This window comes from Clostridium drakei (assembly GCF_000633595.2).
GTDB classification, from domain to species: Bacteria; Bacillota; Clostridia; order Clostridiales; family Clostridiaceae; genus Clostridium_AM; species Clostridium_AM drakei.
Map to the genome: position 1 here is coordinate 1 of NZ_JIBU02000004.1, position 57,671 is coordinate 57,671.

The following is a 57,671-nucleotide window of genomic DNA, read 5'->3' on the forward strand; positions in this document are numbered from 1 at the left end:
AATTTTTGCCAGGAAGGCAAAAGCTCCGAAAGCGACAGGACGTCGCATTTGAGGAGGTAGATATTCTTCAATATCTCAAGCATTAGAACTTCTTAATGAAGTGAGTTTTCCTTCACAGCATATATCAGACGGAATACAGTTGAAAGTTACTTCGCTTACATACGCTTGCTTCGTATTATGCTTATTATATTACTTTAATTCTTTCATAAGGTTAGCCATTTCTATAGCCGACATAGCTCCATCCCAACCTTTGTTGCCTGCTTTAGTTCCAGCTCTTTCTATAGCCTGTTCTATGTTATCTGTAGTAAGTACGCTGAATATTACAGGTATTTCTGATTCTAAGGATACATGAGCTACTCCCTTTGATACTTCACTTGATACATAATCAAAATGTGGTGTAGAACCTTTAATTACAGCACCAAGGCATATAACGGCATCATATTTTTTCATAGCTACCATTTTTTTTGCTACTAATGGAATTTCAAAAGCTCCTGGAACCCAACCTACTTCTATATTATCTTCTGTTGCTCCATGTCTTTTTAAACAATCTAATGCTCCAGATAAAAGCTTAGACCCTATAAATTCATTAAACCTTCCAACTACTAAACCAAATTTTAATGTTTCTGCACTTAATTTTCCTTCATAAATTTTCATATTTATACCTCCAAATTTTAAATAAAATTAATCACTTTCTATCTTATAAATTAAGTAAGTGTCCTAACTTTTCTTTTTTTGTTTTCATATAATCTATACTCTCTTTTGAGTATTCCATTTCTATTGGTACTCTTTCTACAATATTTATTCCATATTCAGAAAGTCCTGATACTTTTTTAGGATTATTAGTAAGTAATCTTACACTATTTACTCCTAAATCTTTAAGAATTTGAGCTGCTATACCATAATCTCTTAAATCAGCTGGAAATCCTAATGCAAGATTTGCTTCTACTGTGTCCATGCCCTGTTCTTGAAGTGCATAAGCTTTCAATTTATTTAAAAGTCCTATGCCTCTTCCTTCTTGTCTCATATATACAAGTACTCCTCTGCCTTCTTTTTCTATTTGAGTTAAAGCTGCTGCTAATTGATCTCCACAGTCACATCTTAAAGAATGAAATGCATCCCCTGTAAGACATTCTGAATGAACTCTTACTAATACTGGTTCATCTTCGAAATTTTCTCCTTTTACAAATACTACATGATGTTCTCCATTTAAAATATTTTTATATCCTACAGCCTTAAAATCTCCAAATTTTGTTGGTATATGGGCTTCAGCTGCATTTTCTATGAACTTTTCTGTTTTCTTTCTGTATATTATTAAATCCTTTATAGTTATAATTTTTAAATTGTGTTTTTTTACAAACTCCATAAGCTGTGGAGTTCTTGCCATAGTACCATCTTCATTCATTATTTCACAAATTACCCCTGCTGGAGAAAAGCCTGCTAACCTTGATATATCTACAGCAGCTTCAGTATGTCCATTTCTTACAAGTACTCCTCCATCTTTAGCTTCAAGAGGGAAAACATGACCTGGTCTTTCAAATTCTTCCCCTGTGCACTCTTGATTTATAAGCTTCTGTATTGTTAAAGCTCTATCATAGGCTGATATACCTGTAGAAGTTTCTACTGCATCAACAGAAACTGTAAATGCTGTTGAAAACTTTTCACTATTATTGCTTACCATATGATTTATGTTAAGCTCTTTAAGTCTTTCCTTTGTCATAGGTGTACATATAAGGCCTCTTCCAAACATAGCCATGAAATTTATAGCTTCTGGAGTTACTTTCTCCGCAGCCATAAGAAGATCTCCTTCATTTTCACGACTTTCATCATCTATTACTACTATCATTTTTCCTTCTTTTACATCCATTAAAGCTTCTTCTATACTATTAAATTTAAATTCCATTTCTATCTCTCCTTCAACACTTTAGTTATTAACTGCTCTATAGTTAAATTTTTATTACAAATCATTAATTAATCATCTACATAAATCCAGCTTCTCTTAACATAGCTTCTGTTATTTTAGATTCTTTTTTTTCCTCCTTTTGCTTCATAAAAACCAATCTCTCTACATATTTTCCTATTAAATCACACTCAATATTTACCTCTTCACCAAGGTTCTTTTCATAAAGAGTGGTTTCTCCTTTAGTATGTGGTATAAGAGAAACACTGAAAGATTTTTCATTTACTTCTGCTACTGTAAGACTTACACCATCTATTGTTACTGAACCTTTAAGCACAATATATTTTAATGCAGCATCAGGAACCTCTACAGTAACCCAGGTAGCTATGTCTTCATTTCTTATATTAGCTATTTTCCCAGTGCAGTCTATATGTCCACTAACTATATGTCCACCTAATCTTTCACCTAAAGCCAATGCTCTTTCTAAATTTACCAAGCTGCCTTTTTTTAAATTATTTAAACTACTTCTTCTTATAGTTTCAGGCATAACATCTACAGTAAAACTATTATGCTTAAAACTTGTTACTGTAAGACAAACTCCATTCACAGCAATGCTGTCTCCAAGCTTAACATCTTCTAATACCTTTTTAGCTTCTATATTAATTTGTGCAGAATTTATGCCTTTAGATATACTCAAAATTCTTCCAACCTCTTCTATAATCCCAGTAAACAAAAAGCCACCTCCTTTTAAGTTTAATTACTAATCTATATATTCTAATTGTCAAAGTACCCTTCAACAAGTAAATCTTCTCCAACATTTTTATAACTCATTTTATTGATTAATACAGCATTCTTTAAAATTTCAATACCACTGCCTTCAACTGGAGTTTTAGCTGCAGCGCCTCCTAAAATTTTAGGTGCTATAAAGCATAATATTTTATCTACTATTTTAGAATCTAGTGCAGAAAAATTAAGTTCTCCTCCACCTTCTAAAAGAATGCTATCTATACCTTTTTTCCCTAATTCCTTCATCATATATTTTAAATCCACTCTATTATCATTTTTAGGAGTTATTATTATTCTTACACCCTTCTCTTCTAACTCTTCTTTCTTTTTCACATCAAATTCTTCAGTACATGCTATTATAATTTTTCTTTCATCTAAAGTTGTAAATATTTTTGATTTCATAGGTATTGAAAGCTTAGAATCTACAATTATAGCCGTAGGACTTTTGCCATCTTCTATAAATCTAGTAGTAAGCAATGGATCATCTTTTTTAATAGTTCCTATTCCAGCCATTATTCCCATTACCCTATTTCTAATAGTGTGTACATATTTTCTGGATTCTTCTCCTGTTATCCACTGTGATTCTCCTGTTATAGTAGCTATTTTTCCATCCAAAGTCATAGCCGTTTTCAATATTACAAAAGGAGTTTTTTGTGTAATATATTTTATAAATATTTCATTTACTTTTTTTGCTTCTTCCTCTAAAACCCCAACAATTACTTCTACTCCATTTTTCTCTAGAAGTTCTATTCCCCTTCCAGCTACTAAGGAATTAGGATCTTTCATAGCTATTACTACTTTTTTAATCCCAGCTTTTAAAACAGCTTCTGCACAAGGAGGTGTTTTACCATAATGTGAACATGGTTCTAGTGATACATAAAGTTCTCCCCCTTTTGCCATTTCTCCAGCTTCTTTTAAAGCATATACTTCTGCATGAGGTCCTCCATAAAATTTATGGTACCCTTGTCCAACTATGCTTCCATTGTTGACAATTACTGCTCCTACTAAAGGATTGGGATTTACATTTCCTTGTCCTTTTAACGCCAAATCTAAAGCCATTTTCATGTAATATTCATCTGAATTTTTTCTGTTATCGTTCAAAATTTTCCCCTTCCTCCTAATATGTATTTTGAATTTAATTACTTATTTTTAAAATTTTTGAAGTAGATGATTATAACTATTGCCAATTTTTTTTAAATAGCTTATAAAAAAACTAAATCCCTGAAGAAACCTTCAGGGATTATTATATGCAAAACATTTAAAAGCATACTAATTGCTTATTATTAAAATTGCATCTTTCTTTCTTCTATCCAGACTTTACTGTCGGTACTGGAGTCTCACCAGTTCATGCTGACTTATCAGCTCGCGGACTTTACCGCCGATCGGGAATTTCACCCTGCCCTGAAAGGTTTTATATTAAATTTTATTACAAATTCAATATACACCGTTCTGATAATTTTGTCAATTATTAATTAAATTCTAAATTTTCAACTTAAATAGTGTATAATATACTTGTATGTATTTGATAATTAATGGGGGTATATGAAAATGGAAGTAGTACTAGACTTTGATTTTAAATTGGATAAGCAGCAAGTTATAGATACTTTAAAATCCTATTGTGAAACTATAACTGATGAAGAAATAAGTTCTCTGTATGAAAAGCTTTTACCTAATTTGTATGAATGTGTACAACCTTCTGCTATATTCACTATATCAGAAAAAAGTAAAGACTTTGTTTTTGAAGCAATAGAAGATTATAAATATATTTTTTATTGTTTAGTCACTATTGGTGATAAAATTTCCGAAAAAGTAAATGAATTTTTTTCTTATGCTAAAATGCAAGAGGGAATGGTATTAGATGCCATGGCTACTTCCTATTTGTTTGAAATAAGCTCCCAATTATTTAATCATATACACAGTAAGGCTAAAAAATTAGGATTGGGTCTTAGTTATAGAATAGCACCTGGAGATGGTGAAATTCCTCTATGGTACCAAAAAAACATTTTAGATGAACTGGATTCTAAAAATTTTTTAGATATATATGTAAATGAAGATTTCATGCTTACGTCACTGCGATCTATGGCTTATATCTATGGTGCAGATAAAAATAAACCTTTAAGTAATGTAGACCATGACTGCAGTAGATGCCTGAACAAGGAACAATGCAGTATGAGAAAAAAATAGCACGTAATTCAACTTTTTAGAGGACAATCGACAGAGGACAGAGGACAATGAATGAAGGTGAGTTTTCCTCCTTATGTCAGAAAACTAATTGATTTTTAAGCTTGTTTTGCCAACGCAAAACAAGCTTCGAATTTATATAAGTCAGCAATATTTCGCTTTAGCGAAATGAGTCATTAAAAATTTGATTAAAGATTTTTCGTAATGCAGTGGAGAAAAATCATCCTTCACTGTCCTCTGACAATTGTCATCTGTCCTCTAAAAAAGTTGTGTCGCATTATGCTTATTTCAAGTTAAATATGCACACTAAAATATATTAAGGGGTTGATTAATATTATGAAAACTTTAAATAACGGATGTATTTTATTAGACGATTTAAAATTTAATATAGAATATTTAAAGCTATACAATGAATTAAATATGACCAGCAAAGACCAATCTGTTTTATTAAAAGAACTTATATCTGAAGCTGAAAAAATTGCTAAGCCTAAGGCATTATTTAAAAAATGTGCTATAGATAAAAAATCTCATAACTCCACTGTAATTGGGGGTAAAGAGTTTTTTAGTAAGGTTATAGCCGTAAATTTACATAATGAGCTTATAGCTTTTCCTTATATAATTACAGCTGGAACAGAAATGCAAAAATGGTGTGAATCAAAGGAAGATAATCTTACTAACAAAACAGCTGAATATATAAGTCAATCTATTTTAGTACAAGTACATTTAGAACTACAAAAACATATAGAAAGTAATTTTAGCACTGGCAGCTTAGCTAGAGTAAATCCTGGTTCTACTATAGATTGGAATATGGATGAATTAAGAAAAATATTCAAAATTCTAGAAGATCCTATGAAATATATAGAAGTATCACTTAATGATAAATTTTATATGACCCCTAGCAAAACCTACTCAGGCATTTATTTCCACAATGAGAATAATTATAAAAATTGTCTCATGTGTCCTGGAACAGAATGTCCTTTAAGAGAAGTTCCTTATGATGAAAATTATTACACAAAAAACTATGAAAATTTCATGGGAATATAAATAACAAATTTGTATATTCAAAAGTTATTAAAAATGCTGTTGATACAATAAATTATCAACAGCATTAATTTAAATCTAATTCTTTTTCAACATTTTTCTTCTTCTTATTTTTCTATAGACCATATCTACTGTTATAGAAAGTAATAAAAATGCCGAGAGTAATATATTCAATTTTTCTGATAATTCAGGTTTAAAATAAGATGTAACTTGAACCATTAATAAAACTGTTCCTACAACTATTAAATAATTTATTTTCATATTAATATACTTTTTATCTACACCTTTTGCATCTAGCATAAGTTTCTTTCTAACAGCCTTGCTATATTTCATACTTAAACCCTGAATAATACCTGTAAAAGCAAGAAGTGTCATTAAGCTAGTCATTGTTGAAGAATCCATTCTTACACCTCCATATAAGTAAATATAATATACTATTATAAATTATAGCATGCATATGCTTAAAATTCAAAATTTTTAGTGTTTTTATCATGTGTAATTTTTACCGTAATAATTTAAATTTATTTTCACATATGATATCATTATAAATAAATAAAAATTAATAAGGAAGTGACTTTTATGTCTTTAGATAAAATTAAAGGAAGTACATATTATATAAATTCTGTTACTAATTCTGGAATTTTTATATTTAAGAATAAAAATTGTCTAATTATAGATACAGGCTCAAATAATTCTGATGCTAAAAAAATAGATGATATCTTAGTAAAAAACAATCTTCATCCTAAATATATAATAAATACCCATAACCACTTAGATCACTGTGGTGGAAATATTTATTTTCAAAAAAATTATCCTGGATGCCTAGTATACACCTCTTTAAAAGAAAAATTATTTATGGAGAACCAAGAAATTCAAGGAGCAATATTATCATCCTCAACCCCTATAAGGGGAATCGACATTAGTAATAAACCTTTGTCAGTAGACTTTATATTAGACTATGGTACAAATAAAATTAATGATGAAAAGTTTGAAATAATATCTCTTAAAGGTCATTCTATAGATCAAATAGGAATTATAACCCCAGAAAAAGTATGTTTCTTAGGTGATTCCATATTTAGTACAGAAATAATGGAGAAATACTCTTTCCCTTATTTATATGATATAGAAGAAAGCTTAAATACTCTAAGCAATATAAAAACAATAGATGCTGATTATTTTGTTATAAGTCATGCAAATAAAGTTTTATGCAAAGATGAAATTGTAGAACTTTGTGATAAAAATTTAAATAATATAGAAAACTATAAAAACCAAATTCTCGAGCTTTTAGATCAACCTTTAACTCGAGAAGACATTTTAGAAAATATAACTGTTTTAAATGATTTATCTTTTAATTTTTATCAATATCATCTTAATTTAGGAGGAGTTTCTGCTTTTCTTGCATATCTTTATTCTAAATCATTAATAGAATACTCCATAGAATCAGGTAAATTATATTACTTCAAGAAATCTTAATGCAATTTTTAGTCTTAAAAAGGAATCTTTACAAATAATATTGCAAAGATTCCTTTCTAATTACTTATTTATCATTATTTTTGTTCTTCAAAATTCATTATACTATGGCTCTTACCATATATAAAGTATATTACAAATCCAATTGATACCCAAACTACAAATACTCCTTGTGTGAAATGTGGCAATTTATATATTAAGTATAAGCAGAATACAATTGCAATTGCGGGAGTAATAGGAACTCCTGGACAACTAAATGGTCTCTTAACATCTGGTCTCTTCTTTCTAAGAACTATAACTGAAGCTGAAACTACACAGAATGCTGCAAGTGTTCCTATGTTCGTCATTTCTGCAAGTCTTCCTATTTGTAGGAATCCTGAAAGTGCCATTGTTATTACACCAACTAATACTGTACTCTTTACAGGTGTTCCAAATTTTGGATGAACTTCTGAAAATACTGTTGGTAACAATCCATCTCTTGATAAAGAGAATAGTATACGAGTTGAACCAAATGTCATAACAAGTAAAACTGAAGATATACCACAAACTGCACCTACTGATACTAAAGCTGAACCCCAATTAATTCCTACCTGTTGAAGAGCATAAGCAACTGGAGCCGCATTATTGTGATATTGTTGATAAGGAACCATTCCTGTTAATATAGCTGAAACTATAATATATAATACCGTACATACTAACAATGAAGCTATTATACCTATTGGTAAGTCTCTTTGAGGGTTTTTAACTTCTTCTGCTGCTGTTGCAACTGCATCAAATCCTACATAAGCAAAGAATATTATTGATGCTCCTGTAAATACACCATTTACTCCATATGGGAAGAATGGATGCCAGTTAGCAGGATTAACATGACCTACTCCAACAACTATAAATAATATAACAACTGCCAATTTAATTAAAACAAGTATATTATTTAACTTAGTACTTTCACTAACACCTTTAATTAAGAATAACATAATAATACCTAAAATTATGATTGATGGAAGATTTACTATACCTCCATTTTGTCCTGGTGGATTACAAAGTGCTGCTGGTACAGTTATGCCACCTGCTTTAAGCAATGTAACTATATATCCGGACCATCCAACTGCAACTGCTGCAACTGCAACCATGTATTCCAAGATAAGATCCCAACCTATGATCCATGCCCAAATTTCACCTAACCCAACATACCCAAAAGTATACGCACTACCGGCTACGGGTATCATAGCTGCAAGTTCTGCATAACATAAAGCTGCAAATGAACAAGCTATTCCAGAAAATACAAATGATAGCACAAGTGCTGGTCCAGCATAATCAGCTGCTGCAACACCTGTTAAAACAAATATACCTGTACCTATAATTGCACCGATGCCAAGCATTGTAAGTTCGAATGCTCCTAGCACCTTTTTCAGACCTTTTCCTGACTCAGATAACATTGCCTCAATAGACTTGGTTCTAAAGATTGATTTGTTGCCACTAGCCATTTTCCAAAACACTCCCTTCAAAATAACTAAAATAAGATAAAATAATGAATTTTTTAATTAGTGTAATTATAGCACATTTTTATGTAACCCTTTTATTATTCGCAATATTCTGAATTTTACCAATAACAGCATAAAAAAATTCATGTACCCCTTTAAATTCAATTGTTTCAACTTGTCCAGGTAAACATTTTCATCATGAATATTGAAAAAAAAATATTTTCCAGTTAAATTTTTTTAATTTTTTTGCATAATTATTGATTTTATATATGCTTATTTATGCCAAGTTTTAAATTATGTTTATTTTCTAATTATTTAAATTATTCTCCTTTACATATTATATTAACAAAATTCTTTCAAAAAAATTGCACAACTAATACTATAGCTGTGCAAAAATTTCTTTTTTTAAAATAGGGTATTAACTATTTTTCCATCATTTTTTGACAATATTCCAAAATTATATATTTCTACCAAAGTACCCTTGTATTCTATTGTTTTACCAGTAGATACTTCCGTTACCAAATTTTTTGATTGATCATTTACATATATTTTTCCACTTCGAGTAATATGTATATTGCTTTTTTGTGTAGCTTCAGATAACGGGTATTTTTGATTTTCTGATGTCTTTTTCAAATTTATAACAAATATTTTCTTGATTTTTTCATTTTCACCATTTCCAATATATATTCTATCCTCACCATCTATACCTAGTAAATAATGAATTCCATTTTCACCTGTTGCTACAGGATTTTTTAATCCAATACCTCTTATCCTATTATTTGTATTGTCTTCATATATTAATCTGTCCTGCTTATTTTCAACAAATATCTTTCCAAGTTTACAGTTAGGATACTTAGTTTCTTCTGTATTTGTCATTACATTTATACAATATAATCTACTTCTTGCACCTTCTTTTGAAATCTTAACATAAGTTACATTACTAGCAGTTGACATAGCTATATCAGAAACATCATATTTACTATCTAACAATGATATTTTCAATTCTTTATTTTTTTCATTGCTTAATGCACTTTTTTCATCTTTCTTAGCATTATAAGATTCAAATTTTAGATAACTAGAATCACCATCATTATACTTTTCTGCTATAAGTATAATATTTTCATTAGGCCACCATTTAAATGCAGACAATTTAGCATCATCATCAAGTTTTATTTCCTTTTTCTTATTATTTGACGTATCCACTACATTAATTACTCCATCAGTGCAGTAAGCAACATAGTTTCCATTATAAGAAGCACATATGTCTTTAGCATCATCTGGTATTTTAAAACTAATTTTACTAGACGTTTTTTTAGTTGAATCTATTTTTTTTGCGTTAAAAGTAGTTTTATCATTTAAATAAAAATTATCTACAAAGAAAAATGCAAAAATTTCTAGCACTATAGGTATCATTGTCCAAGCTAGTATTCTTTTTAATCCCTTCATCAATTAAACTCCTCTCTACTGCTTTACGTATACTGCCGTGGCTACAGTTCTTTCGCCATTCCAATCGCAAGGATCATTAATAACTTCTCCACTAAAATACATAGTAGAAGAGGATCCTCCATCAAGACTACTTGCATTTAAGGCACCTCTTTGAAGAAGTATATTTTGAACTTCTTTTAATGATGCACCTGCCTTTAATCCTTTTCTTCCATCAACAACCAACATTATAATAGTACCATCTGATTTTTGTCCTATAGCAGTTCTAGGATTTAGTCCTTCTTCAGCTAAAGAAACAGGTTTTCCATTTATAATTAAACTATTCCTAAAAGATATAGCTTCAGTAACATTCTCTTTCAATAATTCACTTACAGTATGATCTCCTACTATCAATTTTCCATCCTTGGTGAAGGCTGTAACATTTACTGCCTCATTGTTTTTAACATCACTATAAACAATTTTCCCATTGGATATAACTATTCCTTGGGGATAAGCTCCAGTTCCAGTCCAAAGCTTTCCATTTGAAGATTTATCAGTAAATCCTCCTCCATTAACAGCAGCTACTGCTCCATTTTGTTCTGCTATTTCACTTGTTTTTTGTCCTACTTCCTTTAATTTATTTGTGTATCCAATCTTCATTCTTGTAGGATTTTTTACTTCAAGTATATATGCATGAAATTTAGTATCATCTATTTCATATCTATCTATTCCACTATCATTAGAGTAGTTTACACTAACACCACCTAAATTCTCAGACTCACTTGCTGAAATTCCACCACTTTTGTTATCATTTAATATTTCATTTATCTTATCCTTTGACAAAAATGTTGTGGCAAAATATTGATGAGTAAAAGTAGCCATAGCTGTACCTACAAATTTAGTTCTAACATTCTTAAAAGGGCCATAGAATATTAACAGTGGTGTAGCTATAATTACTACTATTAACTCATAAATTATAAAGCATATAAGTCTTTTTAAAGATAATTTTTTTCTTTTTACTTTTTTCCTTACCGTTCTATTTTTTTGCATACTTACCTCCAAACAATTTAAACATTTCAGTTCTAATACAAAAATAAATACATATCACATTTTACTATTAAATTAAAATTATTTCTACCACCTTTTAACATTACATAAGTCTATACTATTTTTCTTTAATTATAACCATACACCATTTTATTATAAGATATAATTGTGTCTAAATTATAAATAAAAAAAATTTAAGGCACAATTTCATATAGAAACTTAACCTTAAATTTTTAAATTGTCTTCTGAAAAAATTGTATCACATTATGCTTAAATTACTATGTAAAATCTTCTTCCTACTTTGCTCTTCCTATATCATTTCTGTAATATATACCTTCAAATTCTATTTTATTCAAATCCTCATATGCAGCGTTTATAGCCTCATCTAATGTACTTCCTAATGATTGTGTACATAAAACTCTTCCACCGCTTGTTTTAAGCTTGTTATCTTCATACTTAGCTCCAGCTACAAAAACTCTTTTAGCTTTATCTGTACCTTTAATTTCAAATCCAACTTCATATTTAGCTGGATATCCCTTAGAAACAGCAGCCACGCAGCAAGAAGCTCCACTATACCATTTAATATCGAAATCTGAAAGTTTTTTATCTAAAGCTGCCTCTATAAGTTCTAATAAGTCACTTTCCATTATAGGAAGTACAGCTTGAGTTTCAGGATCACCTAGTCTTACATTATACTCTAAAAGATAAGGTCCTTTTTTAGTTATCATTATTCCAAAAAAGATTATACCTGTATAATCAAACTTTTCTTCTTTAATACCTTTTAGTGTAGGTTCTACTACTTCTTTTTCAAAAGCTTTAAGAACTTCTTCATTACAGTAAGGATTAGGCGCTATAGCTCCCATTCCACCTGTATTTGGACCTTTTCCACCATCATATATTTGTTTATGATCTTTAGCCGATATAAAAGGGATTATAGTTTCTCCATCAGTTATAGAAAGTATGGATGCTTCAGGTCCCTCTAAAAATTCTTCTATTACTACTTTTTTTCCTGAGCCCTTAAAAATATCATTAACCATGAAGTCTTTTATAGTCTCTTCTGCCATCTTATATTCTTCACAAATTACTACGCCTTTTCCTGCAGCTAAGCCATCTGCTTTTATAACTATTGGATATGCACATGTTTTTAAGTATTTCATAGCCTCATGTTCATCTTCAAAGACTTCATATTCCGCAGTTTTAACACCATACTTTTTCATAAATTCTTTTGAAAAAGCCTTACTACCTTCAAGCTTTGCAGCTTCTTTAGAAGGTCCAAAAACCTTTAATCCCTGACTTTTAAATAAATCCACAATACCTTCTGTAAGAGGAACTTCTGGTCCAACTACAGTAAGATATATTCCGTTATCTTTCGCAAATTTAGCCAACTCTTCATTACTCTTCAAATTTACATTTTCACATTTATCTTCTACTGCCGTACCACCATTTCCAGGTGCACAATAAACTTTTTCCACTTTAGAATTTTGAGCTATCTTCCAAGCAATAGCATGCTCACGACCACCCGAACCAATTACTAATATCTTCATGATTTATTCCTCCAAAACTATTCACTATAATTAATGCTTAAAGTGTCTTACCCCTGTAAATACCATAGCTATTTCATTTTTATTACAGCCTTCTATAGACAAGTCATCCTTTAAAGAACCACCTGGTTGAATTATAGCTTTTATTCCGTATTTTGCAGCTTCTTCAACTATATCTCCAAATGGGAAAAATGCATCTGAAGCAAGAACAACTCCGTCTCCAGCTCTCTTTAAAGCGTCACAAGCTGGCCAAATTCTATTAACCTGTCCGCCGCCTATTCCTTTTGCAGCACCATCTTTAACTACAACAATAGCATTGGATTTAACATATTTACATACTTTCATTCCAAACATTAAGTCCTTCATTTCCGAATCTGTTGGAGCTTTTTCTGTTACTACCTTTACTTCATCTACTAATTTATCATCAGATGATTGAACTAAGATTCCTCCGTCTACCTTTGCAAATTCAACTTTGCTTTGAGGTTTCATATCGCTCTTTATAATTCTTAAATTCTTTTTAGTTTTTAGAACTTCTAAAGCATCCTCATCAAATTCAGGAGCAATAACTATTTCAAGGAATATTTTTACTAATTCTTCTGCTGTTTTCTTATCTAAAGTTCTATTAACTGCCACAATTCCTCCAAATATTGAAGTATCATCACATTCAAAAGTCTTCATATAAGCATCATATACATTATCTGCTATAGCTGCACCACAAGGTGTATTATGTTTTACAGCACAACATGCTATTTCTTCAAATTCATTTACTACTTTCCATGCTATATCCATATCTTTTATATTATTGTAAGATAATTCTTTTCCATTTAATTGTACAAAATCCTTCATAGAGCCTTTTTCTGCAGTAGAAGTGTAATATGCTGCACTTTGATGTGGATTTTCTCCATATCTTAAATTCATAGATTTTTTATATGAAACTGACAAATATTCAGGATATTCTTCTTCTGCTAGCAAAAAGTTACTTATAGCTCCATCATAAGCAGACATAAGATTAAATACTTTTCCAGCAAGCTTCTTCTTTGTATTAAAATCTACATCGCCATTTTCTTCTATTTGTTTCATAACATTTGCATAATCATTAACATCTGTTAATACTATAACATCTTGAAAATTTTTAGCAGCAGCTCTTATCATAGTAGGTCCGCCGATATCTATAAATTCAACTTTTTCTTGGAATTCTAGATCTTCCTTTACTTTATCGAAGAAAGGATATAAGTTTACAACCACCATATCAATTGGTTTTATTCCCTTTTTCTCTATAGTTGCCATATGTTCTTTATTATCTCTTATAGCTAAAATTCCACCATGAATAAATGGATGTAGAGTTTTTACTCTTCCATCTAATATTTCTTCAAATCCAGTTACATCTGAAACTTCTGTTACAGGTATATTGTTTTCCTTTAAATGTTTGTATGTACCACCAGTAGAAAGTATTTCAACCTCTCTACTAACTAAAAATTTAGCTAAATCTAATACACCTTCCTTGTTAAAAACACTTATCAAAGCACGCTTTAACATTATATATACCTCCAATTTAAATTATTATTTTATTGTAACTATTCTTCCATTTACTTTAACTTTACCTTCAGAAATAAGTTTTACTGCCTCTGGAAGAGCTTTATGTTCCTCGGCTAAAATTCTTTTTTGTAATTCTTCTGCACTATCTTCTGCATATACAGGCACAGTTTTTTGCAACATTATTGGACCGCTGTCTGTTCCATTATCCACAAAATGTACTGTACAACCTGATACTTTTACACCATATTCTAAGGCACACTCATGAACTTTCATTCCATACATACCATTTCCACAAAATGCTGGTATTAATGAAGGATGTATGTTTATTATTCTGTTTTCAAATTTTTCTATAAGCTCACCTTTAAGTATAGATAACCATCCTGCACAAACTATTAAATCTACTTTTCCATAAAGTAATTTAAGTATTTCATCAGAAACATTACCTTTGTATATTTTTCTTTCAATTACATAAGCATTTATATTATTGTTTTTTGCTCTTTCCAGAGCATATACACCATCTCTATCACTTACAACTGCTTCAATACTACAATTTGTTAAGTATCCAGTGTTTACTGCATCTATAATTGATTGGAGATCTGTACCACCACCAGATACAAGTACTCCTATTTTAAACATACTTTTTTATCTCCCTTTTCAACATATCCAATTTTATATGCTTTTTCGCCCATAGTATCTAGTTCTTTGATAATTCCTTCTACATCTTCGTTCTTTACACATAAAACAAAACCAATACCCATGTTATAAGTATTAAACATATGGTCTTCATCTACGCCTAGCTCTATTATGTGTTTAAATATTTCAGGTACTTCAAAGCTGTTTTTATCTATAACAGATGTAAAGTCTTCTTTAAACATTCTTGGTATGTTTTCATAAAAACCGCCGCCTGTAATATGAGCCATTCCTCTTATGTCGAATTTATCCATAAGCTTTAATATAGGTTTAACATATATTTTAGTAGGTGTTAATAATACATCACCTATTTTCTTGCCATTAAAATCTTCATCATAGTTTTCAATAAGTTTTCTGATTAATGAATATCCATTACTGTGAGGACCACTTGAAGCTATACCTATTAAGGCATCTCCATCCTGTATTTTACTTCCATCTATTACATCATCTTTTTCAACTATACCTACAGCAAATCCAGCCATATCATATTCTCCATCTGGATAAAAGCCTGGCATTTCTGCAGTTTCGCCGCCTATTAAAGCACAGCCACCTTGAATACATCCATCTGATACACCCTTAACCAAATCTGCAGCAACATTTGCTTCTAATTTTCCACAAGCTATATAATCAAGGAAAAATATAGGCTTTGCACCATGACACAATATATCATTTACGCACATAGCCACACAGTCAATTCCTACAGTATCATATTTTTTACTTTTGAATGCTAATTCAAGCTTTGTTCCAACACCATCTGTTCCTGAAACAAGAATAGGATTTTTATACTTTCCAATTTCAAACATACCTGCAAAACTTCCAAGATTATTTAATACACCTGGTATAAAAGTTTTTGCTGCATGATCCTTAATAAGCTTTACTGATTCATATCCTTCTTCTATATTAACACCTGAATCTTTATATGTTATCATAACTGCACCCCTCAAAATTTTATTTAATTCAAGAATGGAGATACCATAAGTATCTCCTATTTATTCTAAATGATCCTTAGCCTGTTCCATAGGAGCTGATACTGGATAAACTCCGCTAAAGCATCCAAGACAAAAACCTTTATTTATGTCTAAAGCCTCTAAAAGCCCTGGAATACTTACATATCCTAAACTATCTGAACCTATTTCCTGTCTTATTTCTTCTAATTCAGCATGAGCTCCTATTAGCTCACTTCTATAAGGAGTATCTATTCCAAAATAACAAGGATATTTTACTACAGGTGATGAAACTCTAAAATGAACTTCCTTAGCTCCAGCCTTTCTCAAAGCTTCTACTAATTTTCTACTTGTAGTACCCCTTACTATGGAATCATCGACAATTATAACTCTTTTTCCTTCTACATTTACCTTTAAAGGATTAAGTTTAACTGAAACTGCTCTTTCTCTTAATTCTTGTGAAGGAGTTATAAATGTTCTTCCTACATACTTATTTTTTATAAATCCTGTTCCATAAGGTATTCCTGAAGCTTCTGCATATCCTACAGCTGCTGGTATGCCAGAATCAGGTACTCCTATAACTATATCCGCTTCTGCTGGACATTCTTCATATAGTTTTTTGCCTGTTTTCACTCTTGAACTATAAACATTTATACCATCTATAGTACTATCTGGCCTTGCAAAATATATATACTCAAAACAACAAGTTTCACACTTTGTTTTTTCTGCAAAATTTATAGATCTGATTCCTTCTTTATCTATAATTACAATTTCTCCAGGTTCTACATCTCTTATAAATTCTGCTCCTACAGAATCAAGTGCACAGCTTTCAGAGCACAATATATAACTATCATTTATCTTACCTATGCAAAGTGGTCTTATACCATTTGGATCACGTACTCCTATAAGTTTATCTTGAGTTAAAAGCACAATTGCATAAGATCCTTTTACTGCCTGAATAGCATTAACTACTGCTGTTTCTATACCTTTTTTTGCACCCTTAGCTATTAAATTTAGGATTACTTCTGTATCAATAGAAGTTTGGAAAACAGATCCTCCCTCTTCTAAAAGTTCTCTTATAACATCTGTATTAACTAAATTTCCATTGTGAGCAATTGCAAGGGAACCTAGTTTATATCTTACAACTAGAGGCTGCGCATTGTTTGCATTGCTTGAACCAGTAGTAGAATATCTAACATGACCTATTGCGCTTATTCCTTTTAAATCCTTTATTATATCTTGATCAAATACATCTGAAACAAGGCCCATATCTTTATAACATTTTAATTCTTTACCGTCTGATGTAGCTATTCCAGCACTCTCTTGTCCTCTATGTTGAAGTGCATAAAGTCCATAGTAAGTTATAGATGCTACATCTAAATTATCTGGTGAAAAAATACCAAAAACACCACATTCATCTTTGAATTTATCTTCTTCTAAATCAAATACTAAAGACTTATTCATACATTCTTTTAAATTGCACATTATAAGATTCCCCTCTTTTTAATTTTTAAATAGTACTATATAAATGTACTAATTATTTGCACCTATTCTATTTAATATTTCAATATAAGCTTCCTTAACATTACCTAGATCTCTTCTAAATCTATCTTTATCTAATTTTTCATTAGTTTTTGCATCCCAGAATCTGCATGTATCTGGTGATATTTCATCTGCTAAAAGTATTTCTCCATTAAATCTTCCAAACTCTAATTTAAAATCTATTAATTTTATATTTTGTTTTAAGAAGAATTCCTTTAAAACATCATTAACCTTTGATGCCATACCATATATAGTTTTTAATTCATCAAAAGTTGTAATTCCCATAGCTACTGCATGATAGTCATTAATAAGAGGGTCTCCTAAGTCATCATTTTTATAGCTTAATTCTAATACTGTAGTTTTAAGTTCAAATCCTTCTTGTAAACCATATCTTTTAGCCATACTTCCAGCTGCAACATTTCTAACTATAACTTCAAGAGGAACTATTTCTACTTTTTTACAAAGCTGTTCTCTTTCGTTTAATTTCTTTTCAAAGTGAGTTTTTACTCCGTTTTTCTCTAATAATTCAAATAACGCTGAAGTAATTGAATTATTCATAACACCTTTGTCTTCTATTTGTCCTTTTTTCTCTCCGTTAAAAGCTGTAGCATCATCTTTATAATAAACAACTACCTTATCCTTGTCATCTGTAGCATATACCTTCTTAGCTTTTCCTTCGTATATCATTTCTCTCTTTTCCATTTTATAACTCCACTCCCTCTTCATTATCTTTTATAAATTTTTCTTTCATATCTTTTCTATATTTTTTAAGTTTTTCTTTAATTTCTGGATATTTTAAAGATAACATTTGAACTGCAAGCATTCCAGCATTATAACTGTTGTTAATACCTACTGTTGCCACTGGAATTGATTTTGGCATTTGAACTATAGCTAAAAGTGAATCCATTCCACCTATTGCTGCGTTAATAGGAACTCCTATTACAGGAAGAATTGTATGTGAGGCTATAACCCCTGGTAAATGGGCTGCAAGACCTGCTCCTGCTATTATACATTCACAACCTTCATTTTCTATATTTTTAATTGTTTCCATAAGCTTTTCTGGAACCCTATGTGCTGAGAGTATGTAAGCTTTATAATCTATTCCAAACTCTTTTAATGCATTAGCAGCTCCCTTCATTTTTTCTGTATCTGACTTACTTCCAAAAATAATAGCAACTTTCATTAAAGTTCCCCCTCATTTTTCAATATTTACAATAAAAAATTCCACCACCAATTCACAGGGAATCTGGCAGCAGAATTTTAAAGATACCTTCAGAAAAAACTAAAAGTATCATATTCTTCAGATTAACCCATAGAAAGGAAATTAACGGTTCCCTAGTAGAAACTCCCGAACCTTATTATCAGGATTATATGGATGTTTTATTCATCTTACGTATTTATGGTAGCATATTATTTTTTAAAAATCAATATGTTTTCACCACTATATATAAAAATATTCGTATTTTTGTAGTTTTTTATATTACTTTTAAGTTTTATAGTTCGTACCATTACGAACTATAGATTATAACACAGAATTTAACATTAAAAATAAAAGCTTAACATCAATGTTCTAACTTTGCTATAATATACTTAATAAATTTAAGGAAGGTATTTTAATGGGTATTTTAATTTTTTTTATATTTATAGTTGCAGCATCACTTTTTGTATGTAAAAATAACTTTAAGAAAAGGACAGAAGAATTAAAAAGTAATTTAAAAGCTTTCAATGAAGAAATAAAGGAAGTCTTTTATTCTATACCTGAAGTTCATCAGGAAAATCTTTTAAATTCATTAACCAGCGAAAGCCAGACAAACTTAAAAAGTATTTTAAATAACAACTTTATTTATGGTGCCAATGCTTGGTCCATTCAACAACAAATTTTAAAACAGCAGGAACTTCTTATAGAACTTAAGGCATCTTCAAAAAAATAATTTAAAAAGAAAGGATTTGTCTATATGAAATTAGTATGTATAGGTGATAGTATTACTTTTGGCTATGGAGTTTTTAAAAAAGATTGTTGGGTATGTTTATTAGATAACAAATTCGATATAGAAATTATAAACAAAGGAGTAAATGGAGACACTACTGCCGGAATGTTATCTAGATCTTATGAAGATGTAATTACTCTTAATCCATCTCATGTAATTATCATGGGTGGTTGTAATGATTTTATGTGTGGACGACAATTAGATATGGTTAGAAATAATTTAGGAGAATTATTAAAAGAAGCCTTAAACTATAATATCGTACCAATAGTAGGCATAGAACCTCCTATAGATGCTGTCTTAGCAGAAAAAAAATGGAGTAGAGATGTAAATTATAACTTAGTAAATAATATAGTTGAAGATTATAGACATTGGATAATGGACTTTTGCAATAAATCCAAAATAAACTATATAGACTTTCATAAATGTTTTAAAGAAGCTTTAAAAAATAAAGATCCAAGAGAGTTATATGTAGACGGTCTTCATCCAACTGCTCTTGGACATAAATTAATGTATCAATGTGTTATTGATGTCTTTCAAGCCATGAAACTATGCCTTGAATGAGTGAAATTCTTTTATCCGAAAATGCATGATCTGAATCCAATATAATTTCTTCTAAATCTTTAGGATTTCTTTCCTTTAAGGCATTTACAAGTGGAGCATGGTGAATACTTAAAGGAGCATCATTATCTCGGGTTCCTGCAATTAATAACAATGGCAGCTTAGATAGATTATCTGCATAACTTATAACATTATAATTATGCAGATTATTTAAAGCTTCATTAACTAACCTTTTCGCACATGTTGCATTAAGTGGATATATGTTTTCTATCCATTCCTCTATTGATTTTCTTATTTTTTCTTTACTTTCTTTAATATTCTCAGCAAAAGCTCCTAAATTGAATCCTGATATTGACACTGCAGCTTTTATCTGAGGACTTTTAGCAGCAATCATTAAAGTAGCAAAACCTCCCATACTATGTCCTATAAGAGTTATCTTGTTTTTATCTACTCTATATTCATTTAACGCTTCTTCTGAATTTAAAAATTTCATAGATACTTGTACATCTTCCAGTATATTACTAAAAGAATAACTACCACTACTTCCCCAAGAACCTCTGTAGTGAAATATAAGTACGTTATATCCTATACGTCTTAAGACCTGTGCCAAATCAATATTTTGTTCATATCCTGGAAATCCATGCAGCAAGTTTATAGTAGGGTGTGGACCTTTCCCTTGTGCTATGTACATTGAGCCTAAACATCTTTTTTCTTCACTTCTCAAAACTACTGTTTTTATACAAGCTGGATATTCTGTATCAACTTCAACATCATCTTTAAAAATCAAATCGTATCTCAAGCAAAAATCCCCCTTTTTTATCATATTTGTATTATCTTTATTCATATTTTATCATAGTTTAACTATTGTAAAAATGAAAACTTAAATTCATGCATATTAAAAGAGACTATAAAAACAGTCTCTTTCCTATTCAAAATTACAATAACTTTTTCAATTGTGTAGGTTCGTATTCTTTTAAAAGTTTCTCATTAGCTTCGTTTCTTATTAAAACATCTACTTTCCCATCCTTAAGTTTAAAAACCTTACCTTTTATTTTAGTTCCAATAACATTTACAGGAGCTTTAATTGTAAGTTGTTTCAAATTTTCACTTTTACAATAATCACATACCTTGTCACTTTCTATTACTCTCTTGCATTCCATGCAGTAATAAATTTTGCTCATCAGTATTACCTCCTAATTTATCGTTCTTAATATTAATTTTTAATTAAGCACAAATATTCCGCTATATTTTATATATTCTATGTTTTCTGAATATTTCCTTTTTTATTTAAAATATTTTAGAATAAGCTTTTAAAGAATAATACTTCATAAGAGCAGGAACTTCTCTAATGTATCCAACAAATTCATGTGATTTATAAGGTTTAACAAAAACACCAGAATAACTTGCTTTTATTCCTTGATCAGCAGCCATTAAAGAGGCTCTTTTTAAGTGATATTTATTAGATACTATAATGGCTGTTTTAAAATTCTTTTTTTCCATTATACTCTTTGAATTTATTAAATTAGCCATAGTTGATGCTGACTTATCTTCTAATATTATCTTAGAAGAATCTACACCTTTAGAAATCAAATATTTTTTCATGGCTTCGGCTTCAGATATACTCTCTCCCTCACCTTTTCCACCAGACACTATCAAATACTTGCCATACCCTTCTTTAAGCAGTCTAAGACCTTCGTCTGTTCTCCAAACAAGAAAAGGACTTGGAGTACTTCCATAAACCTTACATCCTAACACAATTATACAATCAGATTTTTCAGGTTTTGCACTTTCTCCAAAATAAATAACTTGAAAAGCAAAAACCATGACACAAACTGTTATTACTGCTATTCCATACAAAATAAACTTTTTAATTTTAATCATAATCCCCCCCTATAATTTCCTCTTCATTAATAGTAATTTATTTAATATAGCAATTCAACCAAAATTTAGATAATTTAATATATTATTAATATCTAATCAAAGGACAGAAGAGACATTGAGGATAAATTTTCTTCTTTACGTCAAAAACTGAGCATAATGCGAAGCAATGCTTCGCAAGTTAAGAATTAATAGTGAAGGATGATTTTTAGCTATCGCGAAAAATCTTTAAATTATATAAACCAGCAATGTTTTGCTTTATCAAAACGAGCATTCAAAAATTTAATTAAAGATTTTTTGTAGTGTAGCGGAAAAAAATCCACATTAACTATTAATTCTTCATTCTTAACTATTAACTAAAAAAGTTACTTCGCAACATTTTAGACTATGAAAATCAAGTTGCTAATTATACAAAAAATAAAAATAGAGCATATAAATAATAATTACATATTTATATACTCTAAAATATTTAAACTTTCTTATGGGAGTAATGTAAATCTTAATATAAACAATAAAGCAAGTACATATACTATAGGATGAACTTCTTTAGATTTTCCAGTCGCTATTTTTACTATTGGATAAAATATTATTCCTGCTGCTATACCATTAGCTATACTGTAACTAAATGGCATAATAGCTATAGTGAAAAATGCTGGAAGAGCTTCTGTAAAATCTTCAAAATTAATTTTTGTTATAGCTCCAATCATAAGAACTCCAACTATTACAAGCGCTGGTGCTGTAGCCTCCGATGGAACTACACCTACAAGTCCTCCAAAGAATAATGCTAGTATAAATAATACAGCAGTTGTAAGAGATGTTAGTCCTGTTCTTCCACCTTCTGATACTCCTGATGTGGATTCAACATAAGTTACTACTGTACTTGTTCCAAGTACTGATCCTACTGTAGTTGCTACTGCATCTGATAAAAGAGCCTTATGCATGTTCTTTACTTTTCCGTCTTTATCTAGCATTTTAGCTTTTTGTGCAGTTCCAACTAAAGTTCCAATAGTATCAAATAAATCTACTAAACTGAAAGTTATAACAACCATAATTAGACTTGTAAAAGCTCCAAGCATTCCTGCTTTTCCTAATCCTAAAAGTCCTTTAAAATCAAACGCAAATAATGTTGGTGCTAAAGATGGAGGCGCACTTATTATTTTTACATTTGCAAGATGTGTTATACCAAAAGGAATTCCAACTATAGTAGTAAGTATTATACCTATTAATATTGCACCTTTAACTCCTCTTGCCATTAAAATTCCAGTTATTGCTATACCTATAACTGTTACCAAAACATGAGGATCTGTAAACTTTCCAAAGGTTACTAGCGTACTACTGCTTGCTACTATTATTCCGCCGCCTTTTAAACCTACAAGTGCTACAAACAATCCTATACCACCTGAAATTGCGAGTTTCAAATTATGTGGTAATGCGTCAACTATTTTTTCTCTTATTGAAGTAACTGTAATTATTATAAAAAGTATTCCTGATATAAATACAGCTGCTAAAGCTTGCTGCCATGTATAATTTAAAGTTAAACATACACTATAAGTAAAGAATGCATTAAGTCCCATTCCTGGTGCTTGCGCAAAAGGAAGGTTAGCATAAAGAGCCATTACTAATGTACCAACTGCTGCTGCTATACAAGTAGCTCCAAATATTGAAGCTACAACTGGATCGTTAATAGCTGATAATCCAGCCTTTACTGCTGCATCTCCCATAAGTCCTTTTGAATTCATTCCTGCCTGCATAAGTATTGAAGGATTTACGAAAATTATATATGCCATAGTAATAAATGTAGTAATTCCGGCCAATATTTCTGTTTTAACATTGGTATTGTTCTCTGACAACTTAAAAAATGAATTTAAAAATGATTTCTTTGGTTCTTCTGGATTAGATCTTTCCATATACATATTTTTCCTCCTCAATAAAAAAATTTCTGTTCAGATTTTAAGCAAATCCAAAACAGAAATTTAATTTTTTAAATATAAATTTCACGGATCCACCCATAGTCAGATATTTAAGGTATTCTGGTAGAAACTCTTGAACCATATCTTCAAGATTATACGGATGACTATCTAATTATATTACGTTATATATGTTAGCATTGATAAAGTATAAAGTCAATATGTTTAAACATTTTTTTGATATAATGTTCTACTCAGAATTTACTATGTATTCCATTTGTATTTAAAATATTCGTTACATGACGAACATTATAAATATACTCATCAGTAAATTCTTTAGTAATTAAACTTTTACAGCAATTTATCTCTATACTTGTCATTTATTTCATATAAATCAAAAACTTCGTTGTCCAGTTCATCCTTAAATTTTTCATATAAATTATGCTGTTTACTAATTTTATCTACTAAATTTTCTATCTTATACTGCTGCTTGATGTCACAAAACTTTATAGGTATTTCATTTAAGCTATACTTCTTAAGTTGAGGAATTGAATTTGAATTTGTTATAAGAAAACTGGAATAATACCACTGCATTAATTTAGAATTTAATATGCCTAATATATACTTGTAAGAAAATCTTTTATCTAAATTAATTATGCCATACAAAGATTGTTCTATAGCAATTCCATCTTCATCCAAAGCTGCAATTATAGTATTCCCTGTTTTTCTTACTACTATTTTAGGTGAATAAGTCAATTTTCTTATATTGCTGGTTCCTCCCTTTATATTTTGCTTTTCAAATTCATAATAAAACTTATTTAAAATTTTAAAATTAGTTATATTCTCTCCTTTTAGTATACTTATTTGCTTATCGTTTACTCTAAATTTTTTTATTTCTTTAGAATTTCCTATGAATCCTGTAAAAGTTGTACATATGTCTCCAAGAAATTTACTATTCATTTCTATTTTTTTCTTGATATCCAAATTAAAACTATTACTATTATATAGAAATTCATAATTTTCATTTTTTAAATATTCACTTTGATAAATTCTATAATTTCTTTTTTTATCTATATATAAATGTATTTTATTATTTTTACTGTGACTTCTTTCTAATATAAAGATCATTACATCTGTATTTATACTTGGAAACTTTATTTCAAAAGCAAGATCTTTTATATTATAATTTAAAATTATTTTTTTTCTAAAATTTTTATATTGAAGATTTCTTGCAAATCTATCAGGCAGTACAAATCCAATCCTTCCATGTACTTTTAATACTTGTAAGGATCTTTTCAAAAAATATTCATAAAGATTAGGTAAATATATGTTTCCCTCATATTCACTCATATAATAATTTATTAGCTCTATATCTTTGCACTGTTTATTCTTTCTGTTTAAAGAAACCCAAGGGGGATTTCCTATAATGTAGTCATATTTTTTACTCCAAAAATCACATAAGCACTTTAATTTTTCTGTTTCATTTATATGTACTTTTTCCCATTTAATTAAACTATCGCAGCAAATTACATTTAAAATAAGTCCTTTCCTATTTTTACAAGTAGAAATTATATTTCGTTTACATATTTCTACTGCATTATAATCTATATCTGCACCATAAATACAATGATTTACTATATGTAAACCTATGTTCTCTACTTTCCAATAATCTTTACCTTTTAACTTACAATCTCCATTTATAATATACTCTTCTTCTCCATACTTTTTTGACAAAGCATCAATATTTTTAGTAAATTCCTCCATCAAAAATTTAATTATTTTAATTAAAAAATATCCTGAACCACAAGAAGGATCAAGAATTTTAACAAAAGGTGTTTTTATAACATTTAAATTATCAAAAGTATTTTTTATAATATATTCTATAATATAACTTGGTGTATAAAAACACCCATAACTTTTTCTTTGGCTTTTTTCCATAAGAACATCATAACTTTTTTCTAATTTAACGTCTTTATACATATTAAACCTTCTTAATTTTATAAATTATTTACAAACACACATTATATGTTATCACATTTTTTTCATGGCATAAATAAGTTTTTTATGGTTAGCATATTATTATTGAAAGGGGTTGTTTTTATGCATAATGAAAGTAAAAAAGAGAAGAAAATGGAAAAGAAAAGACCTCGAAAACCAATAGTTACTAGTGAAGATGAAATGAAAAAAAGGAATCCTCAAAGTACTTTGGATATTAATAGAGCTCCTTAATCAAGGGAGCTCTTACTTATTATTTAATAAATTTTAATACCATTTTTACTTTTAATTTATTTATCATTAATTCCATTTAAAATACATAAGTAACTATAGAGTATTTATTTCTTGGGAAATAGATATCAATATAACTTTTTAATATAATAATTATTGAATATATTAACAATTATTATACAGAAAAGTTATATTGTGTTCATAATTTTGACATAAAAATGTCACAAAATAACTCTAATATATTAAATATAGTACAAGAAAAACCTAAGGAGGTACTTATCATGGATAACTTAAATAATGAAAAAAACGAATCTCAGTTAATTAATACTAACAACATCAGTGAAGGTAAAGATTTTAATAACAATAATGACAACTATAACTTTCAAAATAAATTTTTTAAACATAAAGTAAGGATAAAAAGAGGACTTGTTTCCTATGTAATAGTTGGATTGATTTGCAGTATCGTAGCTGGAACAGCTTCCACTGCAGCCACGTTATATTATCTTCCTAACTCTAACTTTTTCAAAAATTCACCTTTATATCAAAACTTAAAAAGTGGAACTACCGCTACTTCTACAAATTATATTAATGCATCAACTGTATCTACAAAGGGCTCTTTAACTGTAGCTCAAATAGCACAAAAGGTTGGACCTGCTGTGGTTGGTGTTTCTACAACAGGCATTTCTCAGAATGATTATGGATTTGCTGAAAAACAGGAAGGTATGGGATCAGGTATTATAATAAATGATCAAGGATATATTTTAACAAATAATCATGTTATTGATGGTGCTCAACAAGTAAAAGTAATATTCAATAACAACAAAGAAGTATCTGCAAAAGTAATAAACTATGATGAAAATATGGATTTAGCAATAATAAAAGTTACTGACAATGTAAAAATGCCTGCTGTAGCTGAACTTGGAAGCTCAGATGCTCTTCAAGTTGGTGATCCTGTAGTTGCTATTGGTAATCCTTTAGGCAAGGAACTATTAGGTTCTGTAACAACTGGTGTTATAAGTGCTAAGAATAGACAAATTCAAGAAAACACTAAAAATACTACAAAGCAAACTTTCTTACAAACAGATGCAGCTATAAATCCTGGTAATAGTGGTGGTGCTTTAGTAAACTCTCAAGGGCAAGTAATAGGTATAAATACTGCTAAGGTTGGTGGTAATGGAGTTGAAGGTTTAGGTTTTGCAATTCCTATGGATTCAATTAAACCTAAAATAGATAGTCTTTTAAAACCTATATTAAAAATAGGAATTTCTTGTAGAGATATTTCTTCAGATGTAGCTAAACAAAATAATGTTCCTGAGGGAGTTGCTGTAATTCAAGTTCAAGAATTTAGTCCTGCTGAAAAAGCTGGTTTACAAGCTGGAGATATAATTACAAAATTTGATGGTAAATCAGTAAAATCCGTAGATAGTATGAATACTATAAAATCCAAACACAAATCTGGTGATGAAATAAACTTGGAAGTATATAGAGATGGTTCAACTAAGAACTTAAAATTAAAGTTATCAGAATAACTTACAAATATCAAGTGTTTCTTAAGTTTAGATGGTGTATCAATAATGGTAGCCATGGGATAAAATTAATTGTTATCTGATATTTTACTTTATTAATCCATAGGATTAATGGTATAATTTACTTATAAGTAATTTTTGCATCATAACCATTTGATTGTAATTATTACGTAAAAAAATACTCAATAGTTCTATCCTCCGTTAGATGCCTCAGCTATTTATTAGTACGTGTACTCAAAATAAATATGCTGAGGTATCTTCTTTCAAAAAATTGTGACGCAAATTTATTTGCGTCACATTCTGATTATTACACTAATCTTCTTTAGCTTTATTCTTTCCAAGTTTTTTAGTTTGACTTGAAAATCCTATATCATTAGAAATTTCCATTTTCATATCTTCAATCTCTTTTTTAGTCTTTTCTCCAGCTTTCTTATTATCTTTGCTATTTTTATTATTTTTATGAGACAATTTTAATATACCTCCTTTTTTATATGCAAGATTATATTTTAGTAAAAATTTTAAATAAGTTTCACTTTATAATCTAACCCATAAAAAGAAATATATTAAAAATTCATATAAATATTTTATTCTAAATTATTCCTCTTAATTTCATATCAGTTAATTGAGATTTACTTATACCCATCTTTCCAAGTATTTCTTCATTATGCTGACCCAACAATGGTGCTGGTTTATCTACACTACCTGGAGTTCTTGAAAATTTAATGGGAACTCCTTGAAAATACATCTCCCCTATAGTTGGATGATTGATATGAACCATCATTTCTCTAGCTTGAATTTGTGGATGATTAATAGCTTCCTTCATATCAAGAACTGGTCCACAAGGTATTCCTGCCTTTTCAAACATATCATCTAGTTCTTTTTTTGTTTTATCCTTTACCCATTCAGCAATTATATTTTTTAATTCTGGATTATAATTTTTACATCTGGAATCATTAGTTAAAAACTTTTCATTTTTAACTAGCTCTGGTTTTTCTATTACTTCACAAAATTTAGACCAAAGCTTATCATTACCAACACCCAAAGCTACATAACCATCTTTAGCCTTATAAATATCAAAAGGTGCTATAGATGGATCAATATTTCCCTGTCTATGAGGAATTTGTCCTGTAAGTGTATTTATAACTATTGCATTTTCTAGAATAGAAAAAATAGTATCTAGCATTGCAACATCAACCATTTGTCCTTCTCCAGTCTTTTCTCTATTTAAAAGAGCCATTAAAACTCCAACACATAAATATATCCCTGTAACATTATCAGCTATAGAAGGGCCTACTTTAACAGGAGGCTCATTAGCAAACCCAGTTAAATTAACCATCCCTCCCATAGATTGAGCTACTATGTCATAACAAGGCCTATCATGTATAGGTCCATTTTGTCCAAACCCTGAGCCAGAGGCTAATATTATCTTAGAATTATACTTTTTTAACACATCATATTCTATTCCTAATTTTTTCATAACTCCTGGTCTATAATTCTCTACCACTACATCAGCATCTTTGACCATATTTAAAAATATATTTCTACCTTCCTCGCTCTTCAAATTTAATGTAACACCTTTCTTGTTTCTATTTAAAAAAGCATAAAATCCGCTCTCTCCACTTTTAGCATCTATAGGCCCCCAAGCTCTACATTGATCTCCTTTAGGACTTTCAATTTTTATTACTTCGGCACCGTTGTCTGCTAAAATAGTAGTACAAAATGGACCATTATAAGCATGGGTTAAATCCAATACTTTAAAGCCTTCTAATGCTTTTTTCATAAAATCATCTCCCCTTATAAATTTACTTTTATGTGTTAACCATCATATGTATTGAATTATTTTCCATAAAAGTTAATTTTATCAGGTACCTTTATCTTCATTCTAGACTGCCATAATGCTTTTGTCAACGAAACAGACTCAAGCTTAAAATTATTGTGCCAACTTCTAAATCATTCCGTCATATTGCTGAAATTTACTATTATACTCATAATTAATACAATTGTGTATTTAAAATACAAGGAACTGTCACATTAAGAAATCTACATACAATATACTGTACTATTTATTCTTAGTGCCACAGTCCCAATCCATAGCTCTTCAATTTTCTTTTAAGTTAATTTTTTTGTAAAGGAATGCTTCTTATATATAAATATAAGAAACGTAATACTAAAAATCATTCCAAAAATACTTACCAATTGTGCTGTTCTAATACCATAAAACATTAAACTATCTGTTCTTAATCCTTCTATAAAAAATCTTCCTAAAGAATACAAACCTACATAAGACAAAATTACAGTTCCATCTTTTAATACTCTTCGCAGCAAATAAATAAGTATTAAGCAAACGCATAAATTCCAAATAGATTCATATAAAAAAGTGGGATGATAATAACTTCCATCTATATACATTCCTTTTTGTATAAATAGAGGAAACTGACTTATAAATTGGTAAGATACAACACCTCCATGGGCTTCTCCATTAAAAAAGTTTCCCCATCTTCCTATAGCCTGACCTAACACTATAGAAGGTGCTGCTATATCCGCTAACTCTAAAAAGTTTATTTTTTTATATCTAGTATAAATGAAAGCTGTAGCTAAACCAAATAATATACCTCCATGAATAGCCAACCCACCTAATCTTATATTAAACATATCTATAATATTGTTCCTGTACTGATCAAATTCAAAAAATACATAATAAGCTCTTGCTCCTATTATAGCAAATGGAAATGAAATTAAAAATACATCAATGATATTATCAAAATTATAATTCCTAGCTTTACAATTTATATTTCCCAGCATAAGAGCCAGTATAACTCCAGTACCTATAATTACCCCATACCATCTTACATCAAAGCCATTAATAGAAAAAGCTATAGGATTCATAAAACCACATCCTTTATTTAATTTTTAAATACTATCATTATACATAAAAGACTTCCAGTAGTATATATTCTACTGGAAGTCTTAATAATTTGTTAACCTTCAACTTCAGTTGATATTTTTCTACTAGCTTTAGCAGATTTAAACATCATATATGAAGTATAAATTATTACACAAGTAACTACCCATTTTAAAATATTTAAAGGCAATGATTTAACAATATATGCAGCTATCAACACTCCTACAGTACCTAATACAGCTATAGACACTGAAGCCTTACTTGAATATGCTCCACTTTTTATAAATTGGTAAGATGAGAAAGGCATTAACAATGCACATGAACCCATCATTATAGGGAAGGCTACCTTAGGTCCCATTCCTAATGCAAATACTAAAGCCATACAAGGTGCATAAAGTCCTATTCCCACTGTCATAAGTGCTCCAAAAACAAAATTTCCTATTATTCCAATTACAAGTTTTGCTCCCGTTAAACCTGTGGCATCTCCACCTACTGGATATAAATTTAATAGTCCTGCTATCATAAGTAAAGCTACTACTACTAAAGATACTCCCATAGCCACCTGAATCGTTTTCTCATTAAATCTAGAAACAATTTTAGCTCCTACAACAGCACCTAATACTGCAGCCGCTAACATACTAAAAAGAGTTACCGCATCTACCTTTATTACAGTCATAAATATAAGCGCTTCTGTCATCGTTGGAATAGTATTGGCCACATTCAATGTTCCTGGAAGTTTTTTATCTTCTACCATTTTTAAATTTTTAAATAGAGATGTTTCTATAGCAAAACTTCCTATTCCTAAAGTATCAAAAAAGTTAGCTAACATACCAATAAGACCGAACTTTATAAAACTTCCCTCTTCTAAGGTACCATCATTTTTCTTTTTAATATAATCTTTAATAAGTACTGCTATGAATCCTAACGCACTTACAATCATAAACCCCAGTACAACTTTTAACATAATTTTCACCTATCCTTCATTTTTTTCTATTTTTTTAGGTCTTATGTCTTTTTTTTAACATAGTACTATCATTATTTTATAATATTACAGATATTTTTTCAATATAATTAAAATGTAATTATTTGATTTTTATTAATCATTTGAGATAAAACCGCTTAAATTCAATGAAATAAGGAAAATTACATAAAATTCTGTATTTTTTTACAAAACATTATAAAAAATACTATAAAGTTAATAAATTAACTCTATAGTATTTAATTTCAATATGATTATTTAAGATATATAATTACATCAATGGTGAAAGAAACACATATTTCCATGAAAAATTTAATTATTGTTAACCTGCATCGTTTTTACCATACTTTTCGACATTAACCTGGAAAGTAATTACTAAACCTTTGTCTACCATTTCTTTTACTACTGGCATTGCTCTTTCAATTTTTTCAGCTTCATCAATCACCTCTATGATAATAGGAAGACTTGAGCTTAAATCAAGTATTTTAGCATTGTGAATAGTTTTAGATTCACCATATCCAACTAATCCTCTTGTAACAGTTGCACCTGCCATTCCAATTTCTTTTAACTTTATTACTAGTGCATGATATAAATTACGTCCTTTGTATTTTGAATCTTCACTTATATAGATTTTTAATATTTTGTATTTACCATTTAAAATCATGATTATCTTCTCCTCCTATATATTTACTATTTTAGTTCCTAATGCAAATCCAACAGTACCTAAAATTAAACTACCTAAAATATATATAAAAGCATTAATTTTTTCTCGTTCTTGAAATAAATTAAATCCCTCATACATAAAAGTAGAAAAAGTTGTATACGCTCCTAAAAAACCATCCGCCAACAATATCATCATATTGCTGCCTACTGGAACTGAACTTACAACACCAAGTAAAATTGCACCTGTAATATTTATCATGAAAGTTCCTATTGGAAAATTCATATTAGATTTTTCACTTATTACTTTACCAAGACTATATCTAACTAAGCTTCCTGCTGCACCGCCAATTGCAACCAATAAATATTCCATCTACTTATCCTCTCCTGATACATTTTCTAAATTTTCTTCATTATAATCATCATTTTCTTTTACTAATTTTGAAATAATTTCCCTTGCCAGTATTATCCCGAAATATGCCGCAGCTAGACCTAACATAGTAGAAAAACCTATATAAGATATAGAAGAATAATAATCTCCTTGCTTCATAAGATTCACAGTTTCTTTACACATTGTAGAAAATGTTGTGTATGCTCCTAAAAAGCCTGTAGCTATTCCTAATCTTAAATCAGAACTAAACTGCCAAATTTCAAAAGCTATAGTTAGTATAAGTGCTAAAACAAAGCTGCCAGAAATATTAATCATTAATGTATTTATTGGAACAACTTCTTTGTAATGATAAATATGAATATGTTCAATTTTATACCTTAACATAGCTCCAAGCATACCGCCTAATGCTATAAATATGTATTTTTTCATAATTCTCCCCCTCGTTTAAAATCAGTATTATATAATAAGATATTTATAAATAAAAAAGCTCCTACAAATAGTATTCTTATACTACTTGTAGGAGTCATTAGCTTTCAAGCAATTATGGTGAACTCCATCACCTTCACAGGATAATTATATTACAAACTTTCCAAAATTGCTACAAATTTTTTTGCTTCTTATTAAAATACTTTAATAATCTTTAGCTTTAAGTAATACCAATATATTAGTAAATATGGAATAAGATATGATATAAAAGTAAATCCTATATTCCACCCATTTCCATAAGTAACTAATTTAAATAGAAACGCTAAGTATTCAACTGCTGTAGTAGCTAATGTAAAAATAAAAATAACTAAATATGAATTTATATACTTTTTTGAAATATAGTAAATTAAATAGCATCCTAATATTGGATATAATCCTAAATTTACAGATATAGAAGTATAGTCGTCATCAATATATACAGGTATTAACCTCCAAAAATTAAGATGAAAACAGAATTCATTTAGTGTATATGCCAATATTGATGAAAATGGAGCAATAGTTAATAATACTTTTTTATCTTTTAAATAAAGTGCTACTCCGAATATCCATGGAATTATAAAACCTAGTATTATATTTAAAACCATATAATTTCTCCTTTATTTAGTTTTAATTTTATTATGCTCCACAGAATCTTTTTTAAGTAGTGCTTTTAATATGAAAAGATTACCTATTACCAATTATTATTTTTGATTTCAACAAGATTATCAGCTGTAATCTAAATAACTACTCCACTTCTGCAGCTGATAAGTTTGTTCAAAATTTATTGGGATATATACAAAATAAAAAAACACCAAGCACAAAGCTAGTGTTTTAAATATGTGACCAAATCTATAAGCCGAGTTCTGTATTAGACAATCATCTATCTAGGCCCATTGTTACCAATAGGCTCCAGCGATACTACCCGGAAGCGGGACGGACCACCCCTTAACGCCTCTCTATTCGATCTTGCTCCAGATGGGGTTTACATAGCCGCAAAGTCGCCAATGCGCTGGTGAGCTCTTACCTCGCCTTTCCACCCTTACCACATGTGAAAAACACATATGGCGGTATATCTCTGTTGCACTTTCCTTCAAGTTGCCCTGACTGGGTATTACCCAGCACCCTGTCCTATGGAGCTCGGACTTTCCTCTCCTGTATTTCTACAGCAGCGATTGTCTGACTTACTCACGAATATTATAATATCACACATAAATTAAAATTACAAATAAAAATTTTTTCATACTTTAAAAACTTTTGTTTTCATTGCAATAAATTATTCTTCCACAGTTATCACAGTATACCATTCTTTGCTGTTTCTTTACATTATCTGTAGTCATAGAAGAAACTTTTACTTTACATCCTGAACATATATTATCCTTTAACTCTGCTGCACCTGTACCTTTTGAACTGCATATCTTATTAAAAATTTCTAAAATATCAACAGGAATAAGTTTTTCTGTTTCTTTAATAGCTTCTTCTGATTTTTTTATTTTTTCTCTTGCATCATTAATTTTGCTACCTTCTGTATTCTTATATGTGTAAAAATCATTTTTAAGTTTAGAAAGTTTTATTTTTAAGCTTTCCTTTTCAGAACTCAATTTTTCTTCTTGTTCTAATAACTTTAAAATTTGATTATCTACTATCTTTATACTTTCTTGCTTTTTATTAAACTTTTTTTGCAGCGCATCTATTAATTTCAAATCGCTTCCTGCATTATTATAAAGCTCAAATTTAATTTTTTCCAATTCTTCTTTATCATCATTTAAACTATTACTTACAATTTGATATTTCTTTTTTAAATTTGATATTTCAATCTCTTTACTTTTAAATTTACTTTTTTCAATATCAAATTCTTTCTTTACTCTTTTTAGATTACCAGTATATTCATGATTATTAATTAAATTATTACATACTGCAATATTTTTTTTATTATCTTGAATCTCGATAAGTTGCTTCAATAAACTCATTTTTTTATCCTCCCAATATTTTTTTAAATAAAAAATAGAAATGAGCATGTTAAATACCCACTTCTATCTATATTTGTACGGATTTTTATTAGATTCTGATATAAGAACAGAATTCTTGTGACCCATAGTTTCTATTTTATTTTTAAATTGTTTAGCTAATATGACTACAGCAGGCCATTCTGTATCAAAATGTCCAGCATCAATAACAGCTATGTTTTCTTCTTCAAAATCGCTAACATAGTGATATGTAGTGTCACCTGTAATTATACAATCTGCTCCCAACTTTTTAGCCTCATTAAAATAGCTTTGTCCACTGCCATTTATAACTGCAACTTTCTTTATTATTTTATCCTCGTCACCTGAATATCTTAAAAAAGGAACATTTAATAATTTCTTTACTCTGCTGCACATTTCATCAACTGTTATAGCTTCTTTGATTTTTGCAATTCTTCCAATGCCTGAAACCTTATCATCTTCCTCATTTCTTTTAGAAAGTTCTATAGTATTATAATCCTGAAAGTTTAAAAGCTGCATTATAGTATCATTAATACCTCCTTTTATAGAATCAAGATTAGTATGACTTGAATAAACATTTATATCATTCTTTATAAGCTCTATTATCTTTTTTCCTAATAAAGTCCCCTTAGTTATATTCAATGGTTTCTTGAAGAGCAATGGATGATGGGTTAATATAAAGTTGCATTTTTTTTCTTTGGCCTCGTTAATAACTTCCAAAGTACAGTCTAATGCCACAAGTATGGATGTTACTTCGCACTCCATATCCCCTACCATAAGACCCACATTATCATAATCCTCTTTGAATTTTGATGGTGCATATTTTTCCATTAAACTATTAATATCTCTTACTCTTAAAGACATTTAAGCAGCTCCTCCAGCTTTTGAATTTTAACTTTAATATCGACTTTTCTATCCACAGCTAATTTTGTATCATCTTTTATATTATCTAATATTTTATTATATGTTGATATCTTAAATTTTATAAATTTGGCTGCAAGAGGATGTTTTTTATCTATTAATGATTTACCTACCTCATAAAAAATGCTATCAACTTTTTCAACCTTATTATCATATTTTATTTTTATTATCTCATAAAACTTATTTTCGTCAATACATAGTTCCTCATCAATAATATGATATCCCTTTATATATATATATTCTCTTAAAACTTCAGGGTTTTGTACTGGCTGCAATATTGCAAATTCACATTTTTTGAAAACTTCTAATCCTTCTTCTATAATATCTCGAATTAGATTTCCTCCCATTCCAGCAATTATAACTCCTTGAACCTCTCCTATTTTTACAGTATTTAATCCTGAACCCATTCTACAATCTATTTGTTCTTGTAAATCTTCAGATATTATGTTAATACTTGCTTTTTTTACTGGCCCCTTATTTATATCAGAAGCAATAACTTTAATACAAGTATTATTTTTTATCAATTCTATAGGCACATATCCATGATCCGTTCCTATATCTGCAACACAATTACATTTATCTACCAAACTTACTATGGTTTTAAGTCTTAAGCTAAGTTCCATTTATATATTCTCCATTCTATCTATCTAAACGTAAGTAAAATTCTAATTTGCATAATAAGAAAAATAAATGTTAAAATTAAAGGCACATAAATAAACTTATATGCAGATTTCTTATCATATCGAGCACAAAGATATCCTGCATTATACATACAAAATAGTACTGCCATATTAAGTAGTCCATAAACCATTTGTTTAAATGCAAACTGTTTACTTGTACCAAACTTTATAGCCACAAAGTGTGAACTAAAATTTAAAGGCATCATGGCTGGAAGTTTATTGCAAAAGTATAATATTATCGGATTTAGTGTAATAATAAGTACTGCTATAGTTACTATAATAAACGGGATAAAAAATTTTTTATCTTTATATAAATTTACATTCTTATTAACTTTGTATTCCCAACCTATACAATTTACATTTTTATCATTTAAATTTTTCTCAAACTCATTAAAGTTTTCAGGAGACAATCCATAGTTTATATCATCTGTTTTTAAATAAATTATATTTTTAGTTGAAGTAATAAACATATAAGTGCTTCCTATTTTTTCAACTATAGCTCTTCCAATAGCAAAATTATTCTTGCCACATCCTGATAGCTTCATTCCTCTTATATGTCCTTGTGCTTTTTGGTATCCTTGTATAGATGAAAATGGTATTTTTATATTTTTAAGTCTTAGCACGCTTAAAATTTGTATGCCATCATCATCAACAAAATATTTTAATGAACTACATATTAATATATAGTATAGCTGATATATATTAAAAACTATAATAGCAACTTTTAATATGCTTAACACTTCATAAGAATCTATCAGGAATACTAGAACTCCTAACAATAAATCACCCAATATACTCATTCCTAAAATATAATATACTCCGGATCCCTTAACTGATTTATAAACTTGCACTTAACCACCCTCCTTTATACATTATAACATAGTTTGCTAAAGTATACTGTGCTCAAACCTTTTAATGATAAAAGCACCTATAATAGGGTGCTTTAATCTAAATAGTCCTTTAGTTTTTTGCTTCTACTTGGGTGTCTCAATTTTCTTAGAGCTTTTGCTTCTATCTGTCTTATTCTTTCTCTTGTAACATTAAATTCTTTTCCAACCTCTTCAAGTGTTCTAGCTCTTCCATCATCTAATCCAAATCTAAGTCTTAGTACTTTTTCTTCTCTTGGTGTTAAAGTATCTAAAACATTTATAAGTTGTTCCTTAAGCATAGTAAATGCTGCTGCTTCTGCAGGTGCAGGTGCCTCATCGTCAGGTATAAAATCTCCAAGATGACTATCTTCTTCCTCACCTATTGGAGTCTCTAACGATACTGGTTCTTGTGCAATTTTCATTATTTCTCTTACTTTATCTACAGGCATCTCCATAATTTTAGCTACTTCTTCTGGTTGAGGTTCTCTGCCTAATTCTTGAAGTAGTTGTCTTGAGACTCTTATTAATTTATTAATAGTTTCAACCATATGAACAGGTATTCTTATGGTTCTCGCTTGATCAGCTATAGCTCTTGTAATTGCCTGTCTTATCCACCAAGTTGCGTAGGTACTAAATTTGTATCCTTTTCTATAATCAAATTTTTCTACAGCTTTTATAAGTCCAAGGTTTCCTTCCTGAATTAAATCTAAGAAAAGCATACCTCTTCCCACATATCTTTTGGCAATACTAACAACAAGCCTTAAATTAGCTTCTGCTAATTTCTTTTTAGCTATTTGATCACCATTTTCTATCCTTTGTGCAAGACTTATCTCCTCTTCTGGTGCTAGCAAAGGTACCTTACCTATTTCCTTCAAATACATCCTTACTGGATCGTCTATAGCTATACCTTCTGGAACAGATAAATCTAAATCTTTTTCATCCACTTCAACTTCCTGAATATCACCTGCAACTTCGATTCCCATAGATTCAAGCACTTCATATATTTTTTCTATTTGCTCAGGACTTAAATCAACTTCATCTAATTCATCCATTATTTCTTTATAAGTCAAAGTGCCAGTTTTTTTACCTTTTTCTATAAGTTTTTTAACTATTTGCATCTTTGCACTTTTATCTTTCATTTTTTTTCCTCCATCAGTCATCACTACATACCACCAATCTTTTTTTGTATTTGAATAAGTTCTTGGGCCAACTTTAAAGATTCTTCAAGCTTTCCGTCTATCTCATATTGCTTTATTCTATTCATAATTTGCTTCTTAGACTCTTCTAATTTGAATTTTTTAATACCTTTTACATAATCATCAACTATATCTTCATAATCATTACTGTCATATATAAAATCTGCTTCTATAATATTGACCCACTCTTTTGAAGTATCTATATCATCACATTTCACTTCTATGCGTTTTTGTCGTTCTTCCTCATCATACTGCATATTTTCAACAATATAATCATATATTTTTCTATGACTTTCAAGTATTAATTCTTCTCTTTTTATATTTTTTTCTACATATTCAAGCGCTTTTTCATCTTTAAATATGACTTTTAAAAGCCCTCTTTCAGCCTTTAAATATGCAGGTTCTAAATATAATTTTTGTCCAAAATCGTTATCTATATTCATATTTTCTGATTTTTTTACATTTTTTTGAATTTTGCTATTAATCATATCATATAAAGCTTGATCTCTGATACTAGTCTCTTCGGACAACTTCTTAATGTATATTTCTCTTTCTATAGCATCTAAATCTGATATAATCTCAAGAGCCTGTTCAGCATATTTAATAACGCCTTCTGAATTATTAATGTCAATATTTTCTTTAATTTTTTTCATTCTATAATCTACTAATGGGAGAGCATCTTCTATAAGCTTCATAAATGCTTCTCTTCCATTGTTTCTTATATATTCATCTGGATCTTTTCCTTCTGGAACCTTTAATACTTTAACATCAAGTCCAACTTTTTTCAATATCTCAAGTCCTCTCATAGTAGCCATTTGTCCTGCACTATCTGCATCATAAGCTATTATGGCCCTATCTGCATACTTTTTTATAAGTTTAGCTTGATTCGTTGTTAAAGCTGTTCCTAAAGAAGCTACTGCATTAGTTATTCCATACTGATGAAGCGATATACAATCCATATATCCTTCAACTATAATAAGCATTTTTTCTCTATTATTTTTTATTGCAAAATTTAGTCCATAAAGATTTATTCCCTTCTTAAATAGAGCGGTTTCTGGAGAATTTAAATATTTGGGCTTTGAATCATCCATTACTCTGCCCCCAAATCCAATAACTCTTCCTCTATAATCAAAAACGGGAAATATAATCCTGTTCCTAAACCTATCATAATAAGATCCTTTTTGACTTTTAATTATAAGTCCATTTGAAAACATATCTAGTTCAGAAAAACCTTTTTTCTTTAAATGTCTTAACAATCCATCCCAACTATTAGCTGAATATCCAAGTCCAAAACTTCTTATAGTCTTTTCTGTTATACCTCTATTTAGCAAATATTGTTTTGCAGCGACATTTTCTCCCAAACAATTAAAAAAATATCTTGCAGAATCTACATTAAGTTTGTATAATTGTTTAAAAGTATCTTTATGCGAATTGTTTTCATCAGTTTCAATAGTTATATTTACCCTATCTGCTAACAATTTTACTGCTTCAGGAAAAGAAAGGTTTTTTGTTTTCATAACAAAAGTTATAACATTTCCTGCTTCTCCACATCCAAAACATTTATATATTTGTTTGTCTACAGATACACTAAATGATGGAGTTTTTTCGTGATGAAAAGGACATAACCCTGAATAATTTCTGCCTGCCCTTTTTAATTTTACAGTTTCAGATATAACATCCACTATATCATTTTCTTCTTTTACTCTTTGGATGACATCTTCCGATATCAATAGATACTACCACCCATCTTTTTTTATTATATGGAACTATACTTTTTTAATAAAAATAATTCCATTATGTCAATGTCATTATCGTTTACTTTCAATGTTTCCATATATACTTAAGAATAAATATATTCGACATAAATCTCTACATTCCTTCTATAAGATTAAATATTTTTTCTCTTAAACACTTAGATAATATATATATATTCTTTATAAAAATTAAATTTCCTTTAAAATCACACCTAATTTTAATAAATCCTATATATAAATTTATAACAGTTCAATTGTTATTTTACCCACTTAATACTAAAAATTATTCCTTAATAAATAACAATTTTAGGCACGTATATACCATTGAATAACAATAAACAATAGTCATCACTCATTCCCGCTATGTAATCTGTTACTCCTCTGTACAACCCTTCACTTTCTACAATATTTCTGTATAAGGAAGGCATTTTATTGGGATTTTTTAAAAAATAATTAAAAACTTGTTCCAATACAAATTTTGCCTTATCTCTTTCTGTTTTAAGCACTGAACCCTTATAGATATTTTCAAACATAAATTCCCTAAGCTTCGCTAATGCATCTCCTATTTCCTTACTTAAAGATACCTCCATTATATTGTTATGTATATTATTTGTAGTGGTATAAATACAATCTTTAACCAATGTATCTATTCTTTTACCATGATTTTTTCCAAGCACTCCTATTAAATCCTTTGGAAGTTCACTTTCTTTTAATAATCTAGCTCTTATAGAATCATCTATATCATGATTTACATAAGCTATTTTATCGCTATATTTTACAACTTGACCTTCTAATGTAAAAGCTCTTGAAGCTGAGTTTGAAAAACCACTGTGTTTAAGTATGCCATCTAATACCTCTTCGGTAAGATTGAGACCTTTTCCTTGCTTTTCTAACTTAGTTAATACTCTAATACTATGTTCGTTATGTCTAAAACCATCTGGCAATAGCTTATCTAAAACTTCTTCTCCATTATGAGCAAAAGCCACATGTCCTATGTCATGCCCCATTGCAATAGCTTCAATTAAGTCTTCATTAAGTCCTATTCCCTTACCTATAGTTTTGGCTATCTGTGACACTTCTAAGGTATGTGTAAGCCTTGTTCTATAGTGGTCTCCCCAGGTTTTTATATATACCTGAGTTTTATGTTTAAGTCTTCTAAACGACTTACTGTGAATTATTCTATCCCTATCTACCATAAAACAAGTTCTTATTTCATCTTTCCTCTCATGAGTCCTTCTTCCCTTAGAATTTGATGAAAATGCTGCTTGTTTTATTAGGATCAATTTTTCATTTTTTTCAATTTTTTCTCTTACAATCATATAAACCACCTTATAATTTAATTCTATATTTATAGTAAAACTCCTTTTTTTAATGTAAATGTATATTGTAAAAAGTTTTTTAATATTATTATATGGAGATAACTTTTTAAGGAGTTGTTATTAATAATGCCTCACCCTGCTAAAGAGTGTAATATAACCTTATTATCTGAAGAAAATGTACAAAAATACGTACTTCCGCATTATGGACTTAATGAAGCACAAATAGAAAGAGTTAAATTTAAAAATACCGATAAGCAAAGAGCTGTTTATAGAGTAGATTATTTAGATAAAACTTATTGTTTAAAAAAAGTTTACTTTTCGAAGCAAGAATTATTATTTGTCTATTCTGCCATAGAATGGTTTTTTAGAAACGATATAAATGTTCCAAGGATACTTCCTAACAATGACAGAGGTAGATTTGTTAATTTTAATAATATGCTATTTATACTAACTCCATGGATAGAAGGTATTAAATGTGATTACGATATTAAAGAACATATTACTTCCTCTATAAATAACTTATCACTAATGCACGTTAAAGGTAAAAAATTTATACCTATAACTGGAAGTTCACTTAGAAAAAACTTAGAAAACTTTCCTTATTCCATCAATAAACATTTTCAACAAATTTTAAACTGTTCTAATCTTGCATTTAAATACAAAGATAAATTTTCAAAATTGTTCCTACAACATTTTAGCATTAATTCTTTACTAGCTGAAACTTCAGTAAAAGCATCTTCAACAATGTGTAAAGAAAACCTTAGCATATCACTATGTCACCTTGATTATGTAAACAAAAATATAATTTTCGATAGAAGTACTAATATATGGGTTATAGATTTTGATAAATGTGGCATAGACTATTGTTGTCATGATATTTCCTATTTTCTCAGAAGATTACTCAGAAGAACTAATAATAACTGGAACTTAGACATTACAATAGAATGCTTAGATTTATATGATAATATTAATCCACTGAACATAGACGACTATAAGTATATTTTTTCATACTTATGTTTTCCACAAAAGTTCTGGAAATTATCAAGAGATTATTATAATAATGTGTCCAAATGTAACCATAATTCTTTTTTTTATCTACTTAAAAATTCTTTAGAATACGATAACAATCAGTTAAATTTTGCAATAAAATTTGGAAAATATATTGAAAATAAATTTAATACTAAAATAATATAATAAAACTGCTGACTTAATAAAGCCAGCAGTTTTATATTTTACTTTCTTGGATTTTTAATTTGAGCTTGTGCAGCAGCAAGTCTTGCTACTGGAACTCTAAATGGTGAACATGATACATAATCAAGTCCAACATTGTGGAAAAATTCAACAGAAGATGGATCTCCTCCATGTTCTCCACATATTCCCAGGTGAATATCTGGTCTTGTTTGTTTTCCAAGTTCTACACCCATCTTAACAAGCTTACCAACTCCATTTTGATCTAATCTTTGGAATGGGTCAAATTCATATATCTTCTTATCATAGTAATCGCCTAAGAATTTACCTGCATCGTCCCTTGAAAAACCAAATGCCAACTGAGTTAAATCATTTGTTCCAAATGAGAAGAATTCAGCTTCTTGAGCTATTTCATCAGCTGTAATAGCAGCCCTTGGTATTTCTATCATAGTACCTACTAAATATTTTAATTCAATACCTGATTTATCTATTATTTCATTAGCAACTCTTATAACTATATCCTTTACAAATTTTAATTCCTTAATTTCTCCAATAAGTGGAATCATTATTTCAGGAACTATATCGTAATTCTTTCTCTTTTTAACATCTATAGCAGCTTCTATTATTGCTCTTGTTTGCATTTCTGCTATTTCAGGATAGGATACTGCAAGTCTGCATCCTCTATGTCCCATCATTGGGTTAACTTCATGTAAAGATGCAACTGTTGCCTTTAATTCTTCAAAACCTACTTCCATTTCTTTAGCTAAATCTTTAATGTCTTCTTCATCATTAGGTAAGAATTCATGTAGTGGTGGATCTAAGAATCTTATAGTTACTGGTCTACCTTCCATAGCTTCATAAATTCCTATAAAATCTTCTCTTTGCATTGGTAACAATTTATCTAAAGCTTTTCTTCTTTGATCTTCAGTTTTTGAAATTATCATTTCTCTAACTGCTGGTATTCTATCTTCATCAAAGAACATATGCTCTGTTCTGCAAAGTCCTACACCTTGTGCTCCAAATTTAACTGCATGCATTGCATCTCTTGGAGTATCTGCATTAGTTCTAACTCCCATTGTTCTTATTTCATCTGCCCAAGCCATATATGTTCCAAAATAACCGCTAATTTCTGGTTCTACTGTTTTGATCGCTTTACCATATACATTTCCTGTACTGCCATCTAGTGATATATAATCTCCCTTATGATATACATTTCCACTTACTTCGAAAGTTTCATTTTTTTCATTTATTCTTATATCACCACAACCAGCTACGCAGCAAGTACCCATACCTCTTGCAACTACTGCTGCATGTGAAGTCATTCCACCCCTAACTGTTAGTATTCCTTCAGCTGCAACCATTCCTTCTATATCTTCAGGTGAAGTCTCTAATCTTACTAGTACAACCTTTTCTCCTTGTTCATGATGTTCTTTGGCATCTTCTGCTGTAAAGTAAACCTTACCACAAGCAGCCCCTGGTGATGCAGGTAATCCTTTAGCTATTACTTTTGCAATTTTTATCTCTGCTTGATCGAAGTTGGGATGTAAAAGCGCATCAAGTTGCTTAGGATCAACCTTTAATATAGCTTCTTCTTTTGTAATTAAACCTTCACTCACCATATCAACAGCTACTTTTAATGCAGCTTGAGCTGTCCTCTTACCATTTCTTGTTTGCAAAAAATATAATTTGCCTTGCTCTATGGTGAATTCCATATCTTGCATATCTTTATAGTGGTTTTCAAGATTCTGTGCTATAGTCATAAATTGATCATAGCATTCTGGCAAATCCCCTTTTAATTTTGCAATTGGTTGAGGTGTTCTTATACCTGCAACCACATCTTCACCTTGTGCATTAATCAAATATTCTCCAAATATAAGTTTTTCACCAGTAGCTGGATTTCTAGTAAATGCAACACCTGTTCCTGATGTTTCTCCCATATTACCAAATACCATTGATTGAACATTTACAGCAGTTCCCCAATCTCCTGGTATATCATTCAATCTTCTATAAACAATAGCTCTTGGATTATCCCAAGAACTAAATACTGCAGTTATAGCTTCTATTAACTGTTCTTTAGGCTCTTGAGGAAATGGCTTGCCCATTTCTTTCATGTATATACCTTTAAATTGTTTTACTACTTCTTTTAAATCTGAAGCACTTAAATCTGTATCAAATTTAGCTCCTTTAACTTCTTTAACTTTGTCTAGTACATCTTCAAATTTTCTTTTTTCAATCCCCATAACTACATCTGAAAACATTTGTATGAATCTTCTATAAGAATCATAAGCAAACCTTTCATTATTTGTTAACTTACTTAAACCTTCTACAGTACTATCATTTAATCCTAGATTTAAAATTGTATCCATCATTCCTGGCATTGAAACTCTGGCCCCTGATCGTACTGAAACTAATAAAGGATTTTCTACATTTCCAAACTTTTTATTTGTCTTTTCTTCCATAGTACTCAATGCTCTATAAACCTGAGAAACTATATCTTCATTTATTACTTTACCATCTTCATAATATTTAGTGCAGGCTTCAGTGGACACTGTAAAACCTTGCGGAACTGGTATCCCCAAGTTTGTCATTTCTGCAAGATTAGCACCTTTTCCACCTAACAAATTTCTCATAGTGGCATTACCTTCACTAAAAAGATAAACATATTTTTTGTTTTCCATAAGTAACATCCCCTTTGATTGTTTTTTTGCTATATTTTTTTGTATATGTTAACGGATATTTAACCGTTACCTAACAATTTATAATTTAGCTATTTTCCCCCATTTTTACAAACAATCTTGTTATATTAGTTTTAGAAACCTTGCCGACAATTCTAAGTATTTCCTTTGTACCATTATAAGACTTTTCTACTACAGGTAAACTATCTACCTCATGTTCCATTATTTTATGTGCAGCTAAATATGCATTATCCTCTTTTTCAACAAACACAATATTAGGCATTCTAGTCATTATTATGCCTACAGGTACTTTATGCATATCTGTACCACCCATAGCTATTTTAAGAAAATCTTTTCTTGAAACAGCACCAGTAAGTACTCCATTATTTTCTATAAATAGTGTTCCTACATCATTTAAAAATAAATGTACTATGGCATCATATACTGTTGCATTTTCATCCACTACTACAGGCTTAGACATTATATCCTGTACCTTGATATTTCTTATATAATCATATACTAAACTATAAGAAGGTTTTTGTGAGTATATATATCCAACTTTTGGCTTTGCCTCTAATATATTTGTCATAGTTAATACAGCCAAATCTGGCCTTAGTGCAGCCCTTGTAACACTTAATTTAGATGCTAGTTTTTCACTTGTTATAGGCTCATTCTCTTTTACTAATTTTATTATTTGTTCCTGCCTTGGTGATAACTTAATAATGTTCACCCTCCCTCTTTATCCTTAACTTTTAAATAAAAATTTTAGTTAAAGAAGTTTTACTCAGCTTTAGTGTGCTATATGTACTTACTATTATTATAACATTATACAACAATAAGTAGTATATAACTTTTATTTTTTATTTTAAATTTACTGAATATTCTACATTAATTATATTTTTCTTCAATTCTCATTAATTATCTTTAAATTTCATTTATAAACAATTAACCCAAATTATGTATTTTTTACGCTGCAATAAAAAATCAGCAATGAAAATCTTATTCTTTGACTATCCATTACAATACTCTAGTTCTGGTATCTAGAATAAAGAACAGCTATATCTCTGAATAATAATTTCTAAGCATTAGGCTAAATAACATTATAACCTGATGCTTAGAAATTTATTTATCGCTGACTTTCCAATTATTTTTCAGTCTTACTTATCCTTATCATTATTTTCTATATCATCAAATTTTACAGTATAGCTATAAGTATTTTCTTCTTTTCTATTTTCATTTTTACCTGAAAATTTTTCTTTTACAGTATTGGCAGCATCAAATACCTTATCTTTTACATCTTGCATTGTATCTTTTACATTAGTTTTTATAACTTTATTTACTATTTCTATGGTTCCATCATCTTTAGTAATCTCTATAGTAACTTTAGTAAACACTGCTGTTAATATGCCTATTGCAATAAGTGGTGGCCATACTAATACTGTTAAAGTGGCTGCAATACCTGCATTAACAGGAATATCAACAACTATTTTGTCATCTTTTTTTATCTTTATTCTATTTATGTTGCCTTTTTTAACTAAATCCTTTATCCAATCTAAAAATTCATCCTTTGTTGTATATATGTCATTCATAGTTGATTTTTTATTTTGCTCAAGATATATTAATGCGTCCACTACATTTGCTTCACAAACCTCCAAGGCTTCCTTAGCTTCTGTATAAGTAACTCCTGTTCTTTCTCTTACGATATCAATTTTTTCTAATGTAATTTCACTCATTTACTTCACTCCTTTTTAATAGTTTATCACTTATATAATTTAAATTTTACATCATTCAAATTTTGTTAAACAATTAAGTATATCTAAACTTTTAGGTCTTCTAAAATAACTTTGATCAATAAATTGAAATAATACTTTGTAGAGCTCATCTTTTATTTCTTTTGATAAATTAACTCTATATACATTTTCTAGAGGAATTTTAGATAAATATTTAAGAGCATTATATGCTGGATAACTTACATTAATACCATTGACTTTTGCACATTCATTACAAATCCCTCCAGAATACTGTAAACTTATATAGTTAGAAGTATTTATTTTTTTTCTACACATACAGCAATGTTCTAAATTAAAACCATATCCTGTAATTTGTAAAGCTTTTATTTCAAAAGCCCTTGCTAAAATTTCTATATCAACAACTTTATTCTTTAAAAAGTAAAAAGCTGTAATTAGTAATTTAAAAAGTTCTCTATTACTTTCTTCATCTTGCATAGATATGTCTATAATTTCACAAAAATAAGATGCATAAGTTAATTTATCTAAATCATTAAGTAGTTCTTGAAATGAATCTATAGCTGTGCTTTCATTAATTACGTAAAGACTTTTCCCTTTGTAAACTACATAGTCTCCATATGAAAATTGCAAAGTACTAGTAAACAATTTATTACTGCTTTTCTTTGAACCTTTTGCAATAGTAGATATTTTCCCTAATTTTTCGCTAAACAGCCAAACAAGTTTGTCTGATTCTTTTATATCTTGAGTTTTTATAACTACAGCCCTGGTCTTAAATATGGACAGAAAATCACCCCCCACATTTTTCAATTTTTATGGTATATTTTAATAATTAATAATCAAAATATATATTTCGTATTCTAAGTATATTATATACTTAGTGTATAGAATTTATTTATAACCAAGTTCCTTTAAAATACTTGAACTATCTCTCCACTCTTTCTTTACTTTAACCCAGAGCTTCAAATTAACTCTAGCTTGCAAAAATTTTTCTATATCTTGTCTAGCATAAGTGGATATTTTCTTAAGCATAGACCCATTCTTTCCTATTATTATACCTTTATGTGAATCTTTTTCACACAGTATAGTAGCATCTATATGATACATTCCCTTCTCATCCTTTTTCATAGATATAATTTCTACAGCTGTACCATGTGGTACTTCTTGAGAAAGTAATCTTAATGCTTTTTCCCTTATAGTTTCCGCTACAACAAATCTTTCCTGTTGATCTGTGATCATATCTTCTGGATAATATTTAGGTCCTTCATTCATATACTTTACCATAAGTTCTTTTAATTCATCTACATTTTTTCCTTTTAACGCAGATATAGGTATAATTTCTGCAAAACTAAACACCTTTGAGTAATTATCTAAAGTTTTTGCAACTCTTTCTTGAGTATTTTCATCAATTTTATTTAGAACTAAAAATACAGGTACATTACATTCCTTTAGTTGTTCAAGTATGTACATATCGCCTTTTCCAATTTCGTCTTCTGGATTTGTAAGAAATAGTATTAAATCTACTTCTTTTATCGAATCCTGCGCTATTTTAACCATAAATTCGCCAAGTTTATGTTTTGGTTTATGAATACCCGGAGTATCAACAAATACAAGTTGAAAGTCTTTTTCTGTAAGTATAGTTTGTATATTATTTCTTGTTGTTTGAGGCTTACAAGAAACAATGGATAGTTTTTCTCCCATTATTGAATTTAATAGTGTTGACTTTCCCACATTAGGCCTTCCTATTATAGTTATAAATCCTGATTTAAACATAAATTCTCTCCTTATTTCTGTAATCTTTCTTAAGTAAAAAGTTTATACTAATATTTTTTTTATATTTCTAATATTTATTATAAGTAAGTTGTAAATAAATTATAGCACTATCCTTATTCATTGCAACATTTTATTTTATTAATCTCTGCAACATGAATAGTTTAAAGCTTTTTATCCGAATATTCTAAACAATAATATAGTAACTAAAATTCCAAAAATTCCTCCTACAATAACTTCAATTATAGAATGTATTTCCGAATCGACTCTACTTTGAGCAACTATAAAAGCTAATATATAACTCAAAACCACTACCGCCAATTGTCCAGTAATAAGGGCTATAGTGGTAGCTATAGAAAAAGCTATTGCACTATGACCACTTGGCATACCTCCTTTAAGAGGTGTTCCTTCTCCAAAAATAGCTTTCGCTACTAATGTAGTTATACTTACAATAGCTAATATTATAAAAATAACATATGGACTAGTGCTTTTCACCTTCATTATCAATATAAAGTTTATATACTTCAACTTATCCCAAAATATTATATATCCTACAACTACAGCATTTATAGCTGTTACTAAAACACCACCAGCAGCCACATTCTTAGCAACTTTCACCAATGGGTGATAATAATTAGTTGTAGCATCTACAGCAAACTCTATAGCTGTATTTATAAGTTCAGCCATAATTACCATACTAATAGTTATTGTTATCGCTAAAAGTTCTATTTTACTTAAATCATAAAAAAAGCAGGCAGTTAGTACCAATAGAGCTGCAATCATATGTATTTTCATGTTTCTTTGAGTTCTAACTGCATATATAATTCCTTCTATAGCATAGTTGAAACTGTCAAGTAGCTTTCTAACTTCTCTCATAATTTTCATCTACTTTCTTTATATGAATTTATCTTGTTAAATGGAACTTTTCTAATATTTGCTCCTCCCTTTTTCTCATAACTGATTTTTCATCTTCTTCCATATGATCATATCCTAATAAATGAAGTACTGAATGTATGGTAAGATAGATTACTTCTCTAATAAACGAATGATTAAATTCTAAACTTTGTTCCTTTGCTTTTTCAAGCGAAAGTACTATATCACCTAGCACCAAGCTTCCATCATCTAAATCCACATATGAAAAATTAAAATCTTTATAAATATCTTTAAATACTTTTCCTTTTTCATAATCTAACATTGGAAAAGAAAGTACATCTGTAACTTTATCAATATTTCTATTTTCATTATTTATTTCTTCTATTTTTTCATTATCAACAAATATAACACTTACTTCACAAGGAATGTTAACTTTTTCTTCCTGAAGCGCATACTCAATAATGTTTACTATATTTTTTTCTATTTCATCTGAAATTTCTATTTTACTTTGTCTGTCATCTATAAAAATCATATTGACACTCCTTACTTATTTGCCCATTTATCTTCGGGATACTCTATTCTCTGATGATATATCCCTGTAAGAACCTTTAAAAAGGATTTCCTTATTTTATTTATATCTTTTAGTGTAAGATTACAGTTATCCAGTTGACCTTCATTTAATCTATTTTTTATAATTTTGTTAACCATTTCTTCAATTTTACCCTTAGTTGGTTCATTTATAGACCTTACTGCAGCTTCTACTGCATCAGCTAACATTATTATTGCGCCTTCCTTTGTTTCAGGCACAGGTCCAGGATATCTAAAATCTTCTTCTTTAACATCCTCAGGTCTTTCACTTGAATTCTTCATAGTTACATAAAAGTATTTTACAAGAGATGTTCCATGATGCTGCTCTATTATATCTGTTACAGCCTTTGGAATTTTATACTGTTTTGCTAATTCTACACCATCCTTTACATGAGATGTAATTATAAGAGTACTTAAATTAGGAGTAATTTTGTCATGAGGATTATCATTTCCTAATTGATTTTCTTTAAAGAAGTAAGGTCTTTTTATCTTTCCTACATCATGATAATAAGATGCAACTCTTGCAAGCACTGGATTTCCGCCCACTTCCTCTGCAGCTATTTCAGCAAGATTCCCAACTAAGATACTATGATGATAACTTCCTGGAGCTTCCATCAGCAGCCTTTTTAGCAAAGGATGATTAGGATTTGATATTTCTAATAATTTTATAGTAGTTATAACATCAAAAGTACTTTCAAAGAATGGAAGAAGTCCAATAGTGAGAATACCAGATAATATACTTCCAATACATGCAAGTAATGCTTTTTGAGTTACATCAACCCCGTTATTACTTAATAAAAATCCTACTGAAAAAGTTAAAATTACATTCATTATTGAAATATATATCGACGAATATAAAATATCATTTCTTTGCTGCATCTTTTTTAAGATTACAGCACCAATAACAACATTTACTAGAGCCAATATAGTTATTTCTGTGTTAAATTCCACTGCTCTACTTATAAGTACACAATTTAATGCACTTATGGCCAAAGAAACCTTATAATCTACTAAAAGTGTAAAAATCATAGGTATGCAAGCTAAAGGTATTAAAAATGGCGAAATTACAGCTAAACTTCTAGCCAAAAGTATAGCTATACAATTTAATATATTTATCATTATAAGTTTATTAGTATCACTATATATGTCATTATGATACTTATAAAGATAAAACCACTGTAAAAACATTATTAGTAAAATTAGTATACTTAAACAAATATATATGTACCATTCAAAATGATAGTTACTATTTAAAAGACCTAAATCCTTTAATATTTCTATTTGATACTTAGCAACAGGTTCTCCTTCTTTCACTATTATTTGATCTTTTTTTATCATAACAGGAACAACTTTTTTTATTGCATCTTTTTTTAATTCTTCAGTTTTATCTTTGTCATAAAAAAAGTTAGGAGTAATTAGTGAATATTCTATACTGTATGATATATCTTTTAATGATTTAGGAATTTTTGATCCATTTATTTTTAATTGTATGCTTTCCTGTGCTTTTTTAATATCTTCCTGATTATCCTTTTGACTGTTATCACTTATATTATTATTATCATATATATCAGCCATGGTTTTAACCGAAAAATCTTGAACAGTTTTCAAATCATCTTTACTTAACCTTATAAGGGTTAAATAATCATCATCTGATAAACTTATCTCCACATTACTTTTTAGCTTTTGAAGCTTATCTTTTTCTTCACCAGTACCATCTTTTATTTGTAATAACTTAGAAAAAAATGAATTTATCTTATTTATAACTTCAGTTTTTACTTCTGGTTTTTTATTATATTGTATCGGTACAGAATCAGTAGCTTGCTGTATTCTTGCTGCTGTAGATACCTCATCTTTAACCTCTCTTGGTGCTTTTATATCTACTTTAGCAATGTCACCTTCCTTCAAGCTATACTTCTTAGTTACTGTAGATGTTACTAATACAGAAAAAATAAATATAAATGTTAAAATAAAAATAATTATTTTATTTGTTTTTTCTTTGGCAAAAAAATTCCTTATGGACAATTCTCCCATGTTAACCACCTTTTCATTCATATGTATCCATATTTTATCTAAAGATTACATACTGCATAAATTCAACCAAACCCAGATGAGTAAAATATCCAAATGGTATTTTACCACTTTGTCTTTACCCAATCTGAATTAAGCTTTACTTTGTTACATTTTGCTTAAGTTTATAATCAATTAAGTATAAAAGAACCTTTATTGTATAGGTTGCTCTAAAGCCACATTTTCTTCAGCTACAACTAATACTCTAATTCTATAAGAATCTCCCTGCTCATAACTCTCTATTTTATCTACAATTTTAACAGATTTATCTAAGTTTGCACATATCTTTGAATAAAGTTCATCATATGTATCATTTATTACCTTTTGAGGATCCTTATGAACAGTAGTTTCTTTTACTTCATAATAATTTTCAATATTAACACATAATCTTTTATCTTCTATTTTATCATATTTAATAAATTTATTTGGCGATTTTTTTAAATATAGCTTTTTGCCGTTAAATTTTATATATATATCTTGTGATTTTTTACCTGTACGTTCTCTTTTTAAATTATCAATTTTTACATCCTTAATTTGTTCATAAAAAGTTCTACATATTACATTCCCAACTGCATGAACAGCATAAGTTGAATTTTCATTTCCTTGTTCTCCCTTTACTACAATTTGTCCTTTTCTAATCATATCTCCCTTTTTAACTACAGACGTTCCCGCTTTAGTATATACTCTTATCACTTCACCATCCTTTTTAGCAACTAAGTTGCAAGGTTTGTCGTCAGCTACTACATTAGGTGGTGATTGTCTTTCCATTGCAGAAACTTTAAGTTTTGCTCCATCAATTCTAGCCTTTACCCACATTACATTGTCATTATTTCTCATAAGATTTTCTTCTACTTCGTAAACATTTATGTTTTTCTTATTAATTCCAGGCCTTATGCCATAAGATTTAAGCTGTTGTCGTATTTCATAAGGGGTCAAATTATGATCTACATTTATTTCTATACTCCATATAAATGTAGATAAATAATAAATTATGCCTACAAACAATATTATACCAATTACAAAAGCAATTCTTCTTTTTATTTTAATTAGAAAAAATGCAAATCCTCTTCTTTTAACTATCTTTACTTTAGTTTTTGTTCTTTTAGCTATATCCTTAAGCTTAATATAATCTTTTAAACTTATATCTATATTCAGGGTAGTAATGTCTTTTTTTATAACATTTCTTGCACTAATTCCATTTTGCCATAAAAGATTGATAAATTTTTCAGGTATAAGAGATCGAGCTTCTATAGTTATTATACCACTTTTATATTTTTGGAAATTAAACTTACTCATTTGCCTCATAAATTATGGATTTAAATTTCCCACCTACTGTTATGGTACTTCCTCCCATGAACAGTATTTCAAAATTAACTCCATTTATAGATATCAATCCTATACCTGAATTTATCTTTACTTCATTTTCATTAAACACTACTATCCCTTTATGATTTTCTATTACTATTTCATTATGTCCTGTCACTGTAATTTTAGGTACATTTAAAATTATGTCTCTAGGTAAATCTAGCTTGTCTGCAATATCTTGTTTTGCTCTATTAAACTTTCCCTTCACCTTATCACCTCTAAAAATACTTCCATACTAATTTATGAAGAAGATTTTTAATAAATGACAAAATAAAAAAGGTTGAGAATATCTCAACCTTTTATTTATTTAAATATTGCTTTACAATCTGACTTACAAGTTTACCGTCTGCTCTACCTTTTGTTTTAGGCATGATCAAAGTCATAACTTTGCCCATATCCTTAATGCTACCTGCACCTACTTCATCAACTGCTTGACGAACAATTTCGGAAATCTCCTCTTCACTTAACTGCTGAGGAAGGTAACCTAACAAGATTTCTATTTCCTCATTTGCCTTATCAACTAAATCCTGCCTATTTCCTTTTTCAAATTCTAATATAGCTTCACGTCTCTGTTTAACTTCTTTTGCTAAGACTTCAATAACTTGCTCATCACTAAGCTTATTACCATCAGTCTTTTCAACTTGTAAAACAGCCGCTCTTGCCATACTTATTGTTTCAGCCTTAGACTTTTCTTTTGCTTTTAAGGCTTGCTTCCAATCTTCTTGTAGTCTTTCTTTAAGAGACATTAACTTAGTACCTTCTTTCAAAGAATTCTATTTAAACTTTCTCTTTCTTGCAGCTTCAGATTTCTTTTTTCTCTTTACGCTTGGTTTTTCATAATGTTCTCTCTTTCTAACTTCTGAAAGAACACCAGCTCTAGCACATTTTCTCTTAAATCTTCTCAATGCACTTTCTATAGTTTCATTTTCTCCAACTTTTATTTCTGACATATTTTATCCCTCCCTCCGCTAGCTCAATCTAATTTAAAAAAAATTAAACACAGCCAATGTAGGTTACATAGCACATTGTTTATTATACAACATAGATTTACAAGCTGTCAACAATTTCATTTAGATTTAACCAGGAGGCCACTGAAGGTTTCTTCCTCCTAATACATGAAAATGAATATGTGGTACTGACTGTCCTCCATCTTCTCCACAGTTACTAACAATTCTGTATCCTGTCTTATCTATACCTAACTTTTTAACTATTTCTTTTAACACAATAAACACATGTGCTACTATTTTTGAATCTTCATCTGTTAACTCATTTAAACTGCTTATATGCTTTTTAGGTATTATTAATATGTGGGCTGGTGCACCAGGACTTATATCTTTAAAGCTTAGCACTATGTCATCCTCATAAACTTTTTCGCAAGGTATTTCACCTTTTATTATTTTACAAAAAATGCAATCTTCCATGATTTCACCTCCTTTAAAGTTGTCCGATTATTATTAAATATAAAATTTATATAACTGTAAACTTCATAATATAAAATTAAGTTTTACTTGATAATATTCAATATTTAATAAAAATATCCTTCTAAAAATAAATTTTTCTTTTCAAATTTATTATATAATCTATGATAAGTTAAATTTAACAATCATTTAGTAAGCTTCCTTCTAATGCTCCATTTTTAGTTTGTACAATTTCAGTATTTTTAATACTTCCTGATATATCTTTTTGAGACTCTGATATTACTTTTATATAATTAGGAGTATATCCTTCATACAAATCTTTTGAATTATTACATTTTTGTTCGTATAAAACTTTCATATTCCTTTCCAAAAACTTTTTCATAAATTCTTCTTCCATAATCTTATCTAACTCTATAAGTTTTCTGCTTCTCTCATCTTTAATATTACCATCTACTGAATTTTTCATCTCAGCAGCTTTTGTTCCTTTTCTAGGACTATATTTAAATACATGAATTTTTGACAATTTTATTCTTTTCAAAAATTCATAAGTGGTATTAAATTCTTCTTTCGTTTCTCCTGGAAAACCAACAATAATATCTGTAGTTATTGACACATCATTAATATTATATCTTAAATCTTCTACAATTTTTTCATACTCTCCAGCAGTATATCTTCTATTCATTCTTTTTAGAGTTTCATTACATCCGCTTTGAAGTGATAAATGAAAATGAGGACATAATTTTTTAAGAACACTTATTCTTTCTATTACACCTTCTGTAAAGAATTGTGGATCTATTGAACCTATTCTTACTCTTTCTATACCAGGAATTTTATCTATCTGCTCTAATACAGAAAGTAAGCTGCACTTCTCTTCTAAATCAACTCCATAAGAAGCAGTATGTATTCCTGATAAAATTATTTCTTTAAATCCATGTGCTGCAAGTTCTTTAACTTCACTTATAACTTTTTCTGGCGGCTTACTGCACACGGCACCTCTTGCAAAAGGAATTAAACAATATGAACAGAATCTATTACAACCATCTTGTATTTTTAGGAATGCTCTAGTTTTATCTTGATAACTTTCTATATTCAATTCTTCAAAAGCATTGTTTTTCATTACTTCTTTAACTTCTACTACTTGTTTTCTTTCTTCTCTTACTCTATTTACCCAATAAACTATTTCACCCTTATTTCTAGTTCCAAGTACAACATCTACTCCATCAATTTGAGATACTTCTTCTGATGCAATTTGCGAATAACATCCTACAACTGCTATGACAGCATCTTCATTTTCCCTTCTGGCTCTATGTATCATCTGTCTAGACTTTTTATCTCCCATGTTAGTCACTGTACATGTATTTATAACATAAACATCTGCATATTCTTCAAAATGTACTACTTCGTAGCCATCTTTTATAAATTTTTCTATCATAGCTTCTGTTTCATACTTATTAACCCTACAGCCTAAAGTAGCAAAAGCAACTTTCATTAAAATATTCCTCCTTTTAGTCAGAACACTGAGCAATTAAAATTGCTCGTTAAAGCCCACTGTGGAACACTGAGCAATTAAAATTGCTCGTTAAAGCCCATTTAGGGCTTTAACCTCCTAAATCTCCTAATTCATACATAAGTAAAGACATACATACAAAACCAGCAGTTTCTGTTCTAAGTATTCTAGGTCCTAGTGTAACTATATGAGCACCTAGCTTCTCTAAAGCTTCTATTTCTGATTGTTCAAATCCACCTTCTGGTCCTATTATTATTCCTATTTTCTTTATACTGTCTTTATCTATGTTATTTACAACTTTCTTTATTCCATAATCTTCTGCATTTTCATAAGGAACTACAATTAAATCTATCTGTTTTAGGACTTCTAAGAGACTCTGAAACTCTATTGGTGTATTAATCTTAGGTACTAAACTTCTTTTACTCTGTTTGCAAGCTTCTAAAGCAATTCTACACCATCTATCTATTTTCTTAAATTCACCTAGTTCATTTTTAACTACAACTCTTTCCGTAACTATAGGTGTTACTTCTTTTACACCTAATTCTGTAGTTTTTTGAACTATTAAGTCCATCTTAGCAGACTTTGGCAACCCTTGGAATAAATAAACCTCTATATTACTTTCATTATTAAGCGGAAGCTGTTTTATAAATTTTACAACAACTTGTTTCTTGTTTATTTCTTCTATTTCTCCTAAGA

58 protein-coding genes, 1 other RNA gene and 4 riboswitches (1 of these 63 running past the window's edge) are annotated in these 57,671 nt (G+C 29.2%); of the genes, 8 read left to right on the forward strand and 51 right to left on the reverse strand.

Annotation, left to right across the window (positions count from 1 at the left end):
- Positions 1-189 precede the first annotated feature (189 nt).
- The 4 genes from ribH to ribD all read right to left on the reverse strand — a co-directional run bounded on the left by ribH (position 190) and on the right by ribD (position 3,784).
- Entirely contained in the window at positions 190-654 is a 465-nt protein-coding gene (gene ribH, locus EG57_RS0201935) for a 6,7-dimethyl-8-ribityllumazine synthase (protein WP_032075627.1), read from the reverse strand.
- A gap of 43 nt (positions 655-697) precedes the next feature.
- Positions 698-1,900, reverse strand: coding sequence for a bifunctional 3,4-dihydroxy-2-butanone-4-phosphate synthase/GTP cyclohydrolase II (locus EG57_RS0201940; RefSeq protein WP_032075628.1), 1,203 nt, complete (start codon positions 1,898-1,900; stop codon positions 698-700).
- A 76-nt stretch (positions 1,901-1,976) separates the two neighbouring features.
- Positions 1,977-2,630, reverse strand: coding sequence for a riboflavin synthase (gene ribE / locus EG57_RS0201945; protein ID WP_032075629.1), 654 nt, complete (start codon positions 2,628-2,630; stop codon positions 1,977-1,979).
- Between the two features lie 41 nt (positions 2,631-2,671).
- On the reverse strand, positions 2,672-3,784 hold the full coding sequence (gene ribD / locus EG57_RS0201950; protein ID WP_032075630.1) for a bifunctional diaminohydroxyphosphoribosylaminopyrimidine deaminase/5-amino-6-(5-phosphoribosylamino)uracil reductase RibD: 1,113 nt from the start codon (positions 3,782-3,784) through the stop codon (positions 2,672-2,674).
- Positions 3,785-3,977: 193 nt separating this feature from the next.
- Positions 3,978-4,096, reverse strand: a riboswitch (FMN riboswitch).
- A gap of 135 nt (positions 4,097-4,231) precedes the next feature.
- Here ribD and EG57_RS0201955 point away from each other — a divergent pair.
- Complete coding sequence (locus EG57_RS0201955) at positions 4,232-4,867, forward strand: 5-methyltetrahydrofolate--homocysteine methyltransferase (protein ID WP_032075631.1); 636 nt, start codon at positions 4,232-4,234, stop codon at positions 4,865-4,867.
- Between the two features lie 333 nt (positions 4,868-5,200).
- A complete protein-coding gene (locus tag EG57_RS0201960) occupies positions 5,201-5,908 on the forward strand; it encodes a hypothetical protein (RefSeq protein WP_032075632.1) in 708 nt (235 codons plus the stop codon).
- Positions 5,909-5,983: 75 nt separating this feature from the next.
- On the opposite strand, the gene EG57_RS0201965 is transcribed toward EG57_RS0201960, so the two are convergent.
- Positions 5,984-6,307: a hypothetical protein gene (locus EG57_RS0201965; RefSeq protein ID WP_032075633.1), complete on the reverse strand. Its 324-nt coding sequence runs from the start codon at positions 6,305-6,307 to the stop codon at positions 5,984-5,986.
- A gap of 177 nt (positions 6,308-6,484) precedes the next feature.
- On the opposite strand from EG57_RS0201965, the gene EG57_RS0201970 reads away from it, so the two are divergent.
- Positions 6,485-7,378, forward strand: a complete 894-nt coding sequence (locus EG57_RS0201970) for an MBL fold metallo-hydrolase (protein WP_032075634.1) — start codon at positions 6,485-6,487, stop codon at positions 7,376-7,378.
- 74 nt (positions 7,379-7,452) lie between these two features.
- Here the strand turns inward: EG57_RS0201970 and EG57_RS0201975 are convergent, their stop codons facing one another.
- The 10 genes from EG57_RS0201975 to purE form a co-directional block, all read right to left on the reverse strand.
- Entirely contained in the window at positions 7,453-8,859 is a 1,407-nt protein-coding gene (locus EG57_RS0201975; protein WP_032075635.1) for a branched-chain amino acid transporter BcaP, read from the reverse strand.
- 402 nt (positions 8,860-9,261) lie between these two features.
- Complete coding sequence (locus tag EG57_RS0201980; RefSeq protein ID WP_032075636.1) at positions 9,262-10,302, reverse strand: hypothetical protein; 1,041 nt, start codon at positions 10,300-10,302, stop codon at positions 9,262-9,264.
- A 15-nt stretch (positions 10,303-10,317) separates the two neighbouring features.
- Positions 10,318-11,328, reverse strand: coding sequence for a phosphodiester glycosidase family protein (locus tag EG57_RS0201985; protein WP_032075637.1), 1,011 nt, complete (start codon positions 11,326-11,328; stop codon positions 10,318-10,320).
- 293 nt (positions 11,329-11,621) lie between these two features.
- Complete coding sequence (gene purD / locus EG57_RS0201990) at positions 11,622-12,869, reverse strand: phosphoribosylamine--glycine ligase (protein ID WP_032075638.1); 1,248 nt, start codon at positions 12,867-12,869, stop codon at positions 11,622-11,624.
- Between the two features lie 30 nt (positions 12,870-12,899).
- Positions 12,900-14,402, reverse strand: a complete 1,503-nt coding sequence (gene purH, locus EG57_RS0201995; protein ID WP_032075639.1) for a bifunctional phosphoribosylaminoimidazolecarboxamide formyltransferase/IMP cyclohydrolase — start codon at positions 14,400-14,402, stop codon at positions 12,900-12,902.
- Between the two features lie 24 nt (positions 14,403-14,426).
- Complete coding sequence (gene purN, locus EG57_RS0202000; RefSeq protein ID WP_032075640.1) at positions 14,427-15,038, reverse strand: phosphoribosylglycinamide formyltransferase; 612 nt, start codon at positions 15,036-15,038, stop codon at positions 14,427-14,429.
- On the reverse strand, positions 15,026-16,021 hold the full coding sequence (purM, locus tag EG57_RS0202005; protein ID WP_032075641.1) for a phosphoribosylformylglycinamidine cyclo-ligase: 996 nt from the start codon (positions 16,019-16,021) through the stop codon (positions 15,026-15,028). Before purM ends, purN begins: the two co-directional genes overlap by 13 nt.
- 60 nt (positions 16,022-16,081) lie before the next feature.
- On the reverse strand, positions 16,082-17,521 hold the full coding sequence (purF, locus tag EG57_RS0202010) for an amidophosphoribosyltransferase (protein WP_052037716.1): 1,440 nt from the start codon (positions 17,519-17,521) through the stop codon (positions 16,082-16,084).
- A 48-nt stretch (positions 17,522-17,569) separates the two neighbouring features.
- The gene (gene purC / locus EG57_RS0202015) at positions 17,570-18,280 is read right to left on the reverse strand and encodes a phosphoribosylaminoimidazolesuccinocarboxamide synthase (protein ID WP_032075642.1); all 711 of its coding nucleotides are present in this window, start codon (positions 18,278-18,280) and stop codon (positions 17,570-17,572) included.
- A 1-nt stretch (position 18,281) separates the two neighbouring features.
- Positions 18,282-18,761 (reverse strand): 5-(carboxyamino)imidazole ribonucleotide mutase, encoded by a 480-nt coding sequence (purE, locus tag EG57_RS0202020; protein ID WP_032075643.1) that lies wholly within the window; start codon positions 18,759-18,761, stop codon positions 18,282-18,284.
- A gap of 110 nt (positions 18,762-18,871) precedes the next feature.
- Positions 18,872-18,973, reverse strand: a riboswitch (purine riboswitch).
- Between the two features lie 221 nt (positions 18,974-19,194).
- Here purE and EG57_RS0202025 point away from each other — a divergent pair.
- Both EG57_RS0202025 and EG57_RS0202030 read left to right on the forward strand, forming a co-directional pair.
- The gene (locus EG57_RS0202025) at positions 19,195-19,509 is read left to right on the forward strand and encodes a hypothetical protein (protein ID WP_032075644.1); all 315 of its coding nucleotides are present in this window, start codon (positions 19,195-19,197) and stop codon (positions 19,507-19,509) included.
- A 24-nt stretch (positions 19,510-19,533) separates the two neighbouring features.
- Positions 19,534-20,127 (forward strand): GDSL-type esterase/lipase family protein, encoded by a 594-nt coding sequence (locus EG57_RS0202030; RefSeq protein ID WP_032075645.1) that lies wholly within the window; start codon positions 19,534-19,536, stop codon positions 20,125-20,127.
- On the opposite strand, the gene EG57_RS0202035 is transcribed toward EG57_RS0202030, so the two are convergent.
- The 5 genes from EG57_RS0202035 to EG57_RS0202055 all read right to left on the reverse strand — a co-directional run bounded on the left by EG57_RS0202035 (position 20,087) and on the right by EG57_RS0202055 (position 25,889).
- Positions 20,087-20,923 (reverse strand): alpha/beta hydrolase family protein, encoded by an 837-nt coding sequence (locus EG57_RS0202035; protein WP_032075646.1) that lies wholly within the window; start codon positions 20,921-20,923, stop codon positions 20,087-20,089. The genes EG57_RS0202030 and EG57_RS0202035 overlap by 41 nt on opposite strands.
- A 136-nt stretch (positions 20,924-21,059) precedes the next feature.
- Positions 21,060-21,305, reverse strand: coding sequence for a hypothetical protein (locus EG57_RS0202040; RefSeq protein ID WP_032075647.1), 246 nt, complete (start codon positions 21,303-21,305; stop codon positions 21,060-21,062).
- 106 nt (positions 21,306-21,411) lie between these two features.
- On the reverse strand, positions 21,412-22,005 hold the full coding sequence (locus tag EG57_RS0202045) for a YdcF family protein (RefSeq protein WP_032075648.1): 594 nt from the start codon (positions 22,003-22,005) through the stop codon (positions 21,412-21,414).
- 476 nt (positions 22,006-22,481) lie between these two features.
- On the reverse strand, positions 22,482-23,915 hold the full coding sequence (locus tag EG57_RS0202050; protein WP_029160741.1) for an NCS2 family permease: 1,434 nt from the start codon (positions 23,913-23,915) through the stop codon (positions 22,482-22,484).
- A gap of 76 nt (positions 23,916-23,991) precedes the next feature.
- Positions 23,992-24,092: riboswitch (purine riboswitch) on the reverse strand.
- Between the two features lie 168 nt (positions 24,093-24,260).
- The gene (locus tag EG57_RS0202055; protein WP_032075649.1) at positions 24,261-25,889 is read right to left on the reverse strand and encodes a TaqI-like C-terminal specificity domain-containing protein; all 1,629 of its coding nucleotides are present in this window, start codon (positions 25,887-25,889) and stop codon (positions 24,261-24,263) included.
- 120 nt (positions 25,890-26,009) lie between these two features.
- On the opposite strand from EG57_RS0202055, the gene EG57_RS27215 reads away from it, so the two are divergent.
- A complete protein-coding gene (locus tag EG57_RS27215; RefSeq protein ID WP_278246436.1) occupies positions 26,010-26,138 on the forward strand; it encodes a hypothetical protein in 129 nt (42 codons plus the stop codon).
- A gap of 278 nt (positions 26,139-26,416) precedes the next feature.
- On the forward strand, positions 26,417-27,664 hold the full coding sequence (locus EG57_RS0202060; RefSeq protein ID WP_032075650.1) for a S1C family serine protease: 1,248 nt from the start codon (positions 26,417-26,419) through the stop codon (positions 27,662-27,664).
- Positions 27,665-27,973: 309 nt separating this feature from the next.
- On the opposite strand, the gene EG57_RS25645 is transcribed toward EG57_RS0202060, so the two are convergent.
- The 16 genes from EG57_RS25645 to EG57_RS0202130 form a co-directional block, all read right to left on the reverse strand.
- Complete coding sequence (locus EG57_RS25645; protein ID WP_084572139.1) at positions 27,974-28,129, reverse strand: small, acid-soluble spore protein, alpha/beta type; 156 nt, start codon at positions 28,127-28,129, stop codon at positions 27,974-27,976.
- A gap of 121 nt (positions 28,130-28,250) precedes the next feature.
- Positions 28,251-29,441, reverse strand: coding sequence for a CaiB/BaiF CoA transferase family protein (locus tag EG57_RS0202065; protein WP_032075651.1), 1,191 nt, complete (start codon positions 29,439-29,441; stop codon positions 28,251-28,253).
- A gap of 329 nt (positions 29,442-29,770) precedes the next feature.
- Entirely contained in the window at positions 29,771-30,547 is a 777-nt protein-coding gene (gene lgt, locus EG57_RS0202070; RefSeq protein ID WP_032075652.1) for a prolipoprotein diacylglyceryl transferase, read from the reverse strand.
- Positions 30,548-30,639: 92 nt separating this feature from the next.
- On the reverse strand, positions 30,640-31,527 hold the full coding sequence (locus tag EG57_RS0202075) for a sulfite exporter TauE/SafE family protein (protein ID WP_032075653.1): 888 nt from the start codon (positions 31,525-31,527) through the stop codon (positions 30,640-30,642).
- A 337-nt stretch (positions 31,528-31,864) separates the two neighbouring features.
- Positions 31,865-32,206 carry a DUF190 domain-containing protein gene (locus EG57_RS0202080; protein WP_032075654.1) on the reverse strand — a complete coding sequence of 114 codons (342 nt, stop codon included), beginning with the start codon at positions 32,204-32,206 and terminating at the stop codon, positions 31,865-31,867.
- Between the two features lie 15 nt (positions 32,207-32,221).
- Positions 32,222-32,575 carry a fluoride efflux transporter CrcB gene (gene crcB / locus EG57_RS0202085; protein ID WP_032075655.1) on the reverse strand — a complete coding sequence of 118 codons (354 nt, stop codon included), beginning with the start codon at positions 32,573-32,575 and terminating at the stop codon, positions 32,222-32,224.
- Positions 32,576-33,022 carry a fluoride efflux transporter CrcB gene (gene crcB, locus EG57_RS0202090; RefSeq protein ID WP_032075656.1) on the reverse strand — a complete coding sequence of 149 codons (447 nt, stop codon included), beginning with the start codon at positions 33,020-33,022 and terminating at the stop codon, positions 32,576-32,578. It lies immediately after the preceding gene.
- Between the two features lie 81 nt (positions 33,023-33,103).
- Positions 33,104-33,163: riboswitch (Fluoride riboswitch) on the reverse strand.
- 50 nt (positions 33,164-33,213) lie between these two features.
- Complete coding sequence (locus EG57_RS0202095) at positions 33,214-33,663, reverse strand: CBO0543 family protein (RefSeq protein ID WP_032075657.1); 450 nt, start codon at positions 33,661-33,663, stop codon at positions 33,214-33,216.
- 231 nt (positions 33,664-33,894) lie between these two features.
- An RNA gene (gene rnpB / locus EG57_RS25325) (RNase P RNA component class A) lies at positions 33,895-34,246 on the reverse strand.
- A gap of 56 nt (positions 34,247-34,302) precedes the next feature.
- The gene (locus tag EG57_RS0202100) at positions 34,303-35,025 is read right to left on the reverse strand and encodes a zinc ribbon domain-containing protein (protein WP_032075658.1); all 723 of its coding nucleotides are present in this window, start codon (positions 35,023-35,025) and stop codon (positions 34,303-34,305) included.
- A gap of 63 nt (positions 35,026-35,088) precedes the next feature.
- On the reverse strand, positions 35,089-35,904 hold the full coding sequence (locus EG57_RS0202105) for a Nif3-like dinuclear metal center hexameric protein (protein WP_032075659.1): 816 nt from the start codon (positions 35,902-35,904) through the stop codon (positions 35,089-35,091).
- Positions 35,895-36,584 carry a tRNA (adenine(22)-N(1))-methyltransferase gene (locus EG57_RS0202110; protein WP_032075660.1) on the reverse strand — a complete coding sequence of 230 codons (690 nt, stop codon included), beginning with the start codon at positions 36,582-36,584 and terminating at the stop codon, positions 35,895-35,897. Before EG57_RS0202110 ends, EG57_RS0202105 begins: the two co-directional genes overlap by 10 nt.
- Positions 36,585-36,604: 20 nt before the next feature.
- Positions 36,605-37,492 (reverse strand): PH domain-containing protein, encoded by an 888-nt coding sequence (locus EG57_RS0202115; protein WP_032075661.1) that lies wholly within the window; start codon positions 37,490-37,492, stop codon positions 36,605-36,607.
- Between the two features lie 92 nt (positions 37,493-37,584).
- Entirely contained in the window at positions 37,585-38,649 is a 1,065-nt protein-coding gene (rpoD, locus tag EG57_RS0202120) for an RNA polymerase sigma factor RpoD (RefSeq protein ID WP_161782694.1), read from the reverse strand.
- A 23-nt stretch (positions 38,650-38,672) separates the two neighbouring features.
- Entirely contained in the window at positions 38,673-40,436 is a 1,764-nt protein-coding gene (gene dnaG, locus EG57_RS0202125) for a DNA primase (RefSeq protein WP_032075663.1), read from the reverse strand.
- Positions 40,437-40,750: 314 nt separating this feature from the next.
- Positions 40,751-41,779, reverse strand: coding sequence for a deoxyguanosinetriphosphate triphosphohydrolase (locus EG57_RS0202130; protein WP_032075664.1), 1,029 nt, complete (start codon positions 41,777-41,779; stop codon positions 40,751-40,753).
- Between the two features lie 126 nt (positions 41,780-41,905).
- Here EG57_RS0202130 and EG57_RS0202135 point away from each other — a divergent pair, with 126 nt between their 5' ends.
- Complete coding sequence (locus EG57_RS0202135) at positions 41,906-42,973, forward strand: CotS family spore coat protein (RefSeq protein ID WP_032075665.1); 1,068 nt, start codon at positions 41,906-41,908, stop codon at positions 42,971-42,973.
- A gap of 38 nt (positions 42,974-43,011) precedes the next feature.
- Here the strand turns inward: EG57_RS0202135 and ppdK are convergent, their stop codons facing one another.
- The 15 genes from ppdK to EG57_RS0202210 all read right to left on the reverse strand — a co-directional run.
- Positions 43,012-45,645, reverse strand: coding sequence for a pyruvate, phosphate dikinase (ppdK, locus tag EG57_RS0202140; RefSeq protein WP_032075666.1), 2,634 nt, complete (start codon positions 45,643-45,645; stop codon positions 43,012-43,014).
- Positions 45,646-45,730: 85 nt separating this feature from the next.
- On the reverse strand, positions 45,731-46,372 hold the full coding sequence (gene ccpN, locus EG57_RS0202145) for a transcriptional regulator CcpN (protein WP_032075667.1): 642 nt from the start codon (positions 46,370-46,372) through the stop codon (positions 45,731-45,733).
- Between the two features lie 427 nt (positions 46,373-46,799).
- Positions 46,800-47,375, reverse strand: coding sequence for a DUF4342 domain-containing protein (locus EG57_RS0202150; RefSeq protein ID WP_032075668.1), 576 nt, complete (start codon positions 47,373-47,375; stop codon positions 46,800-46,802).
- 51 nt (positions 47,376-47,426) lie between these two features.
- Positions 47,427-48,188, reverse strand: a complete 762-nt coding sequence (recO, locus tag EG57_RS0202155) for a DNA repair protein RecO (RefSeq protein ID WP_032075669.1) — start codon at positions 48,186-48,188, stop codon at positions 47,427-47,429.
- A 90-nt stretch (positions 48,189-48,278) separates the two neighbouring features.
- Positions 48,279-49,160 carry a GTPase Era gene (gene era, locus EG57_RS0202160; protein WP_032075670.1) on the reverse strand — a complete coding sequence of 294 codons (882 nt, stop codon included), beginning with the start codon at positions 49,158-49,160 and terminating at the stop codon, positions 48,279-48,281.
- Positions 49,161-49,331: 171 nt separating this feature from the next.
- Complete coding sequence (locus tag EG57_RS0202165; RefSeq protein WP_052037717.1) at positions 49,332-50,042, reverse strand: diacylglycerol kinase; 711 nt, start codon at positions 50,040-50,042, stop codon at positions 49,332-49,334.
- A 19-nt stretch (positions 50,043-50,061) separates the two neighbouring features.
- Positions 50,062-50,562, reverse strand: a complete 501-nt coding sequence (gene ybeY, locus EG57_RS0202170; RefSeq protein WP_032075672.1) for an rRNA maturation RNase YbeY — start codon at positions 50,560-50,562, stop codon at positions 50,062-50,064.
- A gap of 11 nt (positions 50,563-50,573) precedes the next feature.
- Complete coding sequence (locus tag EG57_RS0202175; RefSeq protein ID WP_032075673.1) at positions 50,574-52,649, reverse strand: HD family phosphohydrolase; 2,076 nt, start codon at positions 52,647-52,649, stop codon at positions 50,574-50,576.
- 189 nt (positions 52,650-52,838) lie between these two features.
- Complete coding sequence (yqfD, locus tag EG57_RS0202180) at positions 52,839-53,981, reverse strand: sporulation protein YqfD (RefSeq protein ID WP_084572140.1); 1,143 nt, start codon at positions 53,979-53,981, stop codon at positions 52,839-52,841.
- Complete coding sequence (gene yqfC, locus EG57_RS0202185; RefSeq protein WP_032075675.1) at positions 53,974-54,258, reverse strand: sporulation protein YqfC; 285 nt, start codon at positions 54,256-54,258, stop codon at positions 53,974-53,976. The genes yqfD and yqfC overlap by 8 nt, the downstream gene beginning before the upstream one ends.
- 91 nt (positions 54,259-54,349) lie before the next feature.
- Positions 54,350-54,796: a GatB/YqeY domain-containing protein gene (locus EG57_RS0202190; protein ID WP_032075676.1), complete on the reverse strand. Its 447-nt coding sequence runs from the start codon at positions 54,794-54,796 to the stop codon at positions 54,350-54,352.
- 27 nt (positions 54,797-54,823) lie between these two features.
- Positions 54,824-55,000: a 30S ribosomal protein S21 gene (gene rpsU, locus EG57_RS0202195; RefSeq protein WP_007061146.1), complete on the reverse strand. Its 177-nt coding sequence runs from the start codon at positions 54,998-55,000 to the stop codon at positions 54,824-54,826.
- 126 nt (positions 55,001-55,126) lie between these two features.
- Positions 55,127-55,471, reverse strand: coding sequence for a histidine triad nucleotide-binding protein (locus tag EG57_RS0202200; RefSeq protein ID WP_032075677.1), 345 nt, complete (start codon positions 55,469-55,471; stop codon positions 55,127-55,129).
- Between the two features lie 175 nt (positions 55,472-55,646).
- The gene (gene mtaB / locus EG57_RS0202205; RefSeq protein WP_032075678.1) at positions 55,647-56,957 is read right to left on the reverse strand and encodes a tRNA (N(6)-L-threonylcarbamoyladenosine(37)-C(2))-methylthiotransferase MtaB; all 1,311 of its coding nucleotides are present in this window, start codon (positions 56,955-56,957) and stop codon (positions 55,647-55,649) included.
- A gap of 109 nt (positions 56,958-57,066) precedes the next feature.
- Positions 57,067-57,671: the 3' portion of a 16S rRNA (uracil(1498)-N(3))-methyltransferase gene (locus EG57_RS0202210; RefSeq protein WP_032075679.1), read on the reverse strand. The gene runs 142 nt beyond the window's last position; only the last 605 of its 747 coding nucleotides appear in the window; the start codon falls outside the window, past its right edge; the stop codon is at positions 57,067-57,069.

Excerpts from the sequence above, each read along its gene's own strand:
- ribH (WP_032075627.1), bottom strand. The coding sequence starts at position 654 with ATGAAAATTTATGAAGGAAAATTAAGTGCAGAAACATTAAAATTTGGT.
- EG57_RS0201940 (WP_032075628.1), bottom strand. The coding sequence starts at position 1,900 with ATGGAATTTAAATTTAATAGTATAGAAGAAGCTTTAATGGATGTAAAA.
- EG57_RS0201955 (WP_032075631.1), top strand. The coding sequence starts at position 4,232 with ATGGAAGTAGTACTAGACTTTGATTTTAAATTGGATAAGCAGCAAGTT.
- EG57_RS0201960 (WP_032075632.1), top strand. The coding sequence starts at position 5,201 with ATGAAAACTTTAAATAACGGATGTATTTTATTAGACGATTTAAAATTT.
- EG57_RS0201965 (WP_032075633.1), bottom strand. The coding sequence starts at position 6,307 with ATGGATTCTTCAACAATGACTAGCTTAATGACACTTCTTGCTTTTACA.
- EG57_RS0201970 (WP_032075634.1), top strand. The coding sequence starts at position 6,485 with ATGTCTTTAGATAAAATTAAAGGAAGTACATATTATATAAATTCTGTT.
- EG57_RS0201975 (WP_032075635.1), bottom strand. The coding sequence starts at position 8,859 with ATGGCTAGTGGCAACAAATCAATCTTTAGAACCAAGTCTATTGAGGCA.
- EG57_RS0201980 (WP_032075636.1), bottom strand. The coding sequence starts at position 10,302 with ATGAAGGGATTAAAAAGAATACTAGCTTGGACAATGATACCTATAGTG.
- EG57_RS0201985 (WP_032075637.1), bottom strand. The coding sequence starts at position 11,328 with ATGCAAAAAAATAGAACGGTAAGGAAAAAAGTAAAAAGAAAAAAATTA.
- purD (WP_032075638.1), bottom strand. The coding sequence starts at position 12,869 with ATGAAGATATTAGTAATTGGTTCGGGTGGTCGTGAGCATGCTATTGCT.
- purH (WP_032075639.1), bottom strand. The coding sequence starts at position 14,402 with ATGTTAAAGCGTGCTTTGATAAGTGTTTTTAACAAGGAAGGTGTATTA.
- purN (WP_032075640.1), bottom strand. The coding sequence starts at position 15,038 with ATGTTTAAAATAGGAGTACTTGTATCTGGTGGTGGTACAGATCTCCAA.
- purM (WP_032075641.1), bottom strand. The coding sequence starts at position 16,021 with ATGATAACATATAAAGATTCAGGTGTTAATATAGAAGAAGGATATGAA.
- purF (WP_052037716.1), bottom strand. The coding sequence starts at position 17,521 with ATGTGCAATTTAAAAGAATGTATGAATAAGTCTTTAGTATTTGATTTA.
- purC (WP_032075642.1), bottom strand. The coding sequence starts at position 18,280 with ATGGAAAAGAGAGAAATGATATACGAAGGAAAAGCTAAGAAGGTATAT.
- purE (WP_032075643.1), bottom strand. The coding sequence starts at position 18,761 with ATGAAAGTTGCTATTATTTTTGGAAGTAAGTCAGATACAGAAAAAATG.
- EG57_RS0202025 (WP_032075644.1), top strand. The coding sequence starts at position 19,195 with ATGGGTATTTTAATTTTTTTTATATTTATAGTTGCAGCATCACTTTTT.
- EG57_RS0202030 (WP_032075645.1), top strand. The coding sequence starts at position 19,534 with ATGAAATTAGTATGTATAGGTGATAGTATTACTTTTGGCTATGGAGTT.
- EG57_RS0202040 (WP_032075647.1), bottom strand. The coding sequence starts at position 21,305 with ATGAGCAAAATTTATTACTGCATGGAATGCAAGAGAGTAATAGAAAGT.
- EG57_RS0202045 (WP_032075648.1), bottom strand. The coding sequence starts at position 22,005 with ATGATTAAAATTAAAAAGTTTATTTTGTATGGAATAGCAGTAATAACA.
- EG57_RS0202050 (WP_029160741.1), bottom strand. The coding sequence starts at position 23,915 with ATGTATATGGAAAGATCTAATCCAGAAGAACCAAAGAAATCATTTTTA.
- EG57_RS0202055 (WP_032075649.1), bottom strand. The coding sequence starts at position 25,889 with ATGTATAAAGACGTTAAATTAGAAAAAAGTTATGATGTTCTTATGGAA.
- EG57_RS27215 (WP_278246436.1), top strand. The coding sequence starts at position 26,010 with ATGCATAATGAAAGTAAAAAAGAGAAGAAAATGGAAAAGAAAAGACCT.
- EG57_RS0202060 (WP_032075650.1), top strand. The coding sequence starts at position 26,417 with ATGGATAACTTAAATAATGAAAAAAACGAATCTCAGTTAATTAATACT.
- EG57_RS0202065 (WP_032075651.1), bottom strand. The coding sequence starts at position 29,441 with ATGAAAAAAGCATTAGAAGGCTTTAAAGTATTGGATTTAACCCATGCT.
- lgt (WP_032075652.1), bottom strand. The coding sequence starts at position 30,547 with ATGAATCCTATAGCTTTTTCTATTAATGGCTTTGATGTAAGATGGTAT.
- EG57_RS0202075 (WP_032075653.1), bottom strand. The coding sequence starts at position 31,527 with ATGTTAAAAGTTGTACTGGGGTTTATGATTGTAAGTGCGTTAGGATTC.
- EG57_RS0202080 (WP_032075654.1), bottom strand. The coding sequence starts at position 32,206 with ATGATTTTAAATGGTAAATACAAAATATTAAAAATCTATATAAGTGAA.
- crcB (WP_032075655.1), bottom strand. The coding sequence starts at position 32,575 with ATGGAATATTTATTGGTTGCAATTGGCGGTGCAGCAGGAAGCTTAGTT.
- crcB (WP_032075656.1), bottom strand. The coding sequence starts at position 33,022 with ATGAAAAAATACATATTTATAGCATTAGGCGGTATGCTTGGAGCTATG.
- EG57_RS0202095 (WP_032075657.1), bottom strand. The coding sequence starts at position 33,663 with ATGGTTTTAAATATAATACTAGGTTTTATAATTCCATGGATATTCGGA.
- EG57_RS0202100 (WP_032075658.1), bottom strand. The coding sequence starts at position 35,025 with ATGAGTTTATTGAAGCAACTTATCGAGATTCAAGATAATAAAAAAAAT.
- EG57_RS0202105 (WP_032075659.1), bottom strand. The coding sequence starts at position 35,904 with ATGTCTTTAAGAGTAAGAGATATTAATAGTTTAATGGAAAAATATGCA.
- EG57_RS0202110 (WP_032075660.1), bottom strand. The coding sequence starts at position 36,584 with ATGGAACTTAGCTTAAGACTTAAAACCATAGTAAGTTTGGTAGATAAA.
- rpoD (WP_161782694.1), bottom strand. The coding sequence starts at position 38,649 with ATGAAAGATAAAAGTGCAAAGATGCAAATAGTTAAAAAACTTATAGAA.
- EG57_RS0202130 (WP_032075664.1), bottom strand. The coding sequence starts at position 41,779 with ATGATTGTAAGAGAAAAAATTGAAAAAAATGAAAAATTGATCCTAATA.
- EG57_RS0202135 (WP_032075665.1), top strand. The coding sequence starts at position 41,906 with ATGCCTCACCCTGCTAAAGAGTGTAATATAACCTTATTATCTGAAGAA.
- ppdK (WP_032075666.1), bottom strand. The coding sequence starts at position 45,645 with ATGGAAAACAAAAAATATGTTTATCTTTTTAGTGAAGGTAATGCCACT.
- EG57_RS0202150 (WP_032075668.1), bottom strand. The coding sequence starts at position 47,375 with ATGAGTGAAATTACATTAGAAAAAATTGATATCGTAAGAGAAAGAACA.
- era (WP_032075670.1), bottom strand. The coding sequence starts at position 49,160 with ATGTTTAAATCAGGATTTATAACTATAATAGGAAGGCCTAATGTGGGA.
- EG57_RS0202165 (WP_052037717.1), bottom strand. The coding sequence starts at position 50,042 with ATGAAAATTATGAGAGAAGTTAGAAAGCTACTTGACAGTTTCAACTAT.
- ybeY (WP_032075672.1), bottom strand. The coding sequence starts at position 50,562 with ATGATTTTTATAGATGACAGACAAAGTAAAATAGAAATTTCAGATGAA.
- EG57_RS0202175 (WP_032075673.1), bottom strand. The coding sequence starts at position 52,649 with ATGGGAGAATTGTCCATAAGGAATTTTTTTGCCAAAGAAAAAACAAAT.
- yqfD (WP_084572140.1), bottom strand. The coding sequence starts at position 53,981 with ATGAGTAAGTTTAATTTCCAAAAATATAAAAGTGGTATAATAACTATA.
- EG57_RS0202190 (WP_032075676.1), bottom strand. The coding sequence starts at position 54,796 with ATGTCTCTTAAAGAAAGACTACAAGAAGATTGGAAGCAAGCCTTAAAA.
- rpsU (WP_007061146.1), bottom strand. The coding sequence starts at position 55,000 with ATGTCAGAAATAAAAGTTGGAGAAAATGAAACTATAGAAAGTGCATTG.
- EG57_RS0202200 (WP_032075677.1), bottom strand. The coding sequence starts at position 55,471 with ATGGAAGATTGCATTTTTTGTAAAATAATAAAAGGTGAAATACCTTGC.
- mtaB (WP_032075678.1), bottom strand. The coding sequence starts at position 56,957 with ATGAAAGTTGCTTTTGCTACTTTAGGCTGTAGGGTTAATAAGTATGAA.